Annotated in this window: 53 protein-coding genes, 7 tRNA genes and 1 riboswitch; of the genes, 10 read left to right on the top strand and 50 right to left on the bottom strand. The window is 47.0% G+C overall.

Going from position 1 to position 52,333, the window contains the following annotated elements; genetic code table 11:
- Positions 1 to 100: 100 nt before the first annotated feature.
- The 4 genes from AC1RRX_RS18675 to AC1RRX_RS18660 all read right to left on the bottom strand — a co-directional run bounded on the left by AC1RRX_RS18675 (position 101) and on the right by AC1RRX_RS18660 (position 3,397).
- Complete coding sequence (locus AC1RRX_RS18675; RefSeq protein WP_144465000.1) at positions 101 to 1,639, bottom strand: bifunctional GNAT family N-acetyltransferase/carbon-nitrogen hydrolase family protein; 1,539 nt, start codon at positions 1,637 to 1,639, stop codon at positions 101 to 103.
- Positions 1,632 to 2,321, bottom strand: coding sequence for an HAD family hydrolase (locus AC1RRX_RS18670; protein WP_003155347.1), 690 nt, complete (start codon positions 2,319 to 2,321; stop codon positions 1,632 to 1,634). Before AC1RRX_RS18670 ends, AC1RRX_RS18675 begins: the two co-directional genes overlap by 8 nt.
- 127 nt (positions 2,322 to 2,448) lie before the next feature.
- The gene (locus tag AC1RRX_RS18665) at positions 2,449 to 2,871 is read right to left on the bottom strand and encodes a CBS domain-containing protein (RefSeq protein ID WP_007610283.1); all 423 of its coding nucleotides are present in this window, start codon (positions 2,869 to 2,871) and stop codon (positions 2,449 to 2,451) included.
- A 130-nt stretch (positions 2,872 to 3,001) separates the two neighbouring features.
- Entirely contained in the window at positions 3,002 to 3,397 is a 396-nt protein-coding gene (locus AC1RRX_RS18660) for a DUF5365 family protein (RefSeq protein WP_007408448.1), read from the bottom strand.
- Between the two features lie 109 nt (positions 3,398 to 3,506).
- Here AC1RRX_RS18660 and AC1RRX_RS18655 point away from each other — a divergent pair, with 109 nt between their 5' ends.
- Positions 3,507 to 4,415 carry an RluA family pseudouridine synthase gene (locus tag AC1RRX_RS18655; protein ID WP_144464999.1) on the top strand — a complete coding sequence of 303 codons (909 nt, stop codon included), beginning with the start codon at positions 3,507 to 3,509 and terminating at the stop codon, positions 4,413 to 4,415.
- On the opposite strand, the gene srtD is transcribed toward AC1RRX_RS18655, so the two are convergent.
- Positions 4,412 to 5,008: a class D sortase, LPxTATN-specific gene (gene srtD / locus AC1RRX_RS18650; protein WP_031378431.1), complete on the bottom strand. Its 597-nt coding sequence runs from the start codon at positions 5,006 to 5,008 to the stop codon at positions 4,412 to 4,414. The two genes, AC1RRX_RS18655 and srtD, sit on opposite strands and share 4 nt — an antisense overlap.
- Positions 5,005 to 7,059 (bottom strand): bifunctional metallophosphatase/5'-nucleotidase, encoded by a 2,055-nt coding sequence (locus AC1RRX_RS18645; RefSeq protein ID WP_144464997.1) that lies wholly within the window; start codon positions 7,057 to 7,059, stop codon positions 5,005 to 5,007. The genes srtD and AC1RRX_RS18645 overlap by 4 nt, the downstream gene beginning before the upstream one ends.
- 192 nt (positions 7,060 to 7,251) lie before the next feature.
- Here AC1RRX_RS18645 and AC1RRX_RS18640 point away from each other — a divergent pair, with 192 nt between their 5' ends.
- Positions 7,252 to 7,914 (top strand): spore coat protein, encoded by a 663-nt coding sequence (locus AC1RRX_RS18640; protein ID WP_020955559.1) that lies wholly within the window; start codon positions 7,252 to 7,254, stop codon positions 7,912 to 7,914.
- Here the strand turns inward: AC1RRX_RS18640 and AC1RRX_RS18635 are convergent, their stop codons facing one another.
- Entirely contained in the window at positions 7,915 to 8,817 is a 903-nt protein-coding gene (locus AC1RRX_RS18635) for a hypothetical protein (protein ID WP_014417278.1), read from the bottom strand. It lies immediately after the preceding gene.
- A 120-nt stretch (positions 8,818 to 8,937) separates the two neighbouring features.
- On the bottom strand, positions 8,938 to 9,477 hold the full coding sequence (locus tag AC1RRX_RS18630; RefSeq protein WP_003155362.1) for a YhcN/YlaJ family sporulation lipoprotein: 540 nt from the start codon (positions 9,475 to 9,477) through the stop codon (positions 8,938 to 8,940).
- A gap of 144 nt (positions 9,478 to 9,621) precedes the next feature.
- Here AC1RRX_RS18630 and AC1RRX_RS18625 point away from each other — a divergent pair, with 144 nt between their 5' ends.
- Complete coding sequence (locus AC1RRX_RS18625) at positions 9,622 to 10,200, top strand: hypothetical protein (protein WP_015239462.1); 579 nt, start codon at positions 9,622 to 9,624, stop codon at positions 10,198 to 10,200.
- Between the two features lie 67 nt (positions 10,201 to 10,267).
- On the opposite strand, the gene AC1RRX_RS18620 is transcribed toward AC1RRX_RS18625, so the two are convergent.
- Positions 10,268 to 11,659: an L-cystine transporter gene (locus tag AC1RRX_RS18620; RefSeq protein ID WP_144464995.1), complete on the bottom strand. Its 1,392-nt coding sequence runs from the start codon at positions 11,657 to 11,659 to the stop codon at positions 10,268 to 10,270.
- A 151-nt stretch (positions 11,660 to 11,810) separates the two neighbouring features.
- Between AC1RRX_RS18620 and AC1RRX_RS18615 the strand changes: the two genes are divergently transcribed.
- Positions 11,811 to 12,890 carry a GGDEF domain-containing protein gene (locus AC1RRX_RS18615; RefSeq protein WP_015239460.1) on the top strand — a complete coding sequence of 360 codons (1,080 nt, stop codon included), beginning with the start codon at positions 11,811 to 11,813 and terminating at the stop codon, positions 12,888 to 12,890.
- A gap of 16 nt (positions 12,891 to 12,906) precedes the next feature.
- On the opposite strand, the gene AC1RRX_RS18610 is transcribed toward AC1RRX_RS18615, so the two are convergent.
- Positions 12,907 to 13,737: a MetQ/NlpA family ABC transporter substrate-binding protein gene (locus tag AC1RRX_RS18610; protein ID WP_144464993.1), complete on the bottom strand. Its 831-nt coding sequence runs from the start codon at positions 13,735 to 13,737 to the stop codon at positions 12,907 to 12,909.
- 382 nt (positions 13,738 to 14,119) lie between these two features.
- On the opposite strand from AC1RRX_RS18610, the gene cspB reads away from it, so the two are divergent.
- Positions 14,120 to 14,320 carry a cold shock-like protein CspB gene (gene cspB, locus AC1RRX_RS18605; protein WP_003155376.1) on the top strand — a complete coding sequence of 67 codons (201 nt, stop codon included), beginning with the start codon at positions 14,120 to 14,122 and terminating at the stop codon, positions 14,318 to 14,320.
- 91 nt (positions 14,321 to 14,411) lie between these two features.
- On the opposite strand, the gene AC1RRX_RS18600 is transcribed toward cspB, so the two are convergent.
- From AC1RRX_RS18600 to queG, 18 genes are all read right to left on the bottom strand, one after another.
- Complete coding sequence (locus tag AC1RRX_RS18600) at positions 14,412 to 15,359, bottom strand: ABC transporter permease (RefSeq protein WP_025284471.1); 948 nt, start codon at positions 15,357 to 15,359, stop codon at positions 14,412 to 14,414.
- Positions 15,352 to 16,269: an ABC transporter ATP-binding protein gene (locus AC1RRX_RS18595; protein WP_025284470.1), complete on the bottom strand. Its 918-nt coding sequence runs from the start codon at positions 16,267 to 16,269 to the stop codon at positions 15,352 to 15,354. Before AC1RRX_RS18595 ends, AC1RRX_RS18600 begins: the two co-directional genes overlap by 8 nt.
- The gene (locus AC1RRX_RS18590) at positions 16,270 to 16,986 is read right to left on the bottom strand and encodes an ABC transporter ATP-binding protein (protein WP_015239456.1); all 717 of its coding nucleotides are present in this window, start codon (positions 16,984 to 16,986) and stop codon (positions 16,270 to 16,272) included.
- Positions 16,976 to 17,353, bottom strand: a complete 378-nt coding sequence (locus tag AC1RRX_RS18585; protein ID WP_007408436.1) for a GntR family transcriptional regulator — start codon at positions 17,351 to 17,353, stop codon at positions 16,976 to 16,978. Before AC1RRX_RS18585 ends, AC1RRX_RS18590 begins: the two co-directional genes overlap by 11 nt.
- Before the next feature lie 2 nt (positions 17,354 to 17,355).
- Positions 17,356 to 18,123: a hypothetical protein gene (locus AC1RRX_RS18580; protein ID WP_012117148.1), complete on the bottom strand. Its 768-nt coding sequence runs from the start codon at positions 18,121 to 18,123 to the stop codon at positions 17,356 to 17,358.
- A gap of 119 nt (positions 18,124 to 18,242) precedes the next feature.
- Positions 18,243 to 18,614 (bottom strand): hypothetical protein, encoded by a 372-nt coding sequence (locus AC1RRX_RS18575; protein WP_003155385.1) that lies wholly within the window; start codon positions 18,612 to 18,614, stop codon positions 18,243 to 18,245.
- 12 nt (positions 18,615 to 18,626) lie between these two features.
- Positions 18,627 to 19,160, bottom strand: a complete 534-nt coding sequence (locus AC1RRX_RS18570; RefSeq protein WP_003155386.1) for an NAD(P)H-dependent oxidoreductase — start codon at positions 19,158 to 19,160, stop codon at positions 18,627 to 18,629.
- Positions 19,161 to 19,184: 24 nt separating this feature from the next.
- On the bottom strand, positions 19,185 to 20,780 hold the full coding sequence (locus AC1RRX_RS18565) for an MFS transporter (protein ID WP_003155387.1): 1,596 nt from the start codon (positions 20,778 to 20,780) through the stop codon (positions 19,185 to 19,187).
- Between the two features lie 40 nt (positions 20,781 to 20,820).
- On the bottom strand, positions 20,821 to 21,486 hold the full coding sequence (locus AC1RRX_RS18560; RefSeq protein WP_007610259.1) for an HlyD family secretion protein: 666 nt from the start codon (positions 21,484 to 21,486) through the stop codon (positions 20,821 to 20,823).
- Positions 21,487 to 21,522: 36 nt separating this feature from the next.
- Positions 21,523 to 21,987: a MarR family transcriptional regulator gene (locus AC1RRX_RS18555; RefSeq protein ID WP_003155389.1), complete on the bottom strand. Its 465-nt coding sequence runs from the start codon at positions 21,985 to 21,987 to the stop codon at positions 21,523 to 21,525.
- Between the two features lie 180 nt (positions 21,988 to 22,167).
- Positions 22,168 to 23,352 (bottom strand): sporulation protein YhbH, encoded by a 1,185-nt coding sequence (yhbH, locus tag AC1RRX_RS18550; RefSeq protein WP_007408433.1) that lies wholly within the window; start codon positions 23,350 to 23,352, stop codon positions 22,168 to 22,170.
- A 190-nt stretch (positions 23,353 to 23,542) separates the two neighbouring features.
- A complete protein-coding gene (prkA, locus tag AC1RRX_RS18545) occupies positions 23,543 to 25,438 on the bottom strand; it encodes a serine/threonine protein kinase PrkA (protein ID WP_003155391.1) in 1,896 nt (631 codons plus the stop codon).
- Between the two features lie 358 nt (positions 25,439 to 25,796).
- A complete protein-coding gene (locus AC1RRX_RS18540; protein WP_053104661.1) occupies positions 25,797 to 26,507 on the bottom strand; it encodes a hypothetical protein in 711 nt (236 codons plus the stop codon).
- Between the two features lie 11 nt (positions 26,508 to 26,518).
- Complete coding sequence (locus tag AC1RRX_RS18535; RefSeq protein ID WP_042634995.1) at positions 26,519 to 27,232, bottom strand: polymer-forming cytoskeletal protein; 714 nt, start codon at positions 27,230 to 27,232, stop codon at positions 26,519 to 26,521.
- On the bottom strand, positions 27,223 to 27,855 hold the full coding sequence (locus tag AC1RRX_RS18530; RefSeq protein ID WP_015417094.1) for a YhbD family protein: 633 nt from the start codon (positions 27,853 to 27,855) through the stop codon (positions 27,223 to 27,225). Before AC1RRX_RS18530 ends, AC1RRX_RS18535 begins: the two co-directional genes overlap by 10 nt.
- 136 nt (positions 27,856 to 27,991) lie before the next feature.
- Positions 27,992 to 28,474 (bottom strand): tRNA (uridine(34)/cytosine(34)/5-carboxymethylaminomethyluridine(34)-2'-O)-methyltransferase TrmL, encoded by a 483-nt coding sequence (gene trmL / locus AC1RRX_RS18525; protein WP_007610253.1) that lies wholly within the window; start codon positions 28,472 to 28,474, stop codon positions 27,992 to 27,994.
- 36 nt (positions 28,475 to 28,510) lie between these two features.
- Positions 28,511 to 29,422, bottom strand: coding sequence for an amidase domain-containing protein (locus AC1RRX_RS18520; RefSeq protein WP_144464986.1), 912 nt, complete (start codon positions 29,420 to 29,422; stop codon positions 28,511 to 28,513).
- Positions 29,423 to 29,497: 75 nt separating this feature from the next.
- A complete protein-coding gene (gene queG, locus AC1RRX_RS18515; protein ID WP_144464984.1) occupies positions 29,498 to 30,658 on the bottom strand; it encodes a tRNA epoxyqueuosine(34) reductase QueG in 1,161 nt (386 codons plus the stop codon).
- A gap of 84 nt (positions 30,659 to 30,742) precedes the next feature.
- Between queG and AC1RRX_RS18510 the strand changes: the two genes are divergently transcribed.
- Positions 30,743 to 31,366 (top strand): hypothetical protein, encoded by a 624-nt coding sequence (locus AC1RRX_RS18510; RefSeq protein WP_007408424.1) that lies wholly within the window; start codon positions 30,743 to 30,745, stop codon positions 31,364 to 31,366.
- A gap of 89 nt (positions 31,367 to 31,455) precedes the next feature.
- Here AC1RRX_RS18510 and AC1RRX_RS18505 read toward each other — a convergent pair.
- Positions 31,456 to 31,529 (bottom strand) — tRNA-Gly (locus tag AC1RRX_RS18505).
- Positions 31,530 to 31,718: 189 nt separating this feature from the next.
- Between AC1RRX_RS18505 and AC1RRX_RS18500 the strand changes: the two genes are divergently transcribed.
- Positions 31,719 to 31,922 carry a helix-turn-helix transcriptional regulator gene (locus AC1RRX_RS18500; protein WP_003155407.1) on the top strand — a complete coding sequence of 68 codons (204 nt, stop codon included), beginning with the start codon at positions 31,719 to 31,721 and terminating at the stop codon, positions 31,920 to 31,922.
- Positions 31,919 to 32,386, top strand: a complete 468-nt coding sequence (locus AC1RRX_RS18495; RefSeq protein WP_007408423.1) for a hypothetical protein — start codon at positions 31,919 to 31,921, stop codon at positions 32,384 to 32,386. Before AC1RRX_RS18500 ends, AC1RRX_RS18495 begins: the two co-directional genes overlap by 4 nt.
- 20 nt (positions 32,387 to 32,406) lie before the next feature.
- Here AC1RRX_RS18495 and rpsN read toward each other — a convergent pair whose 3' ends face one another.
- The 6 genes from rpsN to AC1RRX_RS18465 all read right to left on the bottom strand — a co-directional run bounded on the left by rpsN (position 32,407) and on the right by AC1RRX_RS18465 (position 37,776).
- Positions 32,407 to 32,676: a 30S ribosomal protein S14 gene (gene rpsN / locus AC1RRX_RS18490; RefSeq protein ID WP_007408422.1), complete on the bottom strand. Its 270-nt coding sequence runs from the start codon at positions 32,674 to 32,676 to the stop codon at positions 32,407 to 32,409.
- Positions 32,677 to 32,850: 174 nt separating this feature from the next.
- Positions 32,851 to 33,987 (bottom strand): FMNH2-dependent alkanesulfonate monooxygenase, encoded by a 1,137-nt coding sequence (ssuD, locus tag AC1RRX_RS18485; protein WP_021494886.1) that lies wholly within the window; start codon positions 33,985 to 33,987, stop codon positions 32,851 to 32,853.
- A 24-nt stretch (positions 33,988 to 34,011) separates the two neighbouring features.
- Positions 34,012 to 34,845 (bottom strand): ABC transporter permease, encoded by an 834-nt coding sequence (locus AC1RRX_RS18480; protein WP_102422627.1) that lies wholly within the window; start codon positions 34,843 to 34,845, stop codon positions 34,012 to 34,014.
- Positions 34,845 to 35,834 (bottom strand): aliphatic sulfonate ABC transporter substrate-binding protein, encoded by a 990-nt coding sequence (locus AC1RRX_RS18475; RefSeq protein WP_007408418.1) that lies wholly within the window; start codon positions 35,832 to 35,834, stop codon positions 34,845 to 34,847. The genes AC1RRX_RS18480 and AC1RRX_RS18475 overlap by 1 nt, the downstream gene beginning before the upstream one ends.
- 15 nt (positions 35,835 to 35,849) lie before the next feature.
- Complete coding sequence (locus tag AC1RRX_RS18470; RefSeq protein ID WP_144464982.1) at positions 35,850 to 36,617, bottom strand: ABC transporter ATP-binding protein; 768 nt, start codon at positions 36,615 to 36,617, stop codon at positions 35,850 to 35,852.
- A gap of 223 nt (positions 36,618 to 36,840) precedes the next feature.
- The gene (locus AC1RRX_RS18465; protein ID WP_039062853.1) at positions 36,841 to 37,776 is read right to left on the bottom strand and encodes an amidohydrolase family protein; all 936 of its coding nucleotides are present in this window, start codon (positions 37,774 to 37,776) and stop codon (positions 36,841 to 36,843) included.
- A gap of 256 nt (positions 37,777 to 38,032) precedes the next feature.
- Here AC1RRX_RS18465 and katA point away from each other — a divergent pair, with 256 nt between their 5' ends.
- Entirely contained in the window at positions 38,033 to 39,478 is a 1,446-nt protein-coding gene (gene katA / locus AC1RRX_RS18460; RefSeq protein WP_003155420.1) for a catalase KatA, read from the top strand.
- Positions 39,479 to 39,548: 70 nt separating this feature from the next.
- Here the strand turns inward: katA and AC1RRX_RS18455 are convergent, their stop codons facing one another.
- From AC1RRX_RS18455 to AC1RRX_RS18430, 6 genes are all read right to left on the bottom strand, one after another.
- Positions 39,549 to 40,514, bottom strand: a complete 966-nt coding sequence (locus AC1RRX_RS18455; RefSeq protein WP_144464980.1) for an ABC transporter ATP-binding protein — start codon at positions 40,512 to 40,514, stop codon at positions 39,549 to 39,551.
- Complete coding sequence (locus AC1RRX_RS18450; RefSeq protein WP_144464978.1) at positions 40,507 to 41,493, bottom strand: ABC transporter ATP-binding protein; 987 nt, start codon at positions 41,491 to 41,493, stop codon at positions 40,507 to 40,509. Before AC1RRX_RS18450 ends, AC1RRX_RS18455 begins: the two co-directional genes overlap by 8 nt.
- Positions 41,490 to 42,395 (bottom strand): oligopeptide ABC transporter permease, encoded by a 906-nt coding sequence (gene opp4C, locus AC1RRX_RS18445; RefSeq protein WP_144464976.1) that lies wholly within the window; start codon positions 42,393 to 42,395, stop codon positions 41,490 to 41,492. The genes AC1RRX_RS18450 and opp4C overlap by 4 nt, the downstream gene beginning before the upstream one ends.
- Positions 42,396 to 42,407: 12 nt before the next feature.
- A complete protein-coding gene (locus tag AC1RRX_RS18440) occupies positions 42,408 to 43,364 on the bottom strand; it encodes an ABC transporter permease (protein WP_144464974.1) in 957 nt (318 codons plus the stop codon).
- Positions 43,365 to 43,432: 68 nt separating this feature from the next.
- Complete coding sequence (locus AC1RRX_RS18435) at positions 43,433 to 45,154, bottom strand: ABC transporter substrate-binding protein (protein ID WP_144464972.1); 1,722 nt, start codon at positions 45,152 to 45,154, stop codon at positions 43,433 to 43,435.
- A 2-nt stretch (positions 45,155 to 45,156) separates the two neighbouring features.
- Positions 45,157 to 45,336, bottom strand: a complete 180-nt coding sequence (locus tag AC1RRX_RS18430; protein ID WP_003155431.1) for an FbpB family small basic protein — start codon at positions 45,334 to 45,336, stop codon at positions 45,157 to 45,159.
- 258 nt (positions 45,337 to 45,594) lie between these two features.
- Between AC1RRX_RS18430 and AC1RRX_RS18425 the strand changes: the two genes are divergently transcribed.
- Positions 45,595 to 46,950, top strand: a complete 1,356-nt coding sequence (locus AC1RRX_RS18425) for an FAD-binding oxidoreductase (protein ID WP_144465002.1) — start codon at positions 45,595 to 45,597, stop codon at positions 46,948 to 46,950.
- Between the two features lie 40 nt (positions 46,951 to 46,990).
- On the opposite strand, the gene thiC is transcribed toward AC1RRX_RS18425, so the two are convergent.
- The 9 genes from thiC to AC1RRX_RS18380 form a co-directional block, all read right to left on the bottom strand.
- On the bottom strand, positions 46,991 to 48,763 hold the full coding sequence (thiC, locus tag AC1RRX_RS18420; protein ID WP_020953945.1) for a phosphomethylpyrimidine synthase ThiC: 1,773 nt from the start codon (positions 48,761 to 48,763) through the stop codon (positions 46,991 to 46,993).
- Between the two features lie 121 nt (positions 48,764 to 48,884).
- Positions 48,885 to 48,995: riboswitch (TPP riboswitch) on the bottom strand.
- Positions 48,996 to 49,044: 49 nt separating this feature from the next.
- The gene (locus AC1RRX_RS18415) at positions 49,045 to 49,743 is read right to left on the bottom strand and encodes a Type 1 glutamine amidotransferase-like domain-containing protein (protein ID WP_144464970.1); all 699 of its coding nucleotides are present in this window, start codon (positions 49,741 to 49,743) and stop codon (positions 49,045 to 49,047) included.
- An 85-nt stretch (positions 49,744 to 49,828) separates the two neighbouring features.
- Positions 49,829 to 51,400, bottom strand: a complete 1,572-nt coding sequence (locus AC1RRX_RS18410) for a Na+/H+ antiporter NhaC family protein (protein WP_144464968.1) — start codon at positions 51,398 to 51,400, stop codon at positions 49,829 to 49,831.
- A 147-nt stretch (positions 51,401 to 51,547) separates the two neighbouring features.
- A tRNA-Leu gene (locus AC1RRX_RS18405) sits at positions 51,548 to 51,629 on the bottom strand.
- Between the two features lie 245 nt (positions 51,630 to 51,874).
- A tRNA-Leu gene (locus tag AC1RRX_RS18400) sits at positions 51,875 to 51,963 on the bottom strand.
- Positions 51,964 to 51,970: 7 nt separating this feature from the next.
- Positions 51,971 to 52,041, bottom strand: a tRNA-Cys gene (locus AC1RRX_RS18395).
- A gap of 6 nt (positions 52,042 to 52,047) precedes the next feature.
- A tRNA-Gly gene (locus AC1RRX_RS18390) sits at positions 52,048 to 52,122 on the bottom strand.
- Between the two features lie 53 nt (positions 52,123 to 52,175).
- A tRNA-Gln gene (locus AC1RRX_RS18385) sits at positions 52,176 to 52,247 on the bottom strand.
- A gap of 9 nt (positions 52,248 to 52,256) precedes the next feature.
- Positions 52,257 to 52,332: transfer RNA gene (locus tag AC1RRX_RS18380), tRNA-His, on the bottom strand.
- Position 52,333 lies beyond the last annotated feature (1 nt).

Below are 52,333 nucleotides of genomic sequence, written 5' to 3'. Positions count from 1 at the left end.
CAATCACCGATAAACTATCGGCAATTGGCTGTTTAAAAGGTGTTTTGACCCCTGTCTCAAAAACGGGGGGCAGTCCCCTTAAGCGGAGCGGGCGTTTTTTTTATTTCAGATGCGTAATCCGGTAAATGTCTTTGCGCCGGTCTTTCAGCTGGCGCACGGTTCCGTTTTCACGCTGCCTTCTTAAGATTTCAAGGTCCACGTCCCCGATCACGACCATTTCGATATTCGGATTCGTTTCACCGACGATTCCGTCTCTGGCAAATTCAAAATCAGACGGAGCAAAAATGGCTGACTGCGCGTATTGAATATCCATATTTTCTGTTTGCGGCAGGTTTCCGACCGTACCTGAGATGACGGTGTAAATTTGGTTTTCAACCGCTCGCGCCTGAGAGCAGTACCTTACGCGCAAGTAGCCTTGGCGGTCTTCAGTGCAGAACGGCGTAAAGATAATTTTCGCCCCTTGATCCGCGGCAATTCTCGCAAGCTCCGGAAATTCGATATCGTAACAGATCTGAATGGCGATCTTTCCGCAGTCCGTATCAAATACGCGCACCCTGTCTCCGGCGCTGATGCCCCACCATTTCCGCTCATTCGGCGTAATGTGAAGCTTATATTGTTTTTCAATCGTGCCGTCACGTCTGAATAAGTACGCGATGTTATAAATTTTCTCCTCTTCTTCAACGAAGTGGGAGCCGCCGATGATGTTGACGTTATATTTCACCGCGAGATCTGTAAAGAGGCTGATATAGTCCTCGGTATATTCGGTAATCCTCTGAATGGCCAGACTCGGAGAACGCTCCTCGAGGAAAGACATGAGCTGCGTCGTGAAAATCTCCGGGAACACCGCGAAATCAGATCTCGCATCGGAAGCCACATCGACATAGTATTCAACCTGATTGGCAAATTCCTCGAAGGAGTAAATCTTTTTCATTTCATATTGAATGACGCAGATGCGCACCGGAAATGCCGATTTGTAATAGCGCTTCGATTGCGGCAGGTAATCGACATTGTTCCATTGCATTAATGTCGCATATTTAATGGACGCGGTGTCATCCGGGAGATAATTCGGATTGATCCGCATGAGCGTAAATCCGTTCATCAGCTGGAAAGAAAGCACCGGATCATAAATCTGATGGCGCGTCACCTGTTCGACATAAGCTCTCGCCGTCATTTCTTCCGCATACTTATGATAATTCGGAATCCGACCGCCGATAATAATGCTTTTCAGATTCAATCGTCTCGCCAAGTCTTTTCTCGCCTCATACAGCCGGTGTCCGATTTTCATCCGTCTGTATTCCGGGTGAACCATTACCTCAATCCCGTACAGATTCAATCCGTCCGGGTTGTGGTTCGTGATATAACCGTCGTCTGTAATGTCCTGCCACGTGTGGCGGTCATCATATTCATCGAAATTGATGATCAGGCTTGAGCATGAACCGATAATTTCCCCTTCGTACTCGGCGCAAAACTGACCTTCGGGAAAGTGCGCGAGATGGCTGATTAAATGCTCAGGCTCCCACGGCTCCATCCCCGGAAAACAATCCTTTTGCAGCTCAATAATTTTGTTGATATCTTTCTCTTCCATATTCCGTATGACCATTTTCTTTTCAAAACGGGTCAGATCAAGTTTCTCAGACAATGCTGCTTCCCCCTGCCGGTTCGTTTTGATCGTTCAATCGCTGTAAGAGTAATTCAAGTTCCATTTCCGCCATCGATTCCAGTCTGTGATCGTATTCTTCAAACAACAGGGCGCTTGTTACCTTATTCGGCACGATGACACATTTCATGCCGGCCCGTTTGGCTGCGATAGAGCCGTTGACCGAATCCTCAAAGGCCAGACATTCAGATGGTTCAACGCCTAAATGTTCCGCAGCTTTCAGATAGAGCTCCGGATTCGGCTTCACTTCTTCTACGTCGTCAGCCGTCTGAATCACTTCAAATTCATCAAACAGGCCTAATTCCTTCAGATGGCCCGATACCCATTTGAAATCTGAGCTGGACGCGAGCCCCACCTTCAATCCTAATTCTTTTGCCGCGGCTAAATAAGCCTCCACCCCGGGGCGCGCCGTTTCCGTCTTCATCCGCTGTTCGAAGCGCCCGCGCCTGATCGCCGTCAGTTCATCATGATCGAGCTTTCTTCCCAGCTGCTCCTCTAAATATGCGAACGGCTTAAACCCCGCGGCCGTTCCGATCACCTTTCCCCAGACGGATAAAGGCAATGTTGAACCGTGTTCCTCAAACATTTCCTGCAGCACTTCATATTCATGGGTTTCTGTATCTAAAATTAACCCGTCAAAATCAAAGATTAATGCTTTTATCAATGGTTACAGCTCCTTTAGCTAAACGTACTGACCTATGTATACACTATACCGTGAATTTCTTTCGCGTTCAAAATGTAACATTCTCACGGAAAGAAGAGCCTGCATGAGTGCAAGCTCTCTTCATCCGTTACTGTGTGTTTTGACTGGAAATATTGGAAAGAGCTGCTCCCGCAGACTCATTTGAACGCTGATCGACCGCTAAGTCTCCAAGCGCAACGATCCCGACCAGATGATTTTGATCGACAATGGGAAGGCGGCGGATTTGGTGTTGGGCCATCAGATGTGACGCCTCTTCAAGACTCATTTCCGGGTTTCCGGATACAACTGTAGAAGACATCACGTGTGAAACAGGTGTTTGGCCGTCGCGGCCTTGAGCCGTTGTTCTCAATGCGATATCACGGTCTGTCAGCATTCCTTTTAATTCCCCTCCGTCAACGACGGGAATTGCTCCGACATTATGCTGGTGCATCAGCGCAGCCGCTTCCTGAATCGTTTGATTGGGAGAAACGGTAGCCACGTGGGTAGTCATTGATTGTTTGATTGAACTCATTGTAAAGCACCCCTTTCGACATTTATTATGCTCGGGGATTTGTCTCATTATAAAGGGAGTTAGAGGAAAGAAATTGTGGTATCATGTCAAGGAAGCAAAAAAGAGCCTGTTAAAAGGCTCTTTATACCCGTCAGATCAGCCTTCTGTGACCGCAGGCTTCTGATCCGGCCCCTGTCTCGAAATCATCATAGGTAAAGGGAAAATTCATTCCGCATTCATTCAGCAAAGCGCAATTTTTATCAAACAGCGCCCGCTCTTTGACGTCATATACCGGGTGCGGCTTTGACAGCATGATATGTACCGTTTGCAGACAAGCCATAATTTGAAACGCTTCTTTTAAAGTTCCTTGGTAACGTTGGTTTTGTAATGATAATACGCCCCTTTTTTTAAAGCGCTGAATTTCCAGTTCGGAGAAATAAAGAGGAAAGACATTTTGAAACAATTCAGAGGAAAGCTCTTGTATCGCGCTTTCTTGTCCGTCAGTCGCTGCGTTCACAATTCTCACATCAATCACCTTTCTTGCCATGTGAATATCCTTAATCTTTATCAAGAATAGCATAGAAAAAAACGCGAAAGCTAAGGTAAGTGTTTCCTATTGAAACAGCCGCTTTCCGCTTGAAAAGGAGCTTTATGATATGAAACAAAATGACCGCGGTCTGGAACTCCTGATTACGGAAAAGCACGCCGGACAATGGCTGTTTTCAGTCCTGAAATCTGAATTCCAGGCGTCAAAACCCGTAATTACGGAATGGATGAACCAAGAAAGCATTCAGGTGAATCGAACATCCCCGAAAAACAACATCATACTGAAAACCGGAGATCGCTTATTCATTGATCTTCAGGAAAAAACGGGTTCTTCGGTGACTCCGGAATACGGAGAGCCGGACATTTTATTTGAGGACAATCATATGCTGATTGCAAATAAGCCGGCGGGAATGCCGACTCATCCAAATGAAGAGGGTCAGACCGGCACCCTCAGCAACCTGATCGCTTACCATTTTCAAATCAACGGCGAGCAGGCGAAAATGCGCCACGTTCACCGTCTTGACCGTGACACGTCAGGCGCGGTCGTTTTCGCGAAACACCGCCTGGCCCATGCAATCCTTGACCGTCAGCTCGAAACCAAAACATTAAAACGCACCTATATCGCCGCGGCGGAAGGAAAAGTCACGCCGAAAAAAGGCACGGTTGACTCGCCGATCGGCCGCGACAGGTCACATTCCGTCAGACGGCGCGTCTCATCCGGCGGACAAGCCGCCGTCACCCATTACAAAGTGAAAGGCTATCATCCCGGTGCGCAGCTTACATTGGCAGAGCTTGAACTGGAAACCGGGAGAACACATCAAATCAGGGTGCATATGGCAAGCATCGGCCATCCGTTGGCGGGCGATGACCTGTACGGCGGAAGCAGGACGCTGTTTCACAGGCAGGCGCTTCACGCAAAAAAAGTCAGTGTCGTCCATCCGATCTCAGGAGAAGAAATCGTTGCCGAGGCGCCGATGCCGGCTGATCTGGCTCATTTTACCGAAACGTATTTTTCTTAAACAGGGTCGGCATATATAATATATCGTTTCGGCGCATTTCCAATGTAAGAAAACGGATAGCAAGTGGTCAGGATCAGTTCCTCCCGCTTGTGCTGAAGGGTGATGACAGATGTATCATCCCGGCTGACGATTTTTGTACGGCTGATTTTATAAGAAAACGTGCCGTAAGACAAAATCACGTTCAGTCTGTCTCCTTTTTTCAGTTCGCCGGTCCGGCGGAACACCGTGTCCCTGTGGCCGGATAACACAATTTGGCCGTGATCGCCCGGATAATAGCTGTCCTTATAATGTCCGACGCCTTTTGCTAAATCATCTGCGTCAGTCCCTTCCACGATCGGGAGCTCAGCGTCGATTTCAGGGATTTCTAAAATGCCGCTTGCCTCACCCGTTTCGGGGTGAAATTCTTTTTTGCGCTGTGTCAGCACAGCGCTTTTTGTTTCGTTCTTTTCCAAGACAGGTTCTGTTGCTTTTTTTGCTTCTTCAAGCGAATGGTTCGTTTTCATATGTGAATCAATGATCTTCCAGCTTCCGTAACATGTGATGATGATACCGGCGATGATGACGAAAAGCGGAATAAGTTTCAGTTTGTTCATCGTGTGCGGGTTCCCCTTTTCTTTCTGAAAAGCCAATATACGCCGGCACCCGTGATCACCAGACCGGCCAATGCCGTCTGATGGCTGCCCGCTGAAGTATCAGGCAATGGGCGGCCTTTTTGTGTGCCGCTTTCAGTCTGTTTTGTGCTTTGTTCCGAATTTGCGGCAGACGCCGGACGGGATTCGGGAATTGACTGCACTGTATCAGATGCTGTTTCTTTTACGACAGGACGTTCAGGTTTTTTGGTTTGATCAGGCTGTTCTGCCGCATCCGGTTTTTTAGCGGGTTTTTCCGCTTGCGGTTTTTCTCCTTTATCAGGCCTGGTGCCGCCCGGTGTTTCCCCGCTTCCCGGCTGATTGCCGGTGTCATCAGGTGTTTCGGCGGCTGATGCCGTGCGGATGCGGCCGTCGGTTTGATAAGAAATCGGTGCGGAAAAGCTTTTGACATAGTCTACTGTCGCTTCCAAATCCTCAGGCCCCGTCACCGGATTCTTGCCGAGTTTCCCGATCGGACCGTATTTTGCCCCCGCTGCCGTCGCCATAAATTGATTGACTGTTACTGTATATCCTTTTTCGGGCTGTATGTCTGTCCCGTCCGCCATTTTCATTTCAACCGCTTGTCCGGTTTCCGGGTTCCATGTATAGGAAAATCCGCTGATGCTGTAATCCGGACCGTACACCGGAGAAATTTGCGCGTTAATGATCTCCCGCAAATCTTTTCCTTTGATTTCAAGCTTCGTCAGCACATTGCCGAACGGCTGTACATTATAAAGGTCTCCCCATGTGATCGGCCCTTTTTTTAAGCCGTCCCGGATGCCTCCTCCATTCATAAGCGCAAAATCGGATTTCAACTTCGCTTTCATACCGTCGGCAATCAGATTTCCGAGCGCCGTGTCGCCGTCATTTGAATACCCGCCCGTTATATCATGGGCCGCTTCCCCGACCGCTTCGCTGATAATCGGTTTCACTTTCTCTTCATATTTGCTTAATATGCCTGCCGCAGCCGGGTCAGGCTTGATTTTACTTTGATCGATATATTGGATTTCCGCTGATTTTTTCACGATATCCTTCGACTCTTTATCAAGTTCAAGATCGGCGATTCCGATTGCTTTTCCGTATTCAAATGCCTGCACGATCAGCTTGCCGTTGATTTCTCCGTTTACGACTTTATGATTGTGCGCGGCGAAAATCACGTCAATCTCTGAGTCTGTTCCGCTTGCAAGCTTTGCGGATTCTCCCGTGATGGCTGAGCCATTTTGTTCAGCAGACATATGGGCGAGCACGGCGATTGCTTTAATTCCTTTTTTCTTCAGGTCAGCGGCGGCGTCATTGACGGCCTTTACCTCATCCGTAAACGTAATATTTTTAATTCCCTCCGGGATGACCATGCCTGCCGCCGATCTGGTTACAACCCCGATAAATGCGACCGGAATTCCGGAAACGTATTTAATTTCATACGGCGGCAGAAAGGACTCCCCTGACTTCAATTTACAGTTGGCGCAGACGAGCGGGAAATTTTGGCCGTCATAACCGCTTGTCCCCTTACCGTCCGGATGATCTCCTCCATTGATGATCCGTTTAAGCTCATTCGTTCCTTCATCGAATTCGTGATTGCCGACAGTTCCGACATCAAAACCGATGTCTTCCATCAATTCTACTGTCGGTTCATCCTGAAAAAGGGCTGACACGGGAGAGCTGCCCCCGATCATATCGCCCGCATGCACGACAAAGGCGTGTTCTTTCTCGGCTTTCGCCTTTTTAATGTACGCTGCGGCGTAGTCCATCCGCCCGAAAGTGCCATCCGGTTTACCGTCTCCGTTAAGGTCAAGCTCATATTGCTGATCAATTTTTCCGTGCAGATCATTCATACTGATGATTCTGAGCGGGACACGGCCGGAGTCTTCTGTCTGCTGTTCTTTATACGCTTTATCCATTCCAGCTTCATTCAGTGATCCTGCTTGTCCGATTGCTTCCGCATCTTTCACGCTGAACATCATAAAACAAACCGTCAGCAAACAGCACGTAAGACGCATACCCCTTTTTTTCTTCATTTATTTCCCCCCTGTCTTCTAAGAAATACGTTAGCTTATTTTCTTAAAAATCACATCACTTTTTTGTAAAGATTGTCTTCACTGGCGCAAAATAGTAAATAATCCCCACGTAACGAAACAGGTCTTGATGTATAACGGATCGGCTTTTTTCACATCTTAATGATGATTTGACATGAAGGAGGAAAACAACCAGTGGAACAGCAGCAGAATCAGCAGCAGCCAGTAAATCAGGGGATCCCGGGTTCACCGCAAGTGAATCACGGAGGACATGAGCTTTTCGATATGCATGAAGTGCTGGCCGGAACAGTCGGCGTATTAGATCAATTTATGATGCTCAGACAGTTTATACAGGATCAGCAGCTGGCCGACATCCTTGACCGCCAGTATCAATTCATTCTCGGACTCTATAATCTGACGGCAGAATGCTTTAAGACCGGCCAAAAGCCTTCTCAGGAAACGTCGACATATATGATGAAGGAACAGAACCAGGCCGTCTACGGTATAAAACCGACTCAGCCGAAAAAACCGAATCAATCATTAAATGATGTCAAAGATCTCGGGATCAGCGGCCATATGCTCGGCCTGATTAAAGCTCAAGCTTCTCTCTTGACGATGAGCTCGCTTGAAATGACCAATCCCGTCACTAGAAGAGTGCTCTCCGCCCAAATTCAGCAATATGTCGAAATGGCGTATGAAATCTTCTTATACCAAAACAAACACGGTTATTATCAGGTTCCTCAGCTCAATGCACAAGATATGCAGACCATGCTGAATTCATTTGCACCGGCCCAGGGACAGCCGCAAATGCCTCCGATTAAAGGACAAATGGGACAGCAGCAGCAAAACCTCCATTGATTAAAAAACGGCGTTGGAAACCTGACTCTCCAACGCCGTTTTCTTTTTTTCATATGCTTTTATGAAATCATGTTCAAATTGTTTCAGGCTTTCTTTCGTAGCCGCTTCAAAGCCTTTTTCAAAATCCTGTGTTTCGGCGGTTTTGTTGATAATGGTTAAGATAATGCCTTCTCCGAATGTTTCGGTTAAATCCTTTATCATATAGAAGCTTTGCAAATAGACATCCGTTTCATATTCCATACGCGATTTCTGCCATTTTCGGTCGGTCGTTAATTGATCAAACGGCACGACGGAAAATGCAATCGGATCAATGACTACATCATAATGCGCGACCCACTCGCTCAGCCCCTCATGAAACCAAAGCGGAAATACAGACGTATCCGTCCCCAATTGCCGCGTTTTTTGATGAAACGCGTAGTGTGTATATTCATGTATAATCAATTGCTTATACATGAAAACGGCCAGCTCATCTTTTTTCAAAAGCTGTTTTTTCTCTTCAGGCAAAAGCCCCATCATCTGCTCCTGTTCTGAATAAAAACCGACTACATTTTTCAATCCTGAATATTGCTCCATTTCAGCTTCATCCGAAAAGAAAATGAGTTCAAGCGGCGCTGCACCTTTATAGCCGACAATGATTTGATTGATACGCTTTGCGTGGTCCAGCGTAAGCTTGGTCAGATCCAAGAGCGGCTTTTCATCCGCCGTATAGTAAATCGCTGTATGTTTGTAAATTTCTTTATTCATGTGTTCAGTCACTTGTTCCTTCGTCGGAACAGAGCGGCTGTTTTGGCCTGACAGGACGTACATCATACTTACTGAAACGGCTGAACTGACAGCCAATATGACAAGGACTCCGCACAGGATCAGAGTGAATGCCGCCCGTTTCCCCATGCCGTCACGCAAACAAGCTCCCCTCCCCGATCCTTTCATTTTCATCTCATTCTTTACTTTATGCTCAGGAGCGCTGGGTCGTGACGGCAGATAAAATAAAAAAGCCGCAGCAAATGCGGCTTTTCCATTCATTTATTTATTGGGGTTTGGGAATACACGCTGCACCATTTGGCCGAATTCATCAAACAGACCGGATACAGGATGTCCGTTTTGGATTCGTTTTCCGTAGCCTTGCATGCGTTCAACGAAGTCCGGGTTCGCTGATACATATACAGTCCGGACATGTTTATCGGCTGATTTCACCTTATCGGTAATCTTATTTTTTAAATGGTTGGCGATGGCGCCTTTTTGCCCGTTTGTCAAAACAACGGCAACATATGCGCTGTTTCCGGCAACGATCACAGTCGCATTTTTAACCTCTTTTAAATCAGTCACCTTGTCGGCGGCTTTATCAGCCACTCTCAGGTTACGATTGTCATTGTGATCGGTGTTTTGATTATGACGGTTCACTGTATTCATATTTGTCGCACCGTCGTTAGGCGTGTTGCGGTAATTTACATTCTGGGTGCGGTTGTCATTTCGTTTTCCTTCTCCTTGGTTCCCCATACTGCACCCTGCGGTAATCAGCATCGGCAGAAGAAGGGCAGAGATAACTGCTTGTTTTTTTATCATGTGAATTCCTCCTTTCTCACTTTACGTATAGGTTTTTCTATTCGGCGGGATTTATGCACGCCGTTTGCATTCTGAGCGGTTTGGATAAATATCAGAAGGAAAGGGAAAGGTAAGCGTAATCAATTGAATGAGGAGGGATTTAACTTGTTCAGAAAAAAAAGCGGCATCAGCCCGACAGCGCTGCTGATCGGATCATCGATTCTGATTGCAGCTTTATCACCCGAAATCCGCCGGAAAATCTCCGGAATGGTTTCAGGCAGAATGCAGCATAAAGATGGCACACACTCCATGCAGCCTGCTGACCTGATTCAACAGGCTTTCGGCGGGGAATCCGGCGGACAGCAGCACACAGACAAAGCCCGGCATTCACAAACCGGCTCCACACAGCCTGCCGAGCTGATCAAACAGGCTTTCGGCGGGGAATCCGGCGGACAGCAGCACACGGACAAAGCCCGGCATTCACAAACCGGCTCATTACAGCCTGCCGAGCTGATCAAACAGGCTTTCGGCGGGGAATCCAGCGGACAGCAGCATGAGCAGACTTCCCGCAATCACTCCGGCTCATCCCATACGGACGGACAGGCAGACCGCAGCCGCAGTAAAGAAACTTCGCCGAAGCCTCACTATACCGAGCCGATTCACTTCGAAGAAAGCGCGGTGAATGTTTTAAATGACAGCACCGTGATGAATATGCTGGAAGAAATTGAACCCGGAAATCATTAGAAACGAAAAAATCCTTCATTCGTTCAACGATGAAGGATTTTTCGTTTTAGTGCTATCTGCTTTTTTATTAAGCTTCTTCAGTTTCAATGACGATTGTGGAATCATTGTACACCGCGGTATCGGTTTCCTTCGTCATTTTACTTGTTAACAGCCCTGCGGTCATACTGCCGCTGACATTTAAGGCGGTGCGCCCCATGTCAATTAACGGCTCAATTGAAATGAGCAGTCCGGCAAGCGCCACAGGCATGTTCAAAGCAGATAGGACGAGCAGAGCCGCAAATGTCGCGCCGCCTCCCACGCCTGCTACACCGAATGAACTGATTGCCACGATGGCGATGACGGAAATGATAAATCCCGGTTCAAACGGGTTTTGCCCCACTGTCGGCGCAATCATCATCGCGAGCATCGCCGGATAAATACCGGCACAGCCGTTTTGACCGATTGATAAGCCGAATGAACCGGCGAAGTTCGCAATGCCTTCCGGTACGCCCATGCTTTTTTGTGTTTTAATATTGAGCGGCAAAGCCCCTGCGCTTGAACGGGACGTAAACGCAAACACCATAACCGGAAATGCTTTTTTCACGTATGTGATCGGATTTAAACCGCTGAACGTGATCAGCAGCAAGTGAATGATAAACATGGCGATAAGCGCGGCGTATGAAGCGATCACAAACATCCCCAGTTTCGCAATGCTGTCGATGTCGCTTGTCGCGATCGTTTTGGTCATAATCGCCAATACCCCGTAAGGCGTCAGTCTTAAAATTAATGTCACGACGCGCATAATAATCGCGTAAACCGCATCGACAATTCCGCTGAATGTCGCTGCGTGCTCCGGCTGCTTCCGTTTCACGCCCAGAAAAGCGATGCCGAGGAAAGTGGCGAAAATAACGACTCCGATGGTGGAAGTCGGTCTGGCTCCCGTGAAATCAAGAAACGGATTCCCCGGCAGAAGCTCAACGATTTGCTGAGGCAGCGTTTTGGCCGTCATATCCTCAGATTTTTGCTGCAGCTCCTGACCCCTTGATAACTCAGTGCTCCCCTGGTCGATATGAACGGCTTTCAGATCAAAGGAAAGCGCCGAAACAATTCCGACTGCCGCGGCAATTGCTGTCGTAGCAATCAAAATTCCGATGATCAGTCCGCTGATTTTCCCGATGTTATGGGTCAGTTTCAGCTTCGTAAATGCGCCGAGAATAGAAATAAAGACTAGCGGCATGACGATCATCTGAAGCAACTTGACATAACCGCCGCCGGCGATATTAAACCAATCGGCCGTTTGTGTCACGACATGTGAGGCCGGCCCGTAAATCAATTGCAGCGCAAAACCGAATACAATGCCTAATCCGAGCGCGGTAAAGACACGTTTAGAAAAGGAAACGTGTTTTTTTTGCATCACAAACAGACCTGCTATAAACAAAAACAAAATAAAAACATGTAAGATTACAAATAAATTCTCCAAAACAGGTAAACACTCCCTTGCTCATTATCCTTAAACACTATATTACATCAATTCCGATCGGTCAAGTAAGAATTGACAATATATGTATTTTTAATGATTTTTCTCTTTTCTTTCCATCCTTTCTTTAGTAACTTATATAAGGGTGATTGTTATGCTGAAGGAACTGTTTCTTAATTTGACGATTTTAATCACATTTAATTATCTCTTCACCGTTCTTTTTAAAGAGTCGCTTTCACATAAAGAAGACCGTCCGATGTTTCAATTACTGAAGGGGACGGTCTGCGGGCTTTTAGGGGTTTTTCTGATTGCTTTCGGCTTTTCTTACTCCGATTCCATCATTGATCTCAGAAATATCCCCATTATCATCGCCGCTCTTTACGGAGGCTGGGTGTCTACAGCAGCTGCCTTTATCATTATCGTGGCAGGCCGTATCCTGATCAATTTCAATGCCAGCGCCATTTATTCTATCGCAGCAGTCGGCATGATTGCGATACTTTCTGTGGCCGTATTCAGAGGAAAAAAGCCGAATCACAAAAATGCGTTCGTTATGCTGCTCTTTTCAAATGTTATTATCACCCTGACGCTGCTGTTACTTATGCCTGAACAGCCTGCCGGGGCCCTCGTTTATTTTTGGCTCATTTCTACCTTGGGCGGAATGCTGTCGCTGTATATCATTAAACACGAAGCCGATGCCCGCCTTTTGTTCAAGCAATACAAGTTTCAAGCGAATTATGATTTTCTGACGGGGATTTTTAATAAGAGAAAATTCGAGGAAGTCTCACGCGTTCTGTACGATCGGGCGTCTCAATCCCCCTCGTCTCAGCTCGCGCTTATTTATTTGGATATTGATCACTTTAAGCAGATCAATGACCAATACGGCCATTATGAAGGGGACCAAGTGCTGAAGGAACTGGGGGCGCGCCTGAGGTTCTTACTCAGCAGTTCTGATCCGTCAGCCCGCATCGGCGGGGAAGAATTTGCCGTGCTTATGCCCAATTGCACGTATACAAAAGGGCTTCACCTCGCAGAAGAAATCAGGCACACGATTGACGCGAACCCGATTCTGCTGACGAGCGGAGATACAATTCCCGTGACCGTTTCCCTCGGCATCGCGCATTATCCGACAAATACATCGGACCCTCAGACATTGCCCCTGATCGCGGACCGGATGCTGTACAAAGCGAAAACATCAGGGCGCAATCAAGTGTGCAGCACTGAAAAAAAAGAATGATCGCCCGAAGAGGAAATCATTCTTTCTTTTCAGTGAGAAAGCCGCCCCTCAGGAAAACAGGAATCAGGCTGCCCTCATATTCTTTTTCAATAAACGCCGCGGTATCATCTGATTGATACAAAGACAGGAGTTTTTGCATCCGTTCATCATCTTTATCCTCAGCTCTGACGGCGATCAGATGAATATACGCTTCCTTCATTTGCGCCGATCGGATCAGCGCGTCCTTCTCCGCATGAAATCCTGCTCTTTTCGCCTCTCTTTGACTGAGAACTGCTGCGTCAGCATGTTCCGCCGCCTGATAGGCGTTCTTTTTTGTTTCCGTTTTTAAGGTCAGATGCTTCGGGTTGTCCTTGATCATATCAGTTGAACCCGTACCGGTGAATCCCTTTTTCAATGTCATCAGTCCGGCCTCCTGCATGAGAAAAAGCGCCCTGCCGAAGGCCGCCGCTTCACCAGGCACGGCAATGACCGCTCCGTCCGGTATATCCTTCAGCCGTTTATGTTGCTTTGAATACACCCCCAGAGATGCCGCATATGTCGTTCCTAAAGGAGCCAGCTTCTTTTTCACATGAGGCGGCAAAGATTGAAAATAAGAAACGGATTGAAACGCATTGGCGTCGAGATCCCCGCCGGCAAGCGCCAAATCGGCCTCGGCATAATCCGAAAACGTTACCAAAGAAAGCTGCAATCCTTCCTCACCGGCTTTTTTCGCGACAAACTCCCAGATCGATTGATCAGATTCATTGATTCCGATAGTAATTGTCCGGTTCCCGTCAGGATAATGACATGAAGTAAGTGACATGATCAAAATGAAAAGAAACAGACTGTTTATAAGCCGCAGGTTCAAGTTGACCTACTCCCTATCTATTTTTATGTACAGAGGCTGCACCATGGTATTCGGGCTCATGATTACATACAATACCGATTAAAAAAAGGGTTGTCAATTGCTTCCTTAAGAGACCGTAAAGCGGTTTTTATCAGCTGAAAATGGGCTGTTCTAGTCTCAAATCAGATTTCCGTATCAGAGCGTTCTCCTCTTAAAACATGTTATTTCGAAAAAAGTTACATTTAGCAGTTGTTTTTTCTTCGAATTACTGGTAGAGTAAAGGTAATTATTTTTGTTCGAACTATCTTTAAGAAGAAAGTTTTGTAAGAGTTTTCGTCTTGGAAGTTTGTTTTAGAGCAAGAATAGTGAATTTAAGCGTTATGTCGCTTTAGGAGGAAATTTCATGTTAGAAGGTAAAGTAAAATGGTTCAACTCTGAAAAAGGATTCGGATTCATCGAAGTAGAAGGTCAAGACGATGTATTCGTTCACTTCTCTGCTATTCAAGGCGAAGGCTTCAAAACTTTAGAAGAAGGCCAATCTGTTTCTTTCGAAATCGTTGAAGGAAACCGCGGACCACAAGCTGCTAACGTAACAAAAGCATAAATTGTTTAAAAACCCTGCCGGTGTACGCCGGCAGGGTTTTTTTCATCTAAAACGAAAAGCTGTTTTGCAAAGGCAAAACAGCTTTTTTATATCAGGTGGCAATATCGCGTTTTAAGAAGACGCCGAATGCGAGCGCCAGAAAAATAACGAAGTAAATCACAAGCATCACAACCGAAAATGTCATCGTCATCCCCTCTACTAAAGGAGTCCCGTTCATATATTGCGACAAATCCGTGTTGGCGAATAAAATATATTTGGTCCATTCAAATTTCGTGGCAAGAAATACAGTCGCCGTGTTTCCCATAACCAATAGAAAAATAGAAAATCCGACCGCTAATGAGCTGTTCCGGAATACCGCAGACAGCATAAACGCCATCGTCGCAAGCATAAAAGCGGAGACAGATTCATAGACATATGTTTTAGCGAGGAAGGCGATGATATTTTGCTCAAAAACATGGCCGTCTTTGTATACGAGATGAACATCAGCCGCAGTATCTCCGCCTGTACCGAAAAAGACCAATCCCAACAGAGCGGAGCCGGCAAATAAAATCACAAGCATCAGCAGTCCGAACAGCAGCACCGTCATATATTTAGATAGCAAAATCTGAAAACGGCTGAGCGGACGAATGGCAAGCAGCTTGATCGTGCCCCAGTTGAACTCATTCGCCACAATGCCTGCGGCAATGATAATCGTAAACAGCCCGGTCAAAACAGTCATCATCGAAGAATCAGCTACGTATGACCACACTGTGTACCCTGTATCCTCAGGGATGTTATGATCCATACGGTATTGATTTATCGCGACATTCTGTTTCAGGTTATCAATGAGAGTCTGGTTTCCGGTTTCCTTCATCTGCTGTTTCATTTCTTTGTTTTCGGCCTGGAGCTCCTGTTTCCAATTCGGATTGGCTTCGCTCGAGGTGAAATGGTTTGACAGAAGCGCAAAACCGATCATCGAAACGCCTAAAATTACAATCATAGCCCACGTGCCGACGCGGCTGAAAATTTTTATCCATTCATTATAGATCAGCTTAAACATATTGAACCTCCTCTTTCGTCCCGCCGGTAATCTCCAAGAAACGGTCTTCCAAAGATTTTGTCATGATTTTCACTTCATATAAGCGGATGTTTTCACGGACGAGCAGTGAAATCACATCAGGTACTTCCTGTTTTGACAGCCTGATCTCAATGCCGTTTGTCTTCTTCACACAGTCAAACTGACTCAGAACGGCAAGAGCCTCTTCTCTTTGTTCAATATGGAAGAAGTATGTATCTTTATCCTCTTTTCCTTCATCCCTTACTTTTTGAATATCGACAAGCTCCCCTTTTTGCAGAATGCCGATTCGGTCGCACATTAACTCCATTTCTGACAGCAGATGGCTTGAGACGATGACAGCCATTCCTTTTTCACGTGTCAGCTTTTTCAGATGGTCCCTGATTTCCCTGATGCCCGCGGGATCAAGGCCGTTTGTCGGTTCATCCAGAATCAGCACCTTAGGATTATGCAGCAGGCTTTGGGCGAGGCCGAGACGCTGTCTCATTCCGAGAGAGTAGGTTTTTACTTTGTCATGTATTCTGTCCTGCAACCCGACGAGCTCGATGACCTCATCTATTTTTTCTTTCGTAACGCCTTTTACCATCCTTGCGTACTGCTGTAAATTTTTATAGCCGCTCAGGAATTTGTACAGCTCCGGGTTTTCCACGATGGCTCCGACGTGCCTGACCGCTTTTGCATAGTTTTTCGTAATGGATTCCCCGCAGATTACGATGTCTCCCTGAGACAGTTTCATTAATCCGACCATCATTCTGATCGTAGTGGTTTTCCCCGCTCCGTTCGGCCCTAGAAACCCAAACACTTCGCCCGCCCGGACGGAGAAGCTCAGATCATGAATAATCGTTCGTCCTTTTATCGTTTTCTTTACCTGTTGCAGTTCTAATACCGTTTCCAATTAGAATCCCCCTTCTATTTCGTGCGCCTGCATGACGCTTCTGTACCATTGCAGCACGGACATTCCTTCCTGTTCCCGAATTTCTTCGACCTCGCGCCGTTCAGCGATTTTCCCTTTTATGAAAACCATCACTTCGTCTAACAGCGTCTCAATCTCGCCGATCTCATGCGTGGCGATGACGACGATCTGGCTGTCAAAATCAATATAAGATACGAGACTGTTGACAATCGATTCTCTGACAGCCGGATCAAGACCTGAAAACGGCTCATCCAGCAGAATGACGGATGCTTTTCTCGACAGGGCCAAAACGATTTTCAGCCTGCCCCGGCTGCCTTTGGACAGCTCTTTTATCTTCTGCTTCGCTGAAAGATTCATTTCCGTTAATAGGTTATGTGCTTTTTCCAGCTGAAAATCCGGGAATTGCGAATGATAAAATGTGAGCATATCACCGACGGTCGTCCGGGCGAAAAACATATCATGTTCGGTTAAATAAGCCGTACGAAACAGCATGTTCCTGCTTACTGCGCAGTCTCCGATCCGGACGGCGCCCGAGGTCGGGAACGCAAGCCCGGCAAGCATTTTAAGCGTTGTTGATTTACCGCTTCCGTTCGGCCCTAAAATTCCATAGATTTTACCCGGAGACAATGAAAATGATACATCGCTGACCGCGAGCCTGCGGCCGTATTTTTTTGTTACGCCTTCAAAATCAAGATTCATCGTTTCCTTCCTCCGCATATTGTTTGATCCCGTCGATCATTTCCTCAGGAGATAACCCCAGCTCCGCCATTTCCTGAATAAAGCGTTTGAAAACGTCTTTAGTCAGCCTGTCTTTCAGCTCCGCTTTCAGATCGGACCTTTCCGCTATAAAGGTTCCCTGTCCTCTTCTCGTCTCCACGATCCCCAGCCTTTCCATTTCACTGTACGTTCTTTGTATCGTATTCGGATTCACTTTCATCTGTACGGCCATCTCCCTTACGGACGGCAGTTTGTCCCCCGGTGAAAGCTCACTTCGGATCAGCCGGTAATATACACGATCGGCAATCTGCAGATAAATCGGCTTGGATGACTGAAATTCATTCTCCATCATCACACCTCAACCTTTCGATTCAGCAGCATAGAGGCCAGCGCGAGACAGAGCGCCGCAAGCACGATCACTGCCAGGAAGCTGAAAAGCGAGATGTGGACGGCCTTCAGCTCCACCGTCCAGCCGGTCAATTTTGTATAGTGAAAATCAAAATCCGCATACACTTTTACCGGCCATAAATCATGTTGAGATGAAGTGAAAGGCGTAATGATTTTATCGTCAATATAGGTCCAGACAAACGCAAGCACGATGCAGATCACCCAACGGAGGACGGGAACATGTTTTAATGAGTGAAAAACAGTCCAAAAGACGGCCACGATCACAGATAAATACGCTGAACTGATCAGCAGGTAAGCATTCAGTCCGGTTAATGTGCCGGCCAGGGGAATGGTGTGTTCCAGCGCTCCTTTTGCAGAAAGCATCCGGTACATCCAAATGCCGTAACCGGTCAGCGCCAGCTGCCCGATCAACTGATACAGCAGTGAGGCCGTCAGCTTGGAAGCCAGCAGATAAAATCCTCCATTCGGATTGTAAAGCCACAGCTGATTTTTTCCTTCTTTATGAAGGTGATAGTACATAAAAAGCGGCGCTACAAGAAATTGAAAAAACCCCATTGCCGTAAAAAAGCCGAAAATGACGAGCGGTTCTTTCTGACGGGCAGCGATGACGTGGGCTGCAAACGCCCAGCAAATCATGCCGCAAAGCCACACCGCAAGCCAAATCCATGAAACTTTCGCATCTTTTTTCAGCAAACCTAAAAACGATGTCATTCTTTCTCTCTCCATTCGGATCAAGTGTATGAGTAACATAGTACACTAGATCATCACGTATTACAATATCTTCAATAAAAAAAAGACAAATCCGCTCTTACGCAGATTTGCCTTTTCAATTACTTCTTTTTGTTTTTTAAGGAGAGCAGCGCATCACGATAGCTGCTATCCTGCATTTTGCCGCCGCTATCAGGATCGTTTGGTTCCTGATCTGTCTCAGAAGTCTTAAACTTCTGAAGCGCCTGACGGTACACATCATCGCCCATTGTATTCTTTTTCTCACGGGGAGATTCAGATTTTACAACGACGGGAGCATGCTCGGCTGAGCGCTCCTCGGCCGGATCATGCTTTTCCGGCTGTTCGGCTGTAGTGCCGATCGCTTCTCTCTTTTCTTCTTTGACATCCTGTCCTGCAGAAGTGCTGCGGACATTGAATGTGATAAGAAGTGCAATCACAATGACAGCAGCAATAACCGCTATAATAATGGCCATATAACCCTCTCCTTACTGTCGTCCGGCAGTTAGATTACCTGTGACTTGGCTGACACGTCTGCCAAGCGCACGGCCTAATTGAAGGCCTTCTTCCGTCATCAGCACATCGCTGTCAACCGGGCATGTGACGCCCGCGCCGTAGTAAGAGCCGTACAGCGCGTTTTCAGGAACGTTGCCGGGAAGTCCGACAACAATCATGCCTTGGTGAAACATAGGAGTGATCAGATTGTGCATTGTCATTTCTAATCCGCCATGTGTTGTCGCCGTCGTACAGAATACGGCGCCGACTTTATCAATCAGCTCGCCTTCAGCCCACAGATAGCCGAGTCTGTCGATCCACGCTTTTAAGCCTGAACTGATGGTGCCAAAGTGTCCCGGGCATCCCCAGATAATGGCATCCATGTCTTTCAGCTTGCGGATGTCTGCTTGATCGACATGATCGATCAGGACTTCAGCCTCAGCGTTTTCTCGTGCTCCTTCGGCAATGGCTTCAGCAAGGTGTTTTGTATGTTCGCCTTCACTATCGTACACTACGTAAATTTTCATTCAGGAAACCTCCCATTCAGATGATTAAGATTCCTTCACTTCTTTAGGGGCCGGAAGCAATGACAGCTCCTCTTTTTTCTTCGCCCGCTGTTTGTCTTTCCGTACGTCACGCAAGAACAGGCTCAGGACTACGCCGATAACCGCAAAGATCGTCGCCCACATAAACGCGTCATTAATCCCCATAACGTTGGAATTAAGTGAAGCTGTTTTGTAGAGATAAGAATAAACGGTTTGTTTCGCCGCATCAAGCGACATGTTCATGTTGACCATTAAATTCGAAACCGCGCTTTGGAACGATTGCATGAAGCTTGGATCAGCCGTGCTCGTTTTATCCGCAATCTGCGAATAGTGCATTGTCGTACGGTTCGTATAAATCGTTGTGATCAAACTTGTTCCGATTGAACCGCTGATCTGGCGGAGCGTGTTGCTCATCGCCGTGCCGTGGCTGTTCAACCGTGCCGGAAGCTGGTTCATTCCGGCTGTCATAACAGGCATCATTAACAGTGACATACCGAATGCGCGGATGGCATAGACAAGCATAATGTGCGTGTAAGGTGTGTCAATTGTCAATTTTGTGTACTGGAATGTCGTTGCGACCGTGATGACCAGCCCGATAATCGCAAGCGGTCTTGGACCGATTTTGTCAAACAGAATACCGGAAATCGGCGACATGATCAGCATGACAATCGCGCCCGGCAATAGCAAGAGGCCCGATTGCAGCGCCGTAAAGCCGACTAAGTTCTGCAGGTAAATTGGAAGCAGGAACATTCCTGTGTAAAGCGCAACGGTAATAATGATGTTAATCACACTGGAAAGTGAGAAAATATCATATTTAAATACCCGGAAGTCGAGCATCGGTTTTTCAGAGCGCAATTGCTGAATGACAAACGCGGCAATCGCGATGACACCGACAATGACGGTAGACAGCACGATCGGATCTCCCCAGCCGTCGCTGCCCGCTTCACTGACTCCGTAAAGCAATGAGGCAAATCCGACAATGGATAGAATCGCACCCAAGCTGTCGAGTTTGATTTTTTGCGGTTCCACCAAGTTCTTAAAGAGGAAGAACGCTATGATAATAACGATTGCCCCGATCGGAACAAGACCGTAGAACATAATGCGCCATGTGTAATGCTCGATGATCCAGCCGGAAAGAGTCGGTCCGACCGCCGGAGCAAACATCATCGCAAGACCGAAAATCCCCATTCCTTTCCCCCTGCTTTCAGGCGGGAAGATAAGCAGAATGGTTGTCATGACCAGCGGCTGCAGGATACCGCCGCCGACCGCCTGAATTAACCGGCCGATCAGCATGGTTGAGAAGTTAGGCGCGATTCCGCAGACTAACGTTCCCGCTGTAAAACAGAACATGGCTACGAGAAAGAGGCTTCTCTGTCCGAACCGGGTAATTAAGAACGCAGATAACGGAATCAAAACACCGTTGACCAGCATGTATCCGGTCGTAAGCCACTGAATCGTCGTCGCACTCACACCGAACTCGGTCATTAAGTGCGGCATCGCCACGTTAAGAAGCGTTTGGTTCAAGATCGCCAGGAATAACCCGGCCATAAGCACAATAAGCAATGTTTTAGGACTTTTTACTTGATTATCTGATTTAGCCACCTAAGACAACCTCCCTTCATGGTTTGATGACTGATCTGTATTATTCAGAGATTTTTACAGATGCGTTCATACCAGGAAGCACCTTGTCAGATGGGTTGCTGAGTGAAATTTTAACAGGAACTTTTTGCGTTACTTTTGTGTAGTTGCCGCTTGAGTTTGAAGAAGGCAGCATATCAAATGTTGAATTTGTCGCATAACCGATTTCTTCTACTGTTCCGTCAAATGTTGTATTAGGGTCGCCGTCAACAATTACGTCTACTTTGTTTCCTACTTCAATGTCTCTAATGTCTGTTTCTTTAATGTTCGCAGTGATGTAAAGGTGTTTCATGTCAATTTCCTGGGCAATTGTCGTACCGGCTTGCACCATTTGGCCGTTTTTCACTTCGTTTTTCACGATTGTTCCATCCATGATGGCTTTTACGTCAGCATTTTGCTGTCCTTTGATTTTTGCAACAACGTCGTTTTTGCTTACTTCTTTCCCCTCATCAAGGTTCCAGTCAGTTACTTTACCCGCAGCAGGAGCTGTGATAGCAGCCATGTCGCCGGCAACTTTTGCTTCATCGGTTTTTACATAGTGTGTGCTTTGATAATAGTAGTAAGCACCTCCGCCTATAATTGCAAGAACAACAATCAAACCGATAATGTTGGTCAGAATTAAACGTCCTCTGTTCATTTTGTTTTCTCCTTTCGTTTCTTCCTCTATCATTTTGTGGAATGATGATAAAAATATGTGGGGATTTTTTTATTTTCCGTTTTTCACTGCACAGCCGTTTGCAAGCTTCGTTAAACTTTCCGCAAGCTTGCGCAGGTACTGCAGTTCAGCGGTATTGAGCTGCCGGTATAAGACCGCCGCTTTTTCGGCATATTGAACAGCAGCTTTCTTTAGAAGTTCTTCCCCCTCTTCGGTTAACTGAATCATAACAACACGCCGGTCGTCGTGATAGTCGCTCCGAACCATTAGGCGGCGCTTATACAGAATATCGGTCATTCTCGTGACAGACGCCGGTTTCAGATCAAGCGACAAAGCCAGCCTTGAAAGCTGCGTGCTTTTGCTCTTATGTATTTTGAACATCAGCAGATACTGCAGCACTGTAATATCAAAAGGTTCAAGAACTGTCTCCAGAATCATTTTCTGCTTTTTGTAAATCGATCTGGAAGTATCAAACAGTTGTTCAAAACTGAGCAAAGCGAGCTCTGATTCAATCACCGTATTTTCACCTCATTCCCTTAATAATAGTTCACAAGATAAAATATTAATAAATGAAAGAAGGTTTGTAAAGAGAAAAGTTTCATTTTTTAAGGATTTTTTTTATGCCGTTTTTTCTCTTTATTTTTAATTTAAAAAAGCCGGGTGAAGAACCGCGGCCGCACGATTCTTCACTCGGCTTTATATTTCATACGATGCTTTGCTTACACCGGCTTCCTCATTTTTAAAAAAGCTTTTCAGCGCTTGAAATACGTCTGATTTCTGTTTCAGGATGTAGTATTTAAATTTATCATCTTTGACATTTTTATAGGCGGACATGAGGGTGGAATGCCTGTTATATTGATTGACCTCACCGTAACAGAACAGATTCGATTTTTTCATGATGTCATTGACGAGCTTTACGCACCGGGCGTTATCCGAAGTCAGGTTATCTCCGTCTGAAAAATGAAAGGGATAGATATTGTAGCGGGCGGGGTCATATTTTTCATCAATTAATTCAAGAGACTTCCGGTAAACGGAGGAACAGATGGTGCCCCCGCTCTCCCCTTTCGAGAAAAAATCTTCTTCCGACACGACCTTCGCTTCCGTATGGTGGGCGATAAATTCGATATCAACCGTTTCATACTTTGTCCGTAAAAATCGTGTCATCCAAAAAAAGAAGCTCCTCGCCATATACTTTTCCCATACGCCCATCGAACCGCTTGTATCCATCATCGCTAAAACGACAGCTTTCGATTCCGGCTTCGTCACATCATTCCATGTTTTGTATTTCAGATCTTCCGGATAAATAGGGTAAAACGACGGCTTGCCTGTCATGGCGTTTCGTTTATAGGCCGACAGCATCGTCCTTTTCTTATCGATATTCCCTGTCAGCCCGGTTTTCCGGATATCATTGAACTCGATATCGGTATGGACGATATTGTCCCTTTCCTTTTGCTGCAGATTCGGCAGTTCTAATTCCTGAAACAGCGCTTCTTCCAGATCCATCAATGAAACTTCCGCTTCATAATAATCCTCGCCTGCCTGATCGCCGGCTCCCTGGCCTTTTCCGGCCCCCTGCTTTTTATCTGCGCCGTCTCTTGCGACGACATCTCCGACTTCGCTGTCGCCGTCGCCTTGGCCGACATGTTTATTTTTATCATAGTTATAACGGATTTTATATTCATCAAGCGAACGAATCGGGATTTTCACGACATCTTTTCCGTTGGACATAATAATGCTTTCCTCAGTAACAAGATCCGGAAGGTTGTTTTTTATCGCTTCCTGTACTTTCTTTTGGTGGCGCTGCTGGTCGTCAAAGCCTTTGCGATGGAGGGACCAGTCTTCCTCTGAAATCAAAAAATTTCCGCTGTCATTACGGGACATGAATTCCCCTCCTTAACCGTTATGGTCGTTTTACATGTGTATGCCGGCTTGGTCCTGTTTATGAAACAAGTCCGGCGAAAAGATTTATTTTTATCTTATGCCGGCCGGACTCTCCAATTGACAAACAATTGCGAAAAACAGACAAAAGAACCCGTCCTTTTACAGACGGGCCTCTCAATGAAATCAAACATCAGCGGTTTAACAAGCTTCCGACATATTTCAGCAGTTCATTAGCGCTAGTCGAATTATAGCCGTGTTCATCTATTAACCTTGCCACTACCTCATTGACCTTTTTAAGCTGCTGCTCATCCGGCGTTTTGGTTGAGGTCGTAATTTTCACCACGTCTTTTAAGTCTGCGAACAGCTTTTTCTGAATCGCTTCGCGGAGTCTTTCGTGCGAATTATAGTCAAAGCGTTTTCCTTTTCTTGCATAGGCGGATATGCGGATTAAAATTTCTTCGCGGAACGCTTTTTTCGCGTTTTCTGAAATGCCGATCTGCTCTTCAATGGATCTCATCAGTTTTTCGTCAGGATTCATTTCTTCACCCGTCAGCGGATCGCGGAGCTTATTTTTATTGCAGTACGCTTCCACATTATCTAAATAATTGTCCATGAGAGTTTTCGCGGATTCTTCATATGAATAGACGAACGCCTTCTGCACTTCTTTTTTAGCGATGTCATCGTACTCTTTCCTGGCGGCGGAAATAAAATTCATATACCGCTCTTTGTCCTCGGCGGAAATGGACGGATGCTGGTCAAGTCCTTCTTTTAAGGAACGCAGCACATCAAGTGAATTGATCGATTCCATATTTTTTCTGATAATTGTTGAGGAAATGCGGTTGATGACATAGCGCGGGTCAATTCCGCTCATTCCTTCATCATGGAATTCCTTCTTCATATCCTCCAGATCAACGGAATTGTAACCTTCAACGCTTTCTCCGTCATAGAGCCTCATTTTTTTGACGAGATCAATATCAGAGCGGTTCGGTTCCTTCAGCCTGGTCAAAATAGAAAACATCGCGGCCACTTTTAATGTATGGGGGGCGATGTGTACGTCAGAAACATCACTTTCAGAAATCATTTTTTCATAAATCCGTTCTTCCTCTGACACCTTTAAATTATAAGGAACAGGCATCACGATGATCCTGGAGTGAAGGGCTTCATTTTTCTTATTGGCAATAAACGAGCGGTACTCCGTTTCGTTCGTATGCGCAACAACCAATTCGTCGGCAGAGATGAGCGCAAACCGTCCGGCTTTGAAATTGCCTTCCTGCGTGAGTGACAGAAGGTGCCACAGAAATTTTTCATCGCATTTCAGCATTTCCTGAAACTCCATCATTCCGCGGTTCGCTTTATTTAATTCACCGTCAAACCGATAAGCGCGCGGATCTGATTCTGAGCCGTATTCGGCAATTGTTGAAAAATCAATACTCCCCGTCAAGTCGGCGATATCCTGTGATTTCGGGTCAGACGGGCTGAAGGTTCCGATTCCGGTACGTTTATCCTCCGAGAAGAATATACGTTCAACCTTTACATCCTCAATTCTGCCGCCGTATTCTTCTTCAAGCCGCATGACATTAAGCGGAGAAAGGCTGCCCTCAATTCTGATGCCGTATTCTCTGTAGAAGTCGTCGCGCAGATGATGGGGAATGAGATGGAGAGGATCTTCATGCATCGGGCAGCCTTTAATGGCGTAAACAGCGCCGTTGTCTGTCAATGAGTAGGCTTCAAGCCCTTTTTTCAGCATGGTGACAAGAGTTGACTTTCCGCCGCTGACGGGTCCCATCAATAGTAAAATCCGTTTTCTTACATCGAGCCGCTTGGCAGCCGGGTGAAAGTATTCCTCCACGAGCCGTTCCAGAGATTCCTCAAGGCCGAACAGCTCCCGCGAGAAAAAGCTGTATGTCTTTTTACCGTCATCCTCCTCGATTCCGCTGTCTTTTATCATATTAAAAACGCGAGAATGAGCAGACTGCGCGACCAATGGATTTTCTTTTATGATCTCCAAATAATCAGCGAACGTCCCTTCCCATTTGAGACGCTGCTCTTCCTCTCTGTACTTTTCAATTTTCTTTAATATATCCATAAGAACCTCCTCTATCATGGTTAATGCACTAGAAATAAGGTACTTTGTTACAATCTATGCGGTGACGTGATAATACATGCTTTTCGTTTCTTAAAAATAAAGACGTTATAAGGCCGTCATTGACAAGGGTCCGGTGCACCGTTCATAATGAAAGAAATACAGTTTCATCCAGACTCGGACATCAAATGGAAAAGCAAAGAGGAGGAGAAATGATGAAAACGATCATTTTACTTGGTGTCATTCTCACTTTTTTAGTATCCATTTTTACGGCGGGTTACGACAGCAAACCTGAAAACAAATAACGGCAAAAGGGTGCTCTTTATGAAGAGCACCCTTTCCTATACAACATAACAATGTTTCATATTTGAATATGTTCTTGGACAGTTGATTTTTCATGAGATTTGCAGCTTGTTTGATACTCGATTTTTTCGATTTTGCAGCCCGGGCCGATTTCCACATGTTTCCCTCTGACGATGTCCGCTTCCGTGTATTCGAGATAAATTGCGTCTCCTTCGATCAATTCAGCAGAAAGCGTGCCGGCTTTCCGTTTAAGAAAACCGGGTTTCCGTCTGACGGTGATCGATGTGCCGCCGATTTCTTTCACGCGGCTTCGGTCATAACGCAAATGGATGTTTACGTCCCCCGCGTTTAACAATCCCGCCACATTGATACATCCTGTTACATGAAGCAGCTCCGTCTCGCAATCGCCGCCGACGGTGAGACTGCCTTTTATATGACACTGCTCTCCCGCGGCCCCGCCGCCAATTTCAGCAAGTCCTTTCAGCCTCATCGTGGCGAAACGCATGGAGCCGCCGACTTTCAATGTGCCCATCACGTTTGCTGAACGTACTGATAAATCTCCTGCAACTTCATGCTCTCCGAAAATTTTCAGCCTGTTGATCTCGGCATCTCCGAGAAAAAGTCCCGTACCGAATACCCGGCAGCGTTCGCTTTGAAGTCCTTCGCCGACAGTTCCTTCCCCTTTAATGCTTACATTTTGGTAGGAGCCGCCGGAGGCGTGTCCGGCTCCGTACATTTTTAAATGACTCAATTTTTTTGTCGTTTCCATCGCAGTTCCTCCTATCGTTTCACGACTTTGTTAACCAAAGCGGAAGGATCACATGTAAAATCGCCGCTGTATTCCACAGTCCCAATGGTGCAGCCTGCGTCGATCCGCACATGATTTCCGCGGACTGTCTTCGCGTTCGTGTCCGCCAATTCAATGATGTCACCTTCAATCAGCTCCGCTGTCAGCACCGGGGCCGGCATCAGCTTAAAACGCGTAAGCACGCTCTTTCTGCTCATCACTTTCAAATGGCGGCAGCCGATCTCTTTCACATGGCTCTCTCCCGCCGTCAGCTTAATACTGACTTCATCGGCATTCAGCAGGCCGCCGATCTTGCATTTGCCTTCCGAACGGAACGTCTCTGTCTCGCAATCGCCTTCAATCCCGGCTTTCCCGGATATGAAAATATCATCAGCTTTCACACCGCCGCCGAAAGATGAAAATCCCGCGACGTTCAGCCGCTCCGTTTTGACATCACCTTTAATGACACCCGTTCCGTTGATACGGATGGATTCAGCTTCGGCACTGCCGGAAATTTTCCCCGAACCGCTGATCGTCAGCGTTTGCGTCTTGACATGTCCGTCTGTTTTTCCGCTGCCGTTAAACAAAAGGCTCGTGCACTCCACATCACCCGATACCGTGCCGCTCCCGTTGATCTCCACTGTATGAAAACGACCTCCTTTTGAACTTCCTGAACCGTTAATGATTAATTTATCTGTTACTTCCATTGATGGTCCTCCTGCATCCATTTCGTTTTTAATTCTTCCGATGCCGCAGCAAGCGCCACCCGTTCAACCACTTTGACAGTCGGTTCAAATAAAATATGTTCCGCGTCTGCGATGAAGCACGTCGTTACGCCAAGCTTTCGGAGCATGACAAGCTCCGTATTCGCTTTCAGCTCGGAAGCCTCATACGTTTTCAGCACCCCTGCCGCCAATTTTCCTTCCTCAAGGCTGATATTGCCCGATTGCAAAAGCCCTTCAAGCACATATAAAGACAGCAGCGCGCGGGACGTGAATGTCACGCCGTCTTCGCCATAAACTTGCAGCGCGGCTTTTGAAATCAGTCCCTTTTGAAGCAGTTCCGCAGACGTTATGTTGACATCAGTCATTTGCGGAGACAGCATTTCTCTCATTTCATCCAGAGACAGATTTTCTTTCATTTTCTGTATTTTTGAGATGCGTTTTAATATTTCCGCTCTCGGAAAAAATGTTTCCTGGCCTGTAAACGTCGATTTTCGGATAAACCATTCTTCAGGAATTAAATTTTTCCGTTTCCACCGGTACAGCTGCCCATATGAAATTGATGTTTCTTCCAGCAATTCTTTTTTAGAAATCAGTTGTTCCTCCATGAATCCAGCTCCTTCGATGAAAGTATTGTAACATAACACTGTTACGTTGTTAAGCCCATAAATATATAAACGCCGTAAACCCCCGCTGTCCGTCTTTTTTATTCAATAAAAAAACGCCCGGATGCGGGCGTTTTTTTCACGTCAAATCTCTGTAATTTTGCTGGCGCAGCGCTTCATATACAAGAATCGCGGCCGTGTTGGACAGGTTTAATGATCTCACATGCTCGGTCATCGGCAGACGCAGGCAGCGGTCCATATTGTTTTCGATCAATTCTTTCGGAAGTCCGCTCGTTTCTCTGCCGAATACGAAGAAAAAGTCTTCCTCCGTATTTGAGTAATCAAATGATGTGTGCGGCTTTTGGCCGAATTTTGTAATGAAGAAAAACTTTCCGTTCTCATATGCCTCAAATAACTCTTCCAATGAATCATGATATACGACGTTGACGAACTCCCAATAATCGAGTCCGGCGCGCTTCAGCATTTTATCATCGGTCGAGAATCCGAGCGGGCGGATCAAATGAAGCGTTGTGTCTGTTGCCGCACAAGTACGTGCGATATTTCCCGTATTGGCCGGGATTTCGGGTTGATATAAAACGACATGTAATGCCACGATGTTCACCTCTGTTTTTTATTCCGCCCACCATTATATCATTAATTACTCTTTTGTCGTATCATCCGTAATATGAAAAAACGCATATCTGATGGAAGGAGTATACGCCGTTGAATCCTCATATGACCAATATCTCATTCTGCTGTCATACGTTTGGGCATTGACAAGCGGCATATTGCTTTTATCTTTCGCGACCACGATCGCCGTATGATTAAAACGGCCGTCCCCTTCAAAATCATAGCAAATGATATCTCCGGGCATCAGTTCTTCGGCTCTTGATACTTGCACCGCGCGAAGCCCTGCCTTGGATTGGGCCAGATACATCTTCATCGAATGCGCGACCGTCCAGCTGTAGCTCCACGAGCTTGCCTTCATCCACCAGCCTGAGCCTCTGTTCGGATGCCCCCGCATCGGTGCTTTTCCGGCATGTAAACATTGGGAAATAAAATTGGTGCAGTTGTCGCTGAAATTGTTATAAGCGGGATTTCGTTTATTCCAAAACTTCTCCGCGTACTGCACGGCAGCCAGACGGTCGTATAGAAACGCCCGCCCGAAATCTTCCCGTTCACTCCGCTCATATTCAATTACGCTGTTTCCGTCAGAAAATCCCGCCGGTTTTTTCTTTACTTCCCGATCTTTAATCAAAAGCTGATCATAGAGAAATGCAGTCCGCTCCTCAATCTGCTCTTCTAAGTAAAGGTGTCCGTCATGCTCCTTGCACAAATATTCGAAATGAATCGTGTACATGACGCATAACGTGCCGTCGTCCTCAAGGCTGCTTTTGACAATGACGGCTTTTGCCTTCGCTTTCACAATGTCAACTTTCCGTTTTTCAAACAGCTCTTTTTTTCTCGTCAGGACCTCAAGATCGCCGGGCTGCCCATTGTGCCTCATCTCGGTTCCGTTGATTAAATAATGAAGCCGGGCCTCCGCTAAATCTTCAATAATATGCTTCAAGCGCTCCACCCACCATACTGTTTTATAAAGAAAAACACTTGAACTCACGCCAAGTGCTTTTTCTCTATACATATGTCAGGACCGGCCGGTTTTAGTCTTATCAGAAACCGATAACAGCTCCAGTCCCTTTTCAATTTCCCGTATGGCGTCCACATCCTGCTCCTTTTGAAGCGCTTTTTCTAATTCCCCCGCATAATCAGGATCACCGATTTTCCCGATGGCCCAGGCGGCCGTCCCCCTGATAACAGGGCGCGGATCTTGGTGCATCAAGGCCGTTAATTCCGGAAGAGACGAGGCATCTTTAAAATGAGCCAAAGCTAAAATCGCATTCCGCTGTATCGGCTTCTTGCCGCGCCATGATCCCGATACATGTCCGAATTTTTCTTTGAATTCGCGGTTGCTTATGGTCAAAAGCGGCTTTAACAGCGGCTTTGCGATTTCCGGATCAGGCTCCATCTGCGGATGAAGGTGAAAATCTTTCCCCTTATTAATTGGACAGACCGTCTGGCACGTGTCACAGCCATACAGACGGTTTCCGATTTTCGTGCGGAACTCATCCGGCAGAAATCCCTTTGTCTGGGTCAGGAACGAAATACAGCGCTGGGCGTTAAGCTGTCCGGGATTGACGAGCGCGCCGGTCGGACACGCGTCTAAACATTTTGTGCACGTACCGCACATATCTTCAATCGGCACATCCGGTTCAAAGGGCAGATTGGTGATCATTTCAGCCAGATAGACGTAAGAGCCGTATTCAGGCGTGGTGATCATGCAGTTTTTGGCGCTGAAGCCGATTCCCGCCCGTTCAGCCACGGCCCTGTCGGACAATTCCCCTGTATCCACCATTGACTTTGTGCGGATATCCTCATGTTTGCATTGGAGAAAATTCTCCAGCAGATCAAGCTTTTCCCTCAGCACGTCATGATAATCCTTCCCCCAGGAAGCTCTGCAAAAAATGCCGCGCCGCCCGTCCCTCGTGCTCCTCGGCGCATCTTTCATTTTGGAAGGATAAGCAAGGGCGATGGCGACGATTGATTTGGCTTTCGGGAGAAGCAAAGACGGAGTAACCCGTTTTTCAATATCCGGCTCTTCAAACCCGGATAAATAGCCGAGTGATTCCTGAAGAATCAGCCGGTCCCGCAGACTGTCGAACGTATCAGCCGTCGTAAACCCGATTTTGTCGACTCCTATGCTTTTGGCGTATTCGATTAATTCCTCTTTCAGTTTATGAATATTCATTTTTTGCACAGCCTCCTTTCTTTGTGATCAGGCTCCCGCACAGGTATAATAGAGTTTTATCATCCCGAAATGGAGTGAACACACTTGAACATCAGTTTAGATCCACTTATTGCTGAACGGGTGCCGGGGATCAAAGCGGCAGCCGTCTTATATGAACAGATCGAAGTCGGGCCTGCTCCGCAAATGCTGAAAGGCCGCCTCCGTTTATTTCAAGAATCTCTTTACTTTGATTATGCTGACGGGGGTATAGATGAGCAGCCTTTTGTAAAAGAGTGGGCGCGTATAATGGAACAGCTCAGTCCCACCTTTTCAGGACAAAAAACGCCGATGGAGCCTATGCTCGGCGATATTTCCCGGGAACGATTCATTGAAAGTGTGAATTCAGCCCATGATACCATACTTTTTTTCTCCTTGAAATATTCATTGCCTATCATGGCGTATGACGCCGCAAAAATAGATGAACCAATTTCAATTACGATCGGAGAAAAAGAAAGCGTACTGTCCTTCTCCGGCCCGGACGGCGTTTTCGGCGACTTCACCGGACATATCAATATACGCCCTGTCACGCCCGGCACAAAGAAAATGCTGCAGCTGATCTTTTTCCCGCCTTCATTTCATGCCGACGCGGCGGATGAGCTGCTATCATCCTTAACAAAAATGTTTGAACAAATTCACGGAGGCACGCATACCGTCTCTTGGCTTTCATAAAAAGACACGCCTTCGTGTCTTTTTTCACATAAAAAAACGCAATACTTCGTTTATCAGAGAAACGAAACACTGCGTTAATAACGTATGTATGGAGCGGGTGATGAGAATCGAACTCACGACATCAGCTTGGAAGGCTGAGGTTTTACCACTAAACTACACCCGCATCAAAATTATTTTTTGTCAGTACCGATTTGATGTTTCTAATATTACATGTTTATTTTTTTTTCGTCAAGGGAATGTTAAAAAATTTGTCGAAAAAAATTCTTTTTTTGTCCACATGTTAAGTTGGGTTTACATTTTGTTAAGAGTCTCATACAATATAAAAAAGAAAAAACTTGAGGTACGCCTGATGATGAAAAATAAAGTAAAAGAGCTGAGAGCCAGATTCGGCTATTCTCAGGAAACGCTCGGAAAAGAAGCCGGAGCCACCAGACAGACGATTGCAGCGATTGAAAAAGGAGATTATGTGCCTTCACTTTTATTGGCGCTTAACATCTGCCGGGCTTTCTCCCTGCCGATGGAGGAAGTGTTCTGGCTGGAGGAGGAGAAAAAATGAGTTTGAAAAGAAAAGCGTGTTTTCACCTTGCACTCTACGGATTGGCCTGCTGGACGCTTATTTCCTTTATGGAAGCGGCGCCGCGGATCGCTCAGTTTTTCCAAACGGAGGGGAGCGGTTCATTTGAGCTGAATATCACTCCGTTTCTGCTGTTTACCGTTTGTGCCGCATTGTATATCTATGCCGAAAAGAAAAAACGAAACGGCAAAAAGCACAGGCTTGTACCCGATGAATTTGAGGAACAGGATGAAAGAGAACGAATGATGACGGCTAAAGCTTGCCGTTCCTCGTATATCGCCGTTTACTTCTCATTGCCGGCCGCAGCCGTTCTGCTTTTGTTTTATCCGCTGATTCAGCCGCATCTTCCCTTTTTTCCGATTCTTTTGATTTTCATTCTGATGATGATTCAGCATTTGGCTTATGCTTTCACTTTTCATAAGCACGGCAAAAACTCCGGTTCATGACAGATCCGGAGTTTTTTACATTACCAGCTCGCTTTTTTCACCCCGGGAATCCGGCCTTTATGGGCCAGCTCCCTGAATGCGATTCTGGACAGTTTAAATTTTCTCATATATCCGCGGGGCCGCCCCGTCACCGTACAGCGGTTATGAAGCCTGCCCGGAGCAGAATCACGCGGCAGTTTGCTCAGCGTTTCCCAGTCTCCTTTTGCCTTTAATTCTCTTCGGATGTCCGCATATTGTTCAACAAGCTTCTGCCGCTTGAGCTCTTTGATCACTTTTGATTTTTTTGCCATTTCAGCACTCCTAACAAATCGTAATAATTACGTTTTGTATCATATCATCCATATGAGCATCGTGCAAGCTAAGCGCTTAAAAAGGCGGGTGAATACCCGCCTTCACTGCCTGCATTTCCCCGGAAATGAATCCGCAGAAAGCGCCCGCCGTCAATTATCCGCTTTGCGACGTCATCAGACTGTCGCTTTATTTCCTCTTGCAAAATGGTCGTTGCCCATTGCTTCACCCAGTCTGCGCTCAAGCTTTTTAGTCCGTTCATTCTGAAACGGCAGAAGCGGAAACACGAGTTCAGCCAGATAATAAGCTTCTTCCAGATGCGGGTAGCCTGAAAAGATAAACGACTCAATGCCGAGTGCCTGATACTCTAAAATTCGAGCAGCGACGGTCTGCGGATCACCGACAAGTGCCGTGCCCGCTCCGCCTCTGACCAGTCCGATGCCGGCCCAGAGATTCGGGCTGATCTCAAGCTTCGAGCGGTCACCGTTATGGAGATCGGCCATCCGTTTTTGTCCCGAAGAATCAGCGCGCCGGAGCGCAGCCTGCGCTTTCGCAATCGTCTCTTCGTCTAAGTGGCTGATTAATCGTTCAGCAGCTTCCCATGCCTCTTCCTCAGTCTCCCGGACAATCACGTGAAGTCTGATGCCAAAACGCATCGTCCTTCCTTCCTTGGCAGCCTGTTTTTTAACGGTTTCAATCTTTTCTTTTACCTGCTCCGGCGGCTCTCCCCATGTTAAATAGACATCTGTATGTTTCGCCGCAGCCTCAATTCCCGCCTGTGATGAACCGCCGAAATATAATGGCGGATGCGGAGACTGCTTTGGCGGAAACAGCAGATTGCTGTTTTCCACTTTGATATGGTCCCCTTCATATGTCACCGTTTCGCCCCGCATGAGTCCGCGCCAGACGGTTAAAAATTCTTCAGTCGCCTTATAACGTTCATCGTGGCTGATAAACATGCCGTCTCCCGCCAGTTCATAAGGATCTCCGCCCGCTACGACATTTACGAGCAAACGGCCGTCTGACAGCCGATCCATTGTCGACGCCATTCTCGCGGCGACAGACGGCTGCATCAGTCCCGGACGGACCGCCACTAAAAATTTCAAGTCACTCGTTTCCCCCGCTAAAGCGGCAGCCGTCAGCCACGGGTCTTCACATGATCTCCCCGTCGGCAGCAGAACCCCCGTATACCCGAGTCTGTCCGCCGCCTGTGCCACTTGCTTAAAATAAAGATGATCCGCCGTTCTCCCTCCCGTTTGCGTCCCTAAATACCGGCCGTCACCATGCGTCGGAATAAACCAAAGAATCTCCATATGAATCTCTCCTTTTTTAATAGGTTACCCTTCATAACTGTTCCGCCATTTTAATAGTTTCCGTTCGAGCATTCTGACCAATGCATCTGTCAGCTTGCCGACAGCCGCAAAAATGATAATGCCGACAAACACCTTATTTGTCTGTGAAAATTGTCTGGCATCCATAATCATATAACCGACGCCCTCGCTCGATCCCATCAGTTCCGCCACCACGAGACCGAGCCACGCAATGCCGAGAGAGAGCCTGATGCCGAGCAGGATATTCGGCAGAGATGCCGGAAGAATTAATTTCGTCATCTGCTGATACCAGTTAAATTCCAGCACCCGCGCGACGTCAAACAGCTTCGCGTCCACACTGCGGATTCCGAGAAACGTATTAATGTACACGGGGAAAAATGCCCCTAATGCGATCAGCAGAATTTTTGATGTCTCATCAAACCCGAACCACAAAATAAACAGAGGAGTCACGGCCAAGTGCGGAACCGTTCTGAGCATTTGCAGAGACGGATCTAGATATGCTTCCGTCCGCTTTGAGAAACCGACCAGCAGCCCGAAAACAAGTCCGAGGCCCGCGCCAAGCAGAAATCCGGCAGCAGCCCTGTATAAACTGATCTCTAAATGACCCCAAAGTTCACCTGAAAGAAGAAGTTCCTGAAACGTCTGCAAGATGACGACAGGTGAGGGGAGCACCGTGGCCGAGACGATGCCCAGACTTGCGATAAACTGCCATACTGCGATGACCGCAGCCGGGAGTACAATCCCTTTCATCCATTGGTATGAATACTTCCGGGATCTTGCCAGAGCTTTCTTTTCTGATTGGCTTATTGCGCCGGCAGCCGTTGGTGCTTCTGCTTTCATTACTTGCCATCCCCCGTTTCAAGCGCTTTTTTAATAAATGAATTGTCGACAACGTCTTTTACATGAATTTTCTTATGAATCGCTTTTGTTTGATATTGAAAATCAGCGGTTTCCTGCTGGGCTTTGACAATATCATCATTGATCGGTTCATTGAGAGGCTCAGTATTGTTAAGCACGTTTCTGACGACTTTCGGATCAAGATGTTTGATTTTCGCATATAAGGAGACAGCTTCATCTTTGTGTTCCTTTTGCCATGCAACTGCTTTATTGAACACTTTCAGAAAACGGACCACCTCATCCGGGTGTTCTTTGGAAAATCCCGTTCTGACTAACGTGAAACCGGGAGAATATAAATCTGTGCTTTCTCCGTTCGCCAATATTTCCGCCCCGTGCTGCAGCGTTTCAATTGACAAATACGGCTCCCAAATGGACCATGCGTCAACTGATTTGTTTTCAAAAGCGGAAACCGCCTCATCAGGCTGAAGCTGGATGATGGTGACGTCATCGGCGGAAAGCCCCGCTTTATCTAAAGCTTTATAGAGAAAATCAAAGCCGCTGCTGCCTTTGGCTACAGCGATTTTTTTACCTTTCAATTCTTTCAGGCTCTGAATCCCGCTGCCCTTGTTTACGAGAATGCCGTTTGCCTTTAACCCGTCCTGAGACAGCCCGATCTCTTTAAAATCAATCCCTGCCGCCTGACCGGAAATGACCGGTGAATTGCCGACCTGGGAAAAATCAAGCTTATCGGCGGCAAGACCTTCAAACTGCGGAGGACCGCTTTGGAATTCGACCCATTTTACTTTTATTCCGTCTTTTTTGAAGGCCTCTTCAAACCAGCCTTTTTCCTTGGCAATGAGAAGCGGGCTTAAACTCTGCTGGATGCCGATCCGGATTTCTTTCACCGTTTTCCCGCTCCCTCCTGTCCCGTCTGCACTGCATCCGGCTGACACCATGACTGCTGCGGCTAAAAGAATGATGATTTTTTTCACTTCACTTCGTCCTTTCTATATCCCGGACCCATCCGCAAACCGGAGGTCTTCCGTTTTCTCAAACTCAGAAAGCACCTTCTGCCGGACGGCCTGAAAATCCGCAGACGTCCGATTGCGCGGATGCGGAAGCTGAATCGGCATCAGGCTGTGCAGCCGGCCGGGCTTTGCCCTGAGGATCGCCAGCTTTTCGCCTAAATAGACGGATTCATCAATATCATGCGTGACCAGAATCATCGTCGTTTTTTTCTCGCGCCATATATCAAGCAGCACATCCTGCAAATGTTTTCTCGTAAAAGCGTCAAGCGCCCCGAACGGTTCATCTAAAAGCAGCACCTCCGGCTCGCGCAAAAGGGCTCTGGCGATGGCAACCCGCTGCGACATGCCGCCGGATAATTCGCGCGGATAAGCGTTCTCCGCTCCCTGCAGCCTGACAACCTCAATCAGATCATCCACTTTTTTCCGAACGGCCGGGTCGTTCATATTGAGATCGGCAGCGATGTTTTGTTTTACCGTCAGCCAGGGAAACAGCCGGTGCTCCTGAAAGATAAATCCCTGCCGGATCCCCGGTCCCGACACATTGCGGCCGTTTATTGTGACAGAGCCTTTATAATCGGTATCAAGACCGGCAATCAATTTTAAAAGCGTGCTTTTGCCGCATCCGCTCGGCCCGATGACAGTCAAAAATTCTCCCGATGCAATTGACAGCTCAATATCATTCAGCACCGATGTTTTCCGGCCTTCATGCTCAAAAGCTTTTTCTTGTATGCTGATGGTTACAGCCATCTGTCTTCCCCTCTCTTTTTGCCGCGTGCGATCGAAAAACAAAAAGGCCCCCATCTCCGATTGCTTGCAGAGATGGGAGCCTTCGGCGGTCCGATCGGCAACCCGTTTGTTTTTAAATTTGAATATCATGTTAATTCAAATTATTCCGACTTGTCAACTGTTTTTTGTATGAATTAAAAATGCGCCTTCCGGCATAACCCTGCCAAAGAGCGCATCGGCTGTATCACGTATTTACTTCCTTTTCTTGCCGGGCGATTTTCAATAATGTCCGCGCGTTGTTGCCGAAAATGTTTTCTATATCTTCTTCCCGCATATTGATTTCCCGGCAGGTCCTCACCTGCTCCTGAAGATATCTGTATACATATCCTCTCGGAAATCCGTTCGAATCCGTCCCGAAGATGATCCGTTCAGCACCGATTAATTCAGATGTCTTCCGAAACAGAATTTCCAAATCAAGCGGGTACGGCATCCACCTCATCCACTGATTTGAGCCGGACGTGTCAATATACACATTCGGACAGCTCCAGCACAGCTGCAGCAGTTCCTGATAATATCCGGCGCCGAAATGCGGAATGATGAACGGGATATCAGCATACTCTCTCGCGACGCGATAGATGGAGAGCGGGTTGATGTTGCGATGGCTGACAATGCCCCCCGCTCTTCCTAAAAGCCCGAAGTGAATTAATACAGGCAGCCTTTTGTCAGCCAGATACGTCCACAGCTTTTTCAGCGACGGATCATGAAAATCGATGTCTGTCAGCGGCCCGAACAGTTTATATCCTTTCAGACCGAGCTCTTCTACCGCTCTTTTCAGCTCTTCATACGCATCCTCCCGCTCCAAAGGATGATATGCAAATCCGGTAAATCTCGCGGGATTGGCTTGAATAAACGCCGCCATCCGGTCATTGCTCTCTGCTGTTAAAAAATTCAGCACGTCAATGCCGTACTTATCTAATTCATTCTCCCATCTTGTCATCAAAGCGATTTCGCCGTCATCGCCCTCAACATCATGCGGATCAGGAAAATCCCAAGTCAGATTCATTCTATCTGACCGCTCCCGGTTATAATCGGAAAATGTCTTATCGTTTTTGCCGAAATAAAGGCTGTACGGCAGATGACCGTGAATATCGACAGGTTTAAAATGCTGCCGGAAAAGCATACAATCGCCGCCTCCCTTACCGCCTGACAATAAAAAAAGGCCCTTATCCAGTGAAGAATAAGAGCCTCTTGTGTCCAAGTCAGCGGTTTCTATTTTTTCTCATCTTAAACCCATTATTCCCGTCAGTCAAGTAGGCTTTCAAATCCAAACCCTTTTTTCGATAATAAAAATAATTATTTTATAATCATTATAAAATAATATTGACTTTTTAATGATAGGTGATATTATGTTTTTATAAATCTAAAGAGGTGATCACATGAGTTCAAATAAATTGACAACCAGCTGGGGCGCTCCTGTCGGAGATAACCAAAACTCAATGACGGCCGGCGATCGCGGTCCTGCTTTAATACAAGACGTCCATCTGCTTGAGAAATTGGCGCACTTTAACAGAGAACGCGTTCCCGAGCGTGTCGTTCACGCAAAAGGCGCGGGCGCACACGGTTATTTTGAAGTCACAAATGACGTTACAAAATATACGAAAGCCGCATTTCTGTCAGAAGTCGGTAAACGCACGCCGCTCTTCATCCGTTTCTCAACCGTTGCGGGCGAACTGGGCTCTAGTGACACAGTGCGCGACCCGCGCGGATTTGCCGTTAAGTTTTATACAGAAGAAGGAAACTACGACATCGTCGGAAACAATACACCCGTGTTCTTCATCCGCGATGCCATCAAGTTCCCTGACTTTATCCATACACAAAAAAGAGATCCGAGAACACATCTGAAAAATCCAACGGCCGTTTGGGATTTCTGGTCTCTGTCGCCGGAATCCCTGCACCAGGTAACCATTCTGATGTCAGACCGGGGCATTCCGGCGACTCTTCGCCATATGCACGGATTCGGAAGCCATACATTTAAATGGACAAATGATAAAGGCGAAGGCGTCTGGATCAAATATCACTTTAAAACAGAGCAAGGCGTGAAAAACCTTGATGTTAATACAGCCGCAAAAATCGCGGGCGAAAATCCCGATTACCATACGGAAGATTTGTTCAATGCGATTGAAAACGGCGATTTCCCCGCATGGAAATTATATGTTCAAATCATGCCGTTAGAAGACGCAAACACATATCGCTTTGATCCGTTTGACGTCACAAAAGTATGGTCTCAAAAAGACTATCCGCTCATTGAAGTCGGCCGCATGGTTCTGAACCGCAATCCGGAAAATTACTTTGCGGAAGTAGAACAGGCGACGTTCTCTCCCGGCACATTAGTCCCCGGCGTCGACGTCTCACCTGACAAAATGCTTCAAGGCCGGTTGTTCGCATACCATGACGCGCATCGCTACCGTGTCGGCGCGAACCATCAGGCGCTGCCGATCAACCGTTCCCGCAATGAAGTGAAAAACTATCAGCGTGACGGACAAATGCGTTTTGATGATAACGGCGGCCGCTCCGTCTATTACGAGCCTAACAGCTTCGGCGGCCCGAAAGAGTCACCTGAAGATAAACAGGCGGCATATCCTGTATCAGGTTTCGCAGACAGTGTAAGCTATAATCATCATGATCATTACACACAAGCCGGCGACCTGTACCGCCTGATGAGCGAAGAAGAGCGCGCGCGCCTTGTCGCCAATATCGTCAGTGCGATGAAACCTGTGGAAAAAGAAGAAATTAAGCTGCGCCAGATCGGCCACTTCTACAAAGCTGATCCTGAATACGGCAGACGCGTTGCCGAAGGACTCGGACTGCCATCACCAAAATAACATCAAAAAACCTGCCGGTCTGCCCGGTAGGTTTTTCCTGTTCATTATCAATAAAACCGTTTTTTCTCAATTATATGAAGTGGCATGCCGCAAAATGATGAAGCCCTTTTTCTGACAGCGCCGGACTTTTCTCAGCACATATCTTCTTGGCTGCCGGGCATCTCGTTCGGAATTTACAGCCTGAAGGCGGATCAGAGGGGCTCGGTATATCACCCTTTAAAATTATCCGCTCCCTTTTCGCTCCGGGATCAGGAACAGGCACGGCTGATAACAGCGCTTTCGTATAAGGATGAAGCGGCCGTGAAAAGAGCTCCTCCTTTGACGCGTATTCCACAATCGTCCCTAAATACATAATGGCGACCTTCGTACATAAGTGCTCCACCACGCTTAAATCATGAGAAATGAACAAATATGACAGCCCGTGCTGTTTTTGAAGGCTGCTGAACAAATTCATCATCTGCGCCTGGATGGAGACATCTAACGCCGCCACGGGTTCATCCATAATGATAAATTGCGGCTTGAGCGCCATCGCTCTTGCAATCACGATCCGCTGCCGCTGCCCTCCGGAAAATTCATGCGGATAACGGTCGATAAAGTTTGCGGAAAGTCCGCAGGCTTCAAGAACTTCCGCCGCTTTATCACGCGCGTTCCGCTTCACCGCCAATTGATGCTCGATCATCGCTTCACCGATGGCTTCTCCGATCCGACGCCGGGGATTTAAAGAACTGAACGGATCTTGAAAGATGAGCTGCGCTTCTGATCTGAAAGTTTTGAGCTCGCGCCGACTCATCCGAAACACATCACGCCCCTGAAAAAACACCTCTCCCTCTGTTTTTTCATGAAGCCTCAAAATGGTCTTGCCGATTGATGACTTTCCGCTGCCCGATTCTCCCGCTAAGCCGAACACTTCTCCCTTTTCTATCGTAAAACTGACACCGTCAACTGCTTTTACGGGATTTTTGCGGGTCTTTCTCATCCCCCCATGCTCCTCGTAATATTTTTTCAGCCCCTTGACCTCCAGCAACACATCACCCATCTGCTTTCTCCTCTCTGTAAAGCCAGCACGCCGCCTGATGCCCCTTCCCGAATTCAGTAAAATGCGGGCTCGATTTCCGGCATATTTCCATGCTGTGTTCACATCGCTCCGCAAAATAACAAGACGATCCCGACAGGTCCGCAAGCTCGGGGACCTGCCCCGGAATGGTGTACAACATCTCTCTTCTTTGACCGATAACCGGCTTGGCCGCGAGCAGTCCTTTCGTATACGGATGCTTCGGATCAGAAAAAAGCTTTGCAACCGGTCCTTCCTCCACAATTTTCCCCGCATACATAACAATCACATAATCAGCCATTTCAGCAACCACGCCAAGGTCATGAGTAATGAATAAAATAGACGTGCGGAATTGCTTTTTCATATCCCGCAATAAATCCAATATCTGCGCCTGAATGGTTACGTCAAGCGCTGTCGTCGGCTCGTCGGCAATGATCAGTTTCGGTTCGCAGCTAAGCGCGACAGCCGTCATGATGCGCTGCAGCATGCCGCCGCTCAGTTCATGAGGATATTGGTGCATAACCTGCTCGGCATGCGGGATCTCCACTAACGTGATCAGTTCAACGGCCCTCCGCCATGCTTCTTTCTTACTCAGCAATAAATGTTCGCGAATCGGTTCGGCCAGCTGCTCACCGATTGTAAACACCGGATTCAAAGATGTCATCGGTTCCTGAAATATCATCCCGATTTCGCTGCCGCGGATTTTCTGCATGTCTTTTGGTTTCAATTCCAACAGGTTCCGTCCGGAAAAATGCACCGCTCCCCGTTCGATTCTCCCCGTCTCGGGAATAAGCTGCATAATGGACAATGACGCCATGCTTTTCCCGCAGCCGGACTCCCCTACAATACAAACCGTTTCCTCCTCATGTATCGTAAAGCTGACATCGTCCACGGCCTTTACCGCCCCCTCCTCTGTATAAAAAGTTGTTTCCAAATGCCTCACTTCTAAAAGCGGTTTTTTCATTTCATTTTCACCTGCCGTTTTACCTTAGGATCAAAAGCGTCTCTTAAACCGTCTCCAAGCAGATGAATCGCCACAACGGTCAGAAAAATGGCCGTTCCCGGCGGAATCCACAGCCACGGGCGGAGTGTAAAATCCATAAAATGATTCGCCGCTTCCATCATGTTTCCCCAAGAAGGTGTGGGCGGAGCAACGCCAAGCCCGAGAAAACTCAGCGCCGATTCACTCAGCATCGCTCCCGCCACATGCAAAGTCGCCGCTACCAGTAATAACGGCAATGTATTGGGAAGCAAATGATAGAGGATTTTCCGTTTATCACTAAGCCCCAAAACTTCCGCGGCCATCATAAACGGCTGCTCCTTCAGCGACAAAATCTGTCCGCGTACAAGCCGCGCCAGACCGGGCCATCCAATCAAGCTTAACATCATCATGATCAGGTACATCCTGTATTCAGAAGGCACTTTCCACTCCGACATCACCGCAGCCAAAATCAAAAGCAGCGGCAGGCCCGGGATGGACATGAGCATATCAGCGATGCGCATAATGATCATATCAGCGGCTCCCCGATAAAATCCGGCCGCAGCCCCGAGTAAAGAACCGATGACAAGCGACAGCACCATTGAAGCAAGCCCCACGGTCAGAGAAATCTGCCCCGCCAGCATCAGCCTCATCAGCACATCTCTCCCGTACTGGTCAGTTCCCAGCCAATGATGGATTCCCGGCTGCTGATTGGCATTTGAAATATCCGTCCGATCTGTTATGTACGGAGAAAAAGACGGCCCGATAAAGCACAATAAAAACATAAAACATAAGAAAAGAAGACTGATGACCGTCAGCTTATGCTGCAGCAGGCGGCGGTACGTCTGCTTCCAAAGAGAAGGCGGCACCCCTTTTTGTTTTTTCATTCCGAACACCCCCTATTTCAGCCTGACCCGCGGATCAACCGCGGCATAAGCGATATCCGCCAAGAAGTTCCCCACAATCGTTAAACAAGACAAAAACAAGGTAAACGCCATCAAAACCGGATAATCACGATAATGCACAGATTCCAGCTGAATACGTCCGACACCCGGCCACCCGAAAATCTGTTCAATAATGATGGCTCCGGAAAACAGTCCCGGCAGTTCAAAAGCAAGCAGGGTGATGGCCGGAATGAGCGCGTTTTTCAACGCATGTTTCCAGATGACGGTGCGCTCTTTCAATCCCTTCGCTCTCGCCGTTCTGATATAATCCTGTCTGATCACGTCCAGCATGCCGGAGCGGAAATACCTTGTCAGCGAGCCGATGCCGAGCATAGATAAAATCACGGTCGGAAGAATCATATGTCTGACGGCTTCAAGCACGTACGAAAAACCTGTACTCGTGCTTCCGGTATCAATCATCCCGCCGACGGGCAATATTTTCAAATCCACCCCCAACCACTTAATAAACAGAAGGCTGATAAAAAAAGACGGGAACGCCATGGAAGCAAATACAAGAAACGTCACGATCCCGTCAAACCATGAGTATTTCCTGACAGCGGATATGACACCCGTTATCATCGCGGCTGACCATGTGACAAGCAACGCCAAAAACGCGACAAAAAACGAATTCCAGACATATTTCCGAAGCAGTGACAGGACGTTCTCCTGATATTTCAAAGAAAACCCAAAATCTCCGCTGAGCACATTTCCGAGCCATGTCACATAGCGCTGCCAAATCGGCTGATCCAGCCCGTAAAGCGCTTTTAACTCCTGCGCTCTTTCAGGAGTCAGGTTTACATTGGAATCAATATAGTCGCCCGGCAGCATGGCGAATAAGAAAAAAATAATAAAGGACGTACCAAATAAGATCACAAGCATTTGAATGAATCGTTCTGCGGCATACCGTTTCACAAAAAGCCCCTCCTTTCCGCTGAAAGGGCAAAATCCCCAGGATGCACCGGGTATTTTGCCCAACCGTTCTATTGAATTGAGACATTTGAGAGACTTGAACTGATTCCAGAATAATTGTCAGGCTCAAGCCCTTTTATTTTTCCGCTGACCGCCCTTGCGCTCTGACGGTAATGAATCAGAATGTAAGGCGGGTTTTCCCCGAGCTCCCGGTACAGCTGGTGATAAATCTCTTTTCTTTCGCTGATATCAAGCGTGCCGGCTCCTTTCTCTATCAGCCGGTCCGCTTTCGGATTGGAATACCCCGTTACATTATTGGGATGGCCGGAAGCCAGCTTTTCCACCGTGTCATTCGGATCAAGAATCTGCGAGGTGGAAACGGCGGCAAGGTCATATTGTTTGTCATTTATTTTCGCTACTTCTGTATTAAAATCCATCACTTCCGGTTTTAATGAGATTCCGATGTCCGCGTAATTTTCTTTCGCGATCGGGATAAAATCATCATCCGCTTTAGACGTGTAATAGCTGATTTCAAGCTTTTTGCCGTTTTTTTCACGTACACCGTCTTTGCCCGTTTTCCAGCCTGCTTCATCGAGAAGCTTTCTGGCTTTTTCAGGGTTAAACGCGTACCGATTGACATCTTTGTCATCATAAGCCCACGAAACCGGAGACACCGGCACATTCGCGACTTCTCCGTAGCGTTTAAAGCGGACATCGACGATTTTTTGACGGTCAAGTCCGTAAATAAGCGCCTGGGACACTTTCTTATCTCGAAAAGGCGGACGCTTGTGATTGACGTACACAAGCCCGTAATCATTCACGACAGATACGCTTATATTAGCAAAACCGAGACTTTTTAAATGCTGAACCGTATCATCATCAGGTGAGAAAGAAGCGTAATCAAGGTCACCCGTTTCAAACAGCTGAAGGGAAGTTGACGGATCGATAATTTTATAAATGAGCTTTTCCGTTTTCGGTTTTCCGGCATAATAGTGTTCATTAGCCTGATAGCGTATTTCCTGTCCCGGAAGATATTCTGTAAATTGATAAGGTCCCGCTCCGAGCGGTTTGGCATAAAGCTCTTTTAAATAATCCAGTTTGCCGAATTGATATTTCTTCCCGTAGTAGGCTTCTGACAGCACCTGCCCGCCTAAAAGAAGCAGCGACTTCGCACTGACTTTCTCAGTCGTGATTTGAATGGTTCTGTCATCAAGGACGAGAATGCCCTCTATCGTCTTTGCCTTTCCTTCCTTGTAAGCCTTACCGCCTTTAATATAGGCCGTGGTGATATCTTCATAGCCCGCGTATGCAGGATCATGCAACAGTGTTAAAGTGAATGCGGCATCCTTTGCGGTCAGCGGTGAACCGTCGCTGAAAACGAGATTTTTTCTTAAACGGAACGTGTATGTAAGCTGATCTTTGGAAATTTTCCAGCTTTCCGCAAGAGCCGGGGCAGGCTTCCCCATTTTATCCAGTTTGACTAACGGTTCAAAAATAGGATCTGTCGCATTTCCATCCCAGCCGTTTTCGTAGAAGTACGGCAGAAACACACCGCCCGGCGTGGAAATCCCAGCAACAAAAGTGTCAGTTCTGGCTTTCGATTTAGCGGGAATGGCCGCCGGATGAGAAGCTTTAAATTCCTTTGTCTTGACATGGGCAATACGTGTTTCTTCCTTTTTATCCGCCGCAGATGACGGTTCTTCCCCGGCGCTCCCTAACGCGCACCCTGATAACATGATGGATACCGACAGCGCGAGTACCGTTGTTTTTATCCTCCATTTTCTCTCCTTCATCTTTATCGAACCCCCGCATGCTTTTCATCTATCTTTATATAAATCTGCTCCATCTGTTCTTCATTTCTCATAATCTCCCGTTTGTTTTTCTCTACAAGCAGTTCGAAATTCAATGTGTGTTTTCTGTACTTTTTTCGTTTTTTGCTCTTTTTGCGCACATGTGATACCTTTTTTAACGCCACTTTTCATCCCTCCGCTTTTCATTTCATTCATGACTTTCACGCAAAAAAGGCCCTTATCTGTTTAAAAGATAAGAGCCTTCGGTGATCCGATCAGCCATCGTTTGGAAATATGTAATGATTATGTTAATTCATACAATCCCTACCTGTCAACTATAATTTAAAATATCGTTTCCTTCCGGGGGTTTTCCTCATACACTCTCTCATTTTTCCGCATATGCTAGAAAACATAGCAGAGTACAAGTGAAAGTGAGTGAGAATGTGGAAAAGACAACATTGACCGGTCGCATCGTCAAAAAAGATGACCCGGACTATAATGCTGCAAGAACCAATATCAATTTAAGCCTGCAAAGATATCCAGACATCATTGTGTTTTGTCAAAACAAACATGACGCCCTCAATGCGCTGAGATGGGCGCGTGAGAACAATGTGCCTTTCCGTATCAGAGGCGGAAGACACAGCTACGAAAACTTTTCCCTGTTAAATGACGGACTAGTCATTGATCTCAGTGAAATGAAGAAAATAAGAGTAAATGAGGATAAGCGGCTGGTCTCGATTGAAGCGGGAGCCGAATTGGGGGAAGTCTACCGCACACTCTGGCGGTACGGCTTGACCCTTCCTGCGGGAACCATTGCGAATGTGGGAATCACGGGGCTGACGCTCGGGGGAGGAATCGGATATTTAACAAGGACAGCCGGACTTACTTGCGATCGTCTCCTCCAGCTCGAAATGATCATAGCGGACGAAAAAGCGGGTGCTGACTTGATCACAGTCAACCGTTCAAAGCACTCTGATCTATTTTGGGCGTCTCAGGGAGGAGGGGGAGGCAACTTCGGCATTGTCACATCCATGATGTTTAAAGCCGTGCCGATCTCGTGCGTGTCTGTTTTTTCTGTCACTTGGGGCTGGGATGATTTTGAGGAAGTATTTAACACATGGCAGCGCTGGGCTCCATTTACAGACAACCGGCTTACCTCATCAATTCAGTTTTGGCCTAAGGAAGTCAACCGCATAGAAGCGCTCGGTCAATTTACCGGGACAAAGGATGAGCTGAAAGAACTGCTGGCTCCGTTAATGAAAGCGGGAAAACCGGCAAGCGGCATGGTCAAGACAGTGCCATTTATTAAAGCGGCAGCCTTTTTTAACAGCCCGGGAGGCAATCAGCCGCAAAAGATGAAGCGGTCAGGAGCCTTTATTGAAAAACCATTATCAACACGCGCGATTTCCACTTTAAAGCGCTATTTAGAGCACGCTCCGAACGAAAACGCCAGTGTGTGGCAGCAATCTCTCGGCGGGGCGGCCGGACGGATCGCTCCGGACCAAACGGCATTCTACTATCGCAACGCAATCATTGCCCAAGAATATATAACAACTTGGACATCTGCTGAAGAAGAAAGACAAAATGTCCGCTGGATCGAAGGACTGAGAACGTCCCTATCAAGAGAAACGATGGGAGATTACGTGAATTGGCCTGATAGAGAAATCAGAAACTGGCTGCAAACGTATTACGGAGAAAATGTTCACCGCCTCCGTCAAGTCAAAACGAAATACGATCCGGAAAATATATTCCGCTTTGAACAGAGCATTCCGCCGCTTCGCCGTTCACCGTTTTTCTAAAAAAGATGAAGATGGGCAAACTCCATCCTCATCTTTTCTTTTATTGATATAAGCGGCTTCCCTTCTCTGCAAACTCTTTTGCTTTTTCTTTCAGCCCTTCGTTGACGGCCTCGTCTTCAGTAAGTCCGTTTTCCTTCGCATAATCACGAATATCCTGAGAAATTCTCATGCTGCAGAACTTCGGACCGCACATCGAACAGAAGTGAGCCGTTTTTGCGCCTTCAGCCGGCAGCGTTTCATCATGATATTCCATTGCTCTTTCAGGATCAAGCGACAAATGAAATTGATCACGCCACCGGAATTCAAACCGCGCCTTAGACAGAGCATCGTCACGGATCTGTGCACCCGGATGCCCTTTAGCAAGGTCTGCGGCATGTGCCGCGATTTTGTACGTAATGACGCCTTCTCTTACATCATCACGATTCGGCAGCCCCAAATGCTCCTTCGGCGTGACATAGCAAAGCATCGCCGTCCCGTACCAGCCGATCATCGCCGCGCCGATTGCTGAAGTAATGTGGTCATAACCCGGAGCGATATCCGTCGTTAATGGCCCGAGCGTGTAAAAAGGCGCCTCTTTACAAATTTCCAGCTGCTTGTCCATGTTTTCCTTAATTTTATGCATCGGCACATGACCCGGTCCTTCGATCATCACTTGCACATCGTGCTTCCACGCAATCTCCGTCAATTCTCCGAGAGTCTCCAATTCCGCAAACTGCGCTTCATCATTGGCATCCGCAATCGAACCGGGGCGAAGCCCGTCACCAAGAGAAAAAGCGATATCATAGGTCTTCATGATTTCACAAATTTCTTCAAAATGCGTGTACAGAAAGCTTTCCTGATGATGAGCCAGGCACCATTGCGCCATAATCGCCCCCCCGCGGGATACGATTCCCGTCGTGCGTTTAGCCGTTAACGGGACGTAACGAAGCAATACGCCGGCATGGATGGTGAAATAATCCACGCCCTGCTCCGCCTGCTCAATCAATGTGTCACGATAAATGTCCCACGTTAAATCCTCGGCAATGCCATTTACTTTTTCAAGCGCCTGATAAATCGGCACCGTCCCCACAGGCACGGGGCAGTTGCGGATAATCCATTCACGCGTCGTATGAATGTCTTTTCCCGTGGATAAGTCCATCATCGTATCGGCGCCCCAGCGAATCGCCCACGTCATTTTTTCGACTTCTTCTTCGATAGAAGATGTAACAGCCGAGTTGCCGATATTGGCATTAATTTTCACATGAAAATTCCGGCCGATAATCATCGGCTCGCTTTCCGGGTGGTTGACGTTAGAAGGAATAATCGCCCGGCCGCTCGCCACCTCTTCCCTGACAAATTCGGGAGACACGTGCTCACGTATTGCGATAAACTCCATTTCCGGCGTAATGATGCCTTTTCTCGCATAATGCAATTGTGTTACATTTTTCCCCGGCTTGGCCCGAAGCGGTTTCCGCTGTAGGCCGGGGTATTCAGCGGCACGGCCCTCTTTTTTATAACCGTTGTCTTCAGGTCTCACGGTCCGGCCGTTATATTCTTCTACATCTCCGCGCCCGGTAATCCACTTTGTGCGGAGCGCCCCCAGCCCTTCATGAATATCAATCTGTACATCTGGGTCTGTATACGGCCCGCTCGTATCATAAACACGGACCGGCGCATTCTCCTCTTCCCCGAATGCCCCCGTAGTCGCACTCAGGCTGATTTCCCGCATCGGCACTCGTATATCGGGCGAAGAACCTTCTGCATAAACCTTTTTACTGCCGGAAAAACTCGACATAATGGAAATGTTCGCTTGCTGTACTGATTGATTTTGCATACAAATCTCTCCTTTATCATTTGAATAACAGAACCAAGCTCAGCACCAGCACAAAAAAACCGGGTTCAAAGAAGAACCCGGTTTTGCAGTCAGAAAGAAACTATTATTGTTTTCATCAACAATAATAAAACCTTTACTTCCCCACGCTGGTACGAACCAGATCAGGTCCAAAGGGTTAAGAAGCCGCCGCTTCTCTCTCAGCCCGCTCAGACGGGCACCCCCAGTAACTATTGATTTCGCTCTCATCGTAACATAAGTTGTGTACAAAAAAAAGCATATTATCAAAATTCAGATAACGGTACGGTCATAAGCTCTGTTTCCCGAACGCCTTTTTCGGTATTAAAAACCCGATAACCCTTTGCGGTTTCCCTGGAAGAGACAGCCCGGAACAGCTGACCGTCTTTATAATGAAGCGCAGCGCCGTCATCAGCGGCATAGCCCTCCCTGAGTTTCTTTTCTGAAATCAGACGGTGATACACCGGCCGGCGCTCCGCTTCTCCGTCATAGTGCGGACAAAAGCTTCCCGGCAAAAATCCTAAAGCTCTTAACTCTCTCAAATCTCCAGCCGAATCCGTCAATCCTTCTTCATACCAGCAAATCGCCCCGGCGCTGAGACCCGCCAACATGATGCCGTTTTCCCAAGCCTCACGAAGAATAAGGTCAAGCCCCCACTCTTTCCATAAGACAAGCATATTGCGCGTATTTCCGCCGCCGACATATATAATATCTTTCTTCATGAGAAAGGATCTGAGATCAGAACCCGGCGGTTTAAACAGCGACAAGTGATCCGGCTCACACCGCAGCTTTTGAAAGACCTGATAAAACATGCCGATATAATTCTCCGAATCTCCGCTTGCCGTCGGCAAAAAACAAATTTTCGGCTTTGACCGCGCCGACTGCTCTAAAATATACTGATCCAGCACAAGATGATCCGGCTCCATGGAAAAGCCCCCGCCGCCCATTGCAATAATCTGCTTCAATGTCATCACCTCTTTTTTCCTCTAGTATAACAGCTCATAAAAAGGCGTTATCCCCATTTCGGATACCGCCTTTAAAAAGTATTTGTTATCTGAAAAATGAAAACGCACCGTATAACACAACGGAGATCCCCGCGGCGATAAGCGCCGGAACAAGCTTCGAACGGGCATACTTCACAACATCGATCCCCAACACCGTACAGGTTGTCACCGTATTATCACTGAGAGGAGAAGCAAACGCTCCAAATGTTCCGCTCGCAAACACGGCCCCGATCGCTAATAATAAACTGGTATGTGACTGAACCGCCAGCGTTACGCTGAGCGGCATTAAAAGCCCCCAAGTCCCCCAAGATGACCCGATAAAATAGGATATAACAGCCCCCAGTATAAAAAGAGACGGCGCAATAAACATATGAGGGATCCATGACGTTAAATGAGGAGTAACATATTCCGAGAATCCCAGATCTTCAGATACTGCTGTTACGGCCCAAATCAGCGATAACATAATAATAACGTTGACCAATTCGTTTCCGCCCTTAATAAAATGGGTAACAAGCTCGCCTGCATGAAAACGCTGAAACATAAAAAGAGCAAATGCTGCAATAACCGCTGCCAATAATGCGGTTAACATGACGCCAAGCATATCGCTTTTGATAAAAGCATTCAAAAACCCTTGTGCTTTTGAATGGCCGTCCCACCAGCTGAGAAAGAGTGTTAATAGCAAAAACAGCCCGATCGGAATGATTAAATTCCAAGGCCGAATCGGTGTTTCCTTAATATAAGCACGGTGCGCCGAATCCAGCTCCTCCTGCTGGTCAGCATGCTCATTACTTTCGAACATTCCCGTATGTTCACCGTGAATATCTGAGATCGTCCCTGTTTCCATGTTAAATGAACCTGAGCTTTTTGAAAGCAACACACCGCTGTTCCGCGGAATCGGTTCCGTATTTTTGTTATGTTTGCGAGCAGAAGTTTGTCCGCTCTTTTCTGTTTTTTCTAAGCTTTCGTCCGCTTTTTGTTTCTTAAAAAAGCAGTAATAAATTCCGACTACTATAATCACAATGGAGAAAAAATTGAAGGGAATACTTTTCACATACACCGTGTAAGCCGGCTGATCTATTCCTGACGTTTTAAGGGCCTGTCCGATAATGGAAACCATGTAGCCGACAAATGCCGTTGCTATCGGAATCAAGGCAATGACAGGGTTTGCCGTAAACTCAATGGCATACGCAATTTTCTGTTTCGACAGGTCCAGACGCTTGCTTAAAGCTTTCATGATCGGTGCAATTGTGACGATGCGAAAGTCCGGTTCACTGAACGTGCCAAATGTCGACAGCCATGCAAGCAGCATCGCACCTTTTTTGGTTTTAACTTTTTTACTGATCAAATGGACGAATCCTTTTATCCCGCCGGTCAGCTTTATAATCCCTACAAGGCCGGCAAATGAATATAGAAACACAATGATTCTAATATTATTGGTGACGACAATGTTGCTGATTACATATTGAACCATATGTTCAATCCCGCCAAGCAAGCTGGGATGCAAAAGATAGCTTCCGACCAGCAAACCGACAAACAGACCGGACTGCACTTGCTTTGTAATAATTGAAATGGGAATGACCAGAATAAATGGGATAAGACAAGTCCAAGTCCCTTCCATAAAAAACACCTCTTTCAAAGAACTTCTTGTTAGTATCTTTGAAAAAAGCGTATTTATACAATCTGCACGCGTATCATGTTTTCACAAGCCTTGGAGGATATTTTCACACAACAAAAAAGGCTTCTACATATTGTAGAAGCCTTTGTATACCGGTGGCCGGGGTCGAACCGGCACTCCAGAAGGAACACGATTTTGAGTCGTGCGCGTCTGCCAATTCCGCCACACCGGCATGTAATTCGTCGTGTTCAACCGACGTATATAAATATAACATGTATTTCATAAAACGTCAACGGTTTTAGCAAAGTTTTTTAAATGGTAATGCAGTATATACGATACAAGCAAGAAACTTATATTGATAGTCATTACGTTTTTATTATATAAAAAAAGTGATCTGCAATATGCAAATCACTCTCATATATGTTTTATAATGTGAAAACTGATGACCAATTTAACATAGTTCGTTCAAAGTTAAATTGGTGCCGAGGGCCGGACTTGAACCGGCACGGTAGTCACCTACCGCAGGATTTTAAGTCCTGTGTGTCTGCCAATTCCACCACCCCGGCAATAGAAAGGCGACACCCGGATTCGAACCGGGGATAAAGGTTTTGCAGACCTCTGCCTTACCACTTGGCTATGCCGCCGTAATTTGGAGCGGAAGACGGGATTCGAACCCGCGACCCCCACCTTGGCAAGGTGATGTTCTACCACTGAACTACTTCCGCAACATGTAAAAGAACTTAATACATCTTATGCTGTTGTTTTTAAAAAAATGCAACTGGGCTAGCTGGATTCGAACCAACGCATGACGGAGTCAAAGTCCGTTGCCTTACCGCTTGGCTATAGCCCAATGATAATATGGGGCGATTGATGGGAATCGAACCCACGAGTGCCAGAGCCACAATCTGGTGCGTTAACCACTTCGCCACAACCGCC

The sequence above is a fragment of the Bacillus sp. GW821-FHT11D08 genome (genome assembly GCF_058808515.1).
The sequence above is the reverse complement of the archived record's forward strand: the minus strand, read 5'-3'. Positions and strand labels throughout refer to the sequence as shown.

What these genes read in the sequence shown, in the direction of transcription:
- AC1RRX_RS18560 (WP_007610259.1), bottom strand. Translation starts at nt 21,486, where the DNA reads ATGATAGAGGAAGAAACGAAAGGAGAAAACAAAATGAACAGAGGACGT.
- AC1RRX_RS18645 (WP_144464997.1), bottom strand. Translation starts at nt 7,059, where the DNA reads ATGAAGAAAAAAAGGGGTATGCGTCTTACGTGCTGTTTGCTGACGGTT.
- AC1RRX_RS18535 (WP_042634995.1), bottom strand. Translation starts at nt 27,232, where the DNA reads ATGGAAGTAACAGATAAATTAATCATTAACGGTTCAGGAAGTTCAAAA.
- AC1RRX_RS18570 (WP_003155386.1), bottom strand. Translation starts at nt 19,160, where the DNA reads ATGAAAATTTACGTAGTGTACGATAGTGAAGGCGAACATACAAAACAC.
- katA (WP_003155420.1), top strand. Translation starts at nt 38,033, where the DNA reads ATGAGTTCAAATAAATTGACAACCAGCTGGGGCGCTCCTGTCGGAGAT.
- AC1RRX_RS18500 (WP_003155407.1), top strand. Translation starts at nt 31,719, where the DNA reads ATGAAAAATAAAGTAAAAGAGCTGAGAGCCAGATTCGGCTATTCTCAG.
- AC1RRX_RS18660 (WP_007408448.1), bottom strand. Translation starts at nt 3,397, where the DNA reads ATGGCAAGAAAGGTGATTGATGTGAGAATTGTGAACGCAGCGACTGAC.
- AC1RRX_RS18585 (WP_007408436.1), bottom strand. Translation starts at nt 17,353, where the DNA reads ATGGAGAATGAATTTCAGTCATCCAAGCCGATTTATCTGCAGATTGCC.
- AC1RRX_RS18495 (WP_007408423.1), top strand. Translation starts at nt 31,919, where the DNA reads ATGAGTTTGAAAAGAAAAGCGTGTTTTCACCTTGCACTCTACGGATTG.
- AC1RRX_RS18600 (WP_025284471.1), bottom strand. Translation starts at nt 15,359, where the DNA reads ATGTTTAAGCTGATCTATAATGAATGGATAAAAATTTTCAGCCGCGTC.
- AC1RRX_RS18575 (WP_003155385.1), bottom strand. Translation starts at nt 18,614, where the DNA reads ATGGCCATTATTATAGCGGTTATTGCTGCTGTCATTGTGATTGCACTT.
- AC1RRX_RS18450 (WP_144464978.1), bottom strand. Translation starts at nt 41,493, where the DNA reads ATGAAAAAACCGCTTTTAGAAGTGAGGCATTTGGAAACAACTTTTTAT.
- prkA (WP_003155391.1), bottom strand. Translation starts at nt 25,438, where the DNA reads ATGGATATATTAAAGAAAATTGAAAAGTACAGAGAGGAAGAGCAGCGT.
- AC1RRX_RS18540 (WP_053104661.1), bottom strand. Translation starts at nt 26,507, where the DNA reads ATGGAAACGACAAAAAAATTGAGTCATTTAAAAATGTACGGAGCCGGA.
- AC1RRX_RS18665 (WP_007610283.1), bottom strand. Translation starts at nt 2,871, where the DNA reads ATGAGTTCAATCAAACAATCAATGACTACCCACGTGGCTACCGTTTCT.
- AC1RRX_RS18580 (WP_012117148.1), bottom strand. Translation starts at nt 18,123, where the DNA reads ATGACATCGTTTTTAGGTTTGCTGAAAAAAGATGCGAAAGTTTCATGG.
- srtD (WP_031378431.1), bottom strand. Translation starts at nt 5,008, where the DNA reads ATGAACAAACTGAAACTTATTCCGCTTTTCGTCATCATCGCCGGTATC.
- AC1RRX_RS18530 (WP_015417094.1), bottom strand. Translation starts at nt 27,855, where the DNA reads ATGGAGGAACAACTGATTTCTAAAAAAGAATTGCTGGAAGAAACATCA.
- AC1RRX_RS18480 (WP_102422627.1), bottom strand. Translation starts at nt 34,845, where the DNA reads ATGAAAGCAGAAGCACCAACGGCTGCCGGCGCAATAAGCCAATCAGAA.
- AC1RRX_RS18465 (WP_039062853.1), bottom strand. Translation starts at nt 37,776, where the DNA reads ATGCTTTTCCGGCAGCATTTTAAACCTGTCGATATTCACGGTCATCTG.
- AC1RRX_RS18410 (WP_144464968.1), bottom strand. Translation starts at nt 51,400, where the DNA reads ATGGAAGGGACTTGGACTTGTCTTATCCCATTTATTCTGGTCATTCCC.
- cspB (WP_003155376.1), top strand. Translation starts at nt 14,120, where the DNA reads ATGTTAGAAGGTAAAGTAAAATGGTTCAACTCTGAAAAAGGATTCGGA.
- AC1RRX_RS18470 (WP_144464982.1), bottom strand. Translation starts at nt 36,617, where the DNA reads ATGGCTGTAACCATCAGCATACAAGAAAAAGCTTTTGAGCATGAAGGC.
- AC1RRX_RS18435 (WP_144464972.1), bottom strand. Translation starts at nt 45,154, where the DNA reads ATGAAGGAGAGAAAATGGAGGATAAAAACAACGGTACTCGCGCTGTCG.
- opp4C (WP_144464976.1), bottom strand. Translation starts at nt 42,395, where the DNA reads ATGAAAAAACAAAAAGGGGTGCCGCCTTCTCTTTGGAAGCAGACGTAC.
- AC1RRX_RS18455 (WP_144464980.1), bottom strand. Translation starts at nt 40,514, where the DNA reads ATGGGTGATGTGTTGCTGGAGGTCAAGGGGCTGAAAAAATATTACGAG.
- queG (WP_144464984.1), bottom strand. Translation starts at nt 30,658, where the DNA reads ATGAATATTCATAAACTGAAAGAGGAATTAATCGAATACGCCAAAAGC.
- AC1RRX_RS18590 (WP_015239456.1), bottom strand. Translation starts at nt 16,986, where the DNA reads ATGAATCTTGATTTTGAAGGCGTAACAAAAAAATACGGCCGCAGGCTC.
- ssuD (WP_021494886.1), bottom strand. Translation starts at nt 33,987, where the DNA reads ATGGAGATTCTTTGGTTTATTCCGACGCATGGTGACGGCCGGTATTTA.
- AC1RRX_RS18615 (WP_015239460.1), top strand. Translation starts at nt 11,811, where the DNA reads ATGCTGAAGGAACTGTTTCTTAATTTGACGATTTTAATCACATTTAAT.
- yhbH (WP_007408433.1), bottom strand. Translation starts at nt 23,352, where the DNA reads ATGTCCCGTAATGACAGCGGAAATTTTTTGATTTCAGAGGAAGACTGG.
- AC1RRX_RS18655 (WP_144464999.1), top strand. Translation starts at nt 3,507, where the DNA reads ATGAAACAAAATGACCGCGGTCTGGAACTCCTGATTACGGAAAAGCAC.
- AC1RRX_RS18630 (WP_003155362.1), bottom strand. Translation starts at nt 9,477, where the DNA reads ATGATAAAAAAACAAGCAGTTATCTCTGCCCTTCTTCTGCCGATGCTG.
- thiC (WP_020953945.1), bottom strand. Translation starts at nt 48,763, where the DNA reads ATGCAAAATCAATCAGTACAGCAAGCGAACATTTCCATTATGTCGAGT.
- rpsN (WP_007408422.1), bottom strand. Translation starts at nt 32,676, where the DNA reads ATGGCAAAAAAATCAAAAGTGATCAAAGAGCTCAAGCGGCAGAAGCTT.